The sequence below is a fragment of the Flavobacterium sp. 11 genome (assembly GCF_002754315.1).
Taxonomy (GTDB): domain Bacteria; phylum Bacteroidota; class Bacteroidia; order Flavobacteriales; family Flavobacteriaceae; genus Flavobacterium; species Flavobacterium algoritolerans.
The window spans coordinates 1,960,831-2,018,501 of record NZ_PEFE01000001.1 but is presented as its reverse complement, the minus strand read 5'-3'; the positions used below and the strand labels follow the sequence as shown (position 1 = coordinate 2,018,501).

General features: G+C 33.7%; 43 protein-coding genes and 1 pseudogene (2 of these 44 only partly in view). 14 read left to right on the top strand and 30 right to left on the bottom strand.

The window, feature by feature from the left end:
* The 6 genes from bglX to CLV00_RS08725 form a co-directional block, all read right to left on the bottom strand.
* Window positions 1–1,124, bottom strand: partial view of a beta-glucosidase BglX gene (bglX, locus tag CLV00_RS08750; RefSeq protein ID WP_099714753.1) — the start only. The gene continues 1,177 nt to the left of window position 1, outside the view; only the first 1,124 of its 2,301 coding nucleotides appear in the window; its start codon is at window positions 1,122–1,124; the stop codon falls past the left edge of the window.
* 67 nt (window positions 1,125–1,191) lie between these two features.
* Window positions 1,192–2,835 carry a family 16 glycosylhydrolase gene (locus CLV00_RS08745; protein ID WP_099714752.1) on the bottom strand — a complete coding sequence of 548 codons (1,644 nt, stop codon included), beginning with the start codon at window positions 2,833–2,835 and terminating at the stop codon, window positions 1,192–1,194.
* Window positions 2,836–2,926: 91 nt separating this feature from the next.
* Window positions 2,927–4,522, bottom strand: coding sequence for a PKD domain-containing protein (locus CLV00_RS08740; protein ID WP_099714751.1), 1,596 nt, complete (start codon window positions 4,520–4,522; stop codon window positions 2,927–2,929).
* A gap of 19 nt (window positions 4,523–4,541) precedes the next feature.
* The gene (locus CLV00_RS08735; protein ID WP_099714750.1) at window positions 4,542–6,020 is read right to left on the bottom strand and encodes a RagB/SusD family nutrient uptake outer membrane protein; all 1,479 of its coding nucleotides are present in this window, start codon (window positions 6,018–6,020) and stop codon (window positions 4,542–4,544) included.
* An 11-nt stretch (window positions 6,021–6,031) separates the two neighbouring features.
* Window positions 6,032–9,088: a TonB-dependent receptor gene (locus CLV00_RS08730; protein WP_099714749.1), complete on the bottom strand. Its 3,057-nt coding sequence runs from the start codon at window positions 9,086–9,088 to the stop codon at window positions 6,032–6,034.
* A gap of 237 nt (window positions 9,089–9,325) precedes the next feature.
* A complete protein-coding gene (locus CLV00_RS08725) occupies window positions 9,326–12,094 on the bottom strand; it encodes a triple tyrosine motif-containing protein (RefSeq protein WP_099714748.1) in 2,769 nt (922 codons plus the stop codon).
* Between the two features lie 220 nt (window positions 12,095–12,314).
* Between CLV00_RS08725 and uvrA the strand changes: the two genes are divergently transcribed.
* Window positions 12,315–15,101 carry an excinuclease ABC subunit UvrA gene (gene uvrA, locus CLV00_RS08720; RefSeq protein ID WP_099714747.1) on the top strand — a complete coding sequence of 929 codons (2,787 nt, stop codon included), beginning with the start codon at window positions 12,315–12,317 and terminating at the stop codon, window positions 15,099–15,101.
* A gap of 5 nt (window positions 15,102–15,106) precedes the next feature.
* On the opposite strand, the gene CLV00_RS08715 is transcribed toward uvrA, so the two are convergent.
* The 5 genes from CLV00_RS08715 to CLV00_RS08695 form a co-directional block, all read right to left on the bottom strand.
* A complete protein-coding gene (locus CLV00_RS08715) occupies window positions 15,107–15,406 on the bottom strand; it encodes a hypothetical protein (protein ID WP_099714746.1) in 300 nt (99 codons plus the stop codon).
* Between the two features lie 370 nt (window positions 15,407–15,776).
* Window positions 15,777–17,246: a lipopolysaccharide biosynthesis protein gene (locus CLV00_RS08710; protein WP_099714745.1), complete on the bottom strand. Its 1,470-nt coding sequence runs from the start codon at window positions 17,244–17,246 to the stop codon at window positions 15,777–15,779.
* Between the two features lie 47 nt (window positions 17,247–17,293).
* The gene (locus CLV00_RS08705) at window positions 17,294–18,577 is read right to left on the bottom strand and encodes a glycosyltransferase family 4 protein (RefSeq protein ID WP_099714744.1); all 1,284 of its coding nucleotides are present in this window, start codon (window positions 18,575–18,577) and stop codon (window positions 17,294–17,296) included.
* A 64-nt stretch (window positions 18,578–18,641) separates the two neighbouring features.
* The gene (locus CLV00_RS08700; RefSeq protein ID WP_099714743.1) at window positions 18,642–21,047 is read right to left on the bottom strand and encodes a YfhO family protein; all 2,406 of its coding nucleotides are present in this window, start codon (window positions 21,045–21,047) and stop codon (window positions 18,642–18,644) included.
* A 48-nt stretch (window positions 21,048–21,095) separates the two neighbouring features.
* A complete protein-coding gene (locus CLV00_RS08695) occupies window positions 21,096–21,377 on the bottom strand; it encodes a DUF4834 family protein (RefSeq protein ID WP_099714742.1) in 282 nt (93 codons plus the stop codon).
* 124 nt (window positions 21,378–21,501) lie between these two features.
* Between CLV00_RS08695 and CLV00_RS08690 the strand changes: the two genes are divergently transcribed.
* Both CLV00_RS08690 and CLV00_RS08685 read left to right on the top strand, forming a co-directional pair.
* Window positions 21,502–22,449 (top strand): transporter, encoded by a 948-nt coding sequence (locus CLV00_RS08690; protein ID WP_099714741.1) that lies wholly within the window; start codon window positions 21,502–21,504, stop codon window positions 22,447–22,449.
* Window positions 22,436–23,553, top strand: a pseudogene (locus CLV00_RS08685) (GTP cyclohydrolase). The gene CLV00_RS08690 and the pseudogene CLV00_RS08685 overlap by 14 nt, the downstream one beginning before the upstream one ends.
* A gap of 90 nt (window positions 23,554–23,643) precedes the next feature.
* On the opposite strand, the gene CLV00_RS08680 reads toward CLV00_RS08685, so the two are convergent.
* Both CLV00_RS08680 and CLV00_RS08675 read right to left on the bottom strand, forming a co-directional pair.
* Window positions 23,644–24,117, bottom strand: a complete 474-nt coding sequence (locus CLV00_RS08680; protein WP_099714740.1) for a hypothetical protein — start codon at window positions 24,115–24,117, stop codon at window positions 23,644–23,646.
* A gap of 119 nt (window positions 24,118–24,236) precedes the next feature.
* The gene (locus tag CLV00_RS08675) at window positions 24,237–25,499 is read right to left on the bottom strand and encodes a pyridoxal phosphate-dependent aminotransferase family protein (RefSeq protein WP_099714739.1); all 1,263 of its coding nucleotides are present in this window, start codon (window positions 25,497–25,499) and stop codon (window positions 24,237–24,239) included.
* A 263-nt stretch (window positions 25,500–25,762) separates the two neighbouring features.
* Here CLV00_RS08675 and CLV00_RS08670 point away from each other — a divergent pair, with 263 nt between their 5' ends.
* On the top strand, window positions 25,763–26,527 hold the full coding sequence (locus tag CLV00_RS08670; protein ID WP_099714738.1) for an NYN domain-containing protein: 765 nt from the start codon (window positions 25,763–25,765) through the stop codon (window positions 26,525–26,527).
* Here CLV00_RS08670 and CLV00_RS08665 read toward each other — a convergent pair.
* A complete protein-coding gene (locus tag CLV00_RS08665) occupies window positions 26,524–28,905 on the bottom strand; it encodes a hybrid sensor histidine kinase/response regulator (protein ID WP_099714737.1) in 2,382 nt (793 codons plus the stop codon). The two genes, CLV00_RS08670 and CLV00_RS08665, sit on opposite strands and share 4 nt — an antisense overlap.
* A gap of 229 nt (window positions 28,906–29,134) precedes the next feature.
* Here CLV00_RS08665 and CLV00_RS08660 point away from each other — a divergent pair, with 229 nt between their 5' ends.
* The 5 genes from CLV00_RS08660 to CLV00_RS08640 all read left to right on the top strand — a co-directional run bounded on the left by CLV00_RS08660 (window position 29,135) and on the right by CLV00_RS08640 (window position 35,368).
* Window positions 29,135–30,643: an FMN-binding glutamate synthase family protein gene (locus CLV00_RS08660; protein WP_099714736.1), complete on the top strand. Its 1,509-nt coding sequence runs from the start codon at window positions 29,135–29,137 to the stop codon at window positions 30,641–30,643.
* A 678-nt stretch (window positions 30,644–31,321) separates the two neighbouring features.
* Window positions 31,322–31,900: a non-canonical purine NTP diphosphatase gene (locus tag CLV00_RS08655; protein WP_099714735.1), complete on the top strand. Its 579-nt coding sequence runs from the start codon at window positions 31,322–31,324 to the stop codon at window positions 31,898–31,900.
* 205 nt (window positions 31,901–32,105) lie between these two features.
* On the top strand, window positions 32,106–34,037 hold the full coding sequence (locus CLV00_RS08650; RefSeq protein ID WP_099714734.1) for a DEAD/DEAH box helicase: 1,932 nt from the start codon (window positions 32,106–32,108) through the stop codon (window positions 34,035–34,037).
* 88 nt (window positions 34,038–34,125) lie between these two features.
* Window positions 34,126–34,893 (top strand): carboxypeptidase-like regulatory domain-containing protein, encoded by a 768-nt coding sequence (locus CLV00_RS08645; RefSeq protein ID WP_099714733.1) that lies wholly within the window; start codon window positions 34,126–34,128, stop codon window positions 34,891–34,893.
* Window positions 34,894–35,029: 136 nt separating this feature from the next.
* Complete coding sequence (locus tag CLV00_RS08640) at window positions 35,030–35,368, top strand: DHCW motif cupin fold protein (protein WP_099714732.1); 339 nt, start codon at window positions 35,030–35,032, stop codon at window positions 35,366–35,368.
* A 259-nt stretch (window positions 35,369–35,627) separates the two neighbouring features.
* Here the strand turns inward: CLV00_RS08640 and CLV00_RS08630 are convergent, their stop codons facing one another.
* Window positions 35,628–37,091, bottom strand: coding sequence for an aminoacyl-histidine dipeptidase (locus tag CLV00_RS08630; protein WP_099714730.1), 1,464 nt, complete (start codon window positions 37,089–37,091; stop codon window positions 35,628–35,630).
* A gap of 161 nt (window positions 37,092–37,252) precedes the next feature.
* On the opposite strand from CLV00_RS08630, the gene CLV00_RS08625 reads away from it, so the two are divergent.
* A complete protein-coding gene (locus tag CLV00_RS08625) occupies window positions 37,253–38,263 on the top strand; it encodes a DUF3810 domain-containing protein (RefSeq protein WP_369800928.1) in 1,011 nt (336 codons plus the stop codon).
* 54 nt (window positions 38,264–38,317) lie between these two features.
* On the opposite strand, the gene CLV00_RS08620 is transcribed toward CLV00_RS08625, so the two are convergent.
* Entirely contained in the window at window positions 38,318–39,538 is a 1,221-nt protein-coding gene (locus CLV00_RS08620) for a 3-oxoacyl-[acyl-carrier-protein] synthase III C-terminal domain-containing protein (RefSeq protein WP_099714728.1), read from the bottom strand.
* A 270-nt stretch (window positions 39,539–39,808) separates the two neighbouring features.
* Complete coding sequence (locus tag CLV00_RS08615) at window positions 39,809–41,113, bottom strand: NAD(P)/FAD-dependent oxidoreductase (protein ID WP_099716290.1); 1,305 nt, start codon at window positions 41,111–41,113, stop codon at window positions 39,809–39,811.
* Window positions 41,114–41,401: 288 nt separating this feature from the next.
* On the opposite strand from CLV00_RS08615, the gene CLV00_RS08610 reads away from it, so the two are divergent.
* Both CLV00_RS08610 and CLV00_RS08605 read left to right on the top strand, forming a co-directional pair.
* The gene (locus CLV00_RS08610; protein WP_099714727.1) at window positions 41,402–41,905 is read left to right on the top strand and encodes an RNA polymerase sigma factor; all 504 of its coding nucleotides are present in this window, start codon (window positions 41,402–41,404) and stop codon (window positions 41,903–41,905) included.
* Window positions 41,902–42,534: a hypothetical protein gene (locus CLV00_RS08605; protein WP_099714726.1), complete on the top strand. Its 633-nt coding sequence runs from the start codon at window positions 41,902–41,904 to the stop codon at window positions 42,532–42,534. The genes CLV00_RS08610 and CLV00_RS08605 overlap by 4 nt, the downstream gene beginning before the upstream one ends.
* 37 nt (window positions 42,535–42,571) lie before the next feature.
* On the opposite strand, the gene CLV00_RS08600 is transcribed toward CLV00_RS08605, so the two are convergent.
* Window positions 42,572–43,381 (bottom strand): 1-acyl-sn-glycerol-3-phosphate acyltransferase, encoded by an 810-nt coding sequence (locus CLV00_RS08600; RefSeq protein WP_099714725.1) that lies wholly within the window; start codon window positions 43,379–43,381, stop codon window positions 42,572–42,574.
* A gap of 136 nt (window positions 43,382–43,517) precedes the next feature.
* The gene (locus CLV00_RS08595; RefSeq protein ID WP_099714724.1) at window positions 43,518–44,162 is read right to left on the bottom strand and encodes a CoA pyrophosphatase; all 645 of its coding nucleotides are present in this window, start codon (window positions 44,160–44,162) and stop codon (window positions 43,518–43,520) included.
* A gap of 94 nt (window positions 44,163–44,256) precedes the next feature.
* Here CLV00_RS08595 and CLV00_RS08590 point away from each other — a divergent pair, with 94 nt between their 5' ends.
* Window positions 44,257–44,697, top strand: a complete 441-nt coding sequence (locus CLV00_RS08590) for a DUF4268 domain-containing protein (protein ID WP_099714723.1) — start codon at window positions 44,257–44,259, stop codon at window positions 44,695–44,697.
* 93 nt (window positions 44,698–44,790) lie between these two features.
* Here CLV00_RS08590 and CLV00_RS08585 read toward each other — a convergent pair whose 3' ends face one another.
* The 5 genes from CLV00_RS08585 to CLV00_RS08565 all read right to left on the bottom strand — a co-directional run bounded on the left by CLV00_RS08585 (window position 44,791) and on the right by CLV00_RS08565 (window position 49,893).
* Complete coding sequence (locus CLV00_RS08585) at window positions 44,791–45,201, bottom strand: hypothetical protein (protein WP_099716289.1); 411 nt, start codon at window positions 45,199–45,201, stop codon at window positions 44,791–44,793.
* Window positions 45,202–45,211: 10 nt separating this feature from the next.
* Window positions 45,212–46,156, bottom strand: coding sequence for a nitronate monooxygenase family protein (locus CLV00_RS08580; protein ID WP_099714722.1), 945 nt, complete (start codon window positions 46,154–46,156; stop codon window positions 45,212–45,214).
* Window positions 46,157–46,168: 12 nt separating this feature from the next.
* Window positions 46,169–47,785 carry a S8 family serine peptidase gene (locus CLV00_RS08575; RefSeq protein WP_099714721.1) on the bottom strand — a complete coding sequence of 539 codons (1,617 nt, stop codon included), beginning with the start codon at window positions 47,783–47,785 and terminating at the stop codon, window positions 46,169–46,171.
* 131 nt (window positions 47,786–47,916) lie between these two features.
* A complete protein-coding gene (gene mnmA, locus CLV00_RS08570; protein ID WP_099714720.1) occupies window positions 47,917–49,104 on the bottom strand; it encodes a tRNA 2-thiouridine(34) synthase MnmA in 1,188 nt (395 codons plus the stop codon).
* 72 nt (window positions 49,105–49,176) lie between these two features.
* Window positions 49,177–49,893: a toxin-antitoxin system YwqK family antitoxin gene (locus CLV00_RS08565; RefSeq protein ID WP_099714719.1), complete on the bottom strand. Its 717-nt coding sequence runs from the start codon at window positions 49,891–49,893 to the stop codon at window positions 49,177–49,179.
* A 460-nt stretch (window positions 49,894–50,353) separates the two neighbouring features.
* Between CLV00_RS08565 and CLV00_RS08560 the strand changes: the two genes are divergently transcribed.
* A complete protein-coding gene (locus tag CLV00_RS08560; RefSeq protein ID WP_099714718.1) occupies window positions 50,354–51,316 on the top strand; it encodes a fasciclin domain-containing protein in 963 nt (320 codons plus the stop codon).
* A gap of 47 nt (window positions 51,317–51,363) precedes the next feature.
* Here CLV00_RS08560 and yidC read toward each other — a convergent pair whose 3' ends face one another.
* The 6 genes from yidC to CLV00_RS16550 form a co-directional block, all read right to left on the bottom strand.
* Window positions 51,364–53,268, bottom strand: a complete 1,905-nt coding sequence (gene yidC, locus CLV00_RS08555) for a membrane protein insertase YidC (RefSeq protein ID WP_099714717.1) — start codon at window positions 53,266–53,268, stop codon at window positions 51,364–51,366.
* A gap of 62 nt (window positions 53,269–53,330) precedes the next feature.
* On the bottom strand, window positions 53,331–54,944 hold the full coding sequence (locus tag CLV00_RS08550; RefSeq protein WP_099714716.1) for a CTP synthase: 1,614 nt from the start codon (window positions 54,942–54,944) through the stop codon (window positions 53,331–53,333).
* Window positions 54,945–55,096: 152 nt separating this feature from the next.
* Window positions 55,097–55,330: a DUF3820 family protein gene (locus CLV00_RS08545; protein ID WP_099714715.1), complete on the bottom strand. Its 234-nt coding sequence runs from the start codon at window positions 55,328–55,330 to the stop codon at window positions 55,097–55,099.
* A gap of 82 nt (window positions 55,331–55,412) precedes the next feature.
* Entirely contained in the window at window positions 55,413–55,814 is a 402-nt protein-coding gene (locus tag CLV00_RS08540) for an OsmC family protein (protein WP_099714714.1), read from the bottom strand.
* Window positions 55,814–57,202 (bottom strand): LysM peptidoglycan-binding domain-containing protein, encoded by a 1,389-nt coding sequence (locus CLV00_RS08535; protein WP_233206872.1) that lies wholly within the window; start codon window positions 57,200–57,202, stop codon window positions 55,814–55,816. The genes CLV00_RS08540 and CLV00_RS08535 overlap by 1 nt, the downstream gene beginning before the upstream one ends.
* An 8-nt stretch (window positions 57,203–57,210) precedes the next feature.
* On the bottom strand, window positions 57,211–57,671 hold the 3' portion of the coding sequence (locus tag CLV00_RS16550; RefSeq protein WP_233206871.1) for a LysM domain-containing protein. Its footprint extends 82 nt past the window's final position; only the last 461 of its 543 coding nucleotides appear in the window; its start codon lies beyond the right edge, outside the window; the stop codon is at window positions 57,211–57,213.

Sequence of the window (57,671 nt, the reverse complement as noted above, 5' to 3'; positions counted from 1 at the left end):
TTGTATGGATCGTCAAACAAACCCAATTCGAACTTTACTTTCAAAATGCGTCTTGTCGAATCATCAATATCACTTTCCTTGACTTTACCTTCCTTCACTAATGCTACCAAATGTTCCACATACGCACTAGATTCCATATCCATGTCTGAACCGGCATTAATTGCTATTTCAGCAGCATGTTTACTGTCTTTGGCATAACCATGTGGTATCATCTCGTTTATAGAACCCCAATCAGAAACTACGAAACCATCAAATTTCCAATCTCTTTTTAAAACTTCTCTTTGTAAATAAGCATTTCCTGTTGCGGGAATTCCATTCAATTCATTAAAAGAATTCATAAACGTTCGAACACCTGCACCAACCGCCGCTTTAAAAGGAGGAAAAATTGTATTCTGCAACACGGTTTCACTTATATCTACCGCATTATAATCTCTTCCTGATTCTGCAAACGCATATCCTGCAAAATGTTTGGCGCAAGCCAAAATAGTATTCGTAGCGGCCAAATCTTCGCCTTGAAAACCTTGCACACGAGCTACGGCAATTTTACTTCCTAAAAATGTATCCTCACCTGCTCCTTCCATAACACGACCCCAGCGGGCATCTCTGGAAATATCAACCATGGGTGCAAAAGTCCAGTTCAGTCCTACGGAAGCCGCTTCTTCTGCCGCTATTGCCGCCGACTTTTTTATTGCTTCTAAATCCCAACTTGCTGCTTCGGCCAGTGGAATTGGGCTGATGGTTTTATAGCCGTGAATGACATCAAACCCAAAAAGTAACGGAATTCCCAATCGTGTTTGTTCTACCGCAATTTTTTGCAACGCTTTTACATCTTTAACTCCTTTTACATTCAGCATCGATCCCACTAAACCTTTTTTCAGGTCTTCGTATTTTTTAGCTGCCTGACCTTCTTTTGGAGTTGGACCTGTAATATTCCAAAATCCGTTATACTGGTTGAGTTGCCCCACTTTTTCTTCCAGAGTCATCAATTTGATTACAGAATCTACTTTAGCATCTAAAATATTTTCTTTGGAATAAGAAACAGGTGATTTTAAAATTTTATTGCTGCAGCCTGCAATTATTAAAGCTGTAATAGCAAATAATGCTAACAGGGATTTATTTCTCATCTTTATCCTTTTTGTTATAATTAAAAGGTCGGTAAAAGAACCGACCTTTATAAATTCATTACATATTTTATTGATAAATCCTTACATAATCAATTTCCATTGAAGACTGCGAAAAAGCAGGGTCAATTGCTCCTCCAAAACTCCCTCCCATTGCTACATTCAATATTAAGAAAAAATCACTGTTGAAAGGTACTGAAGCACTATTGACAAAAGAATGAAAGAGCTTATCATCTACATAAAACTGAATTGAAGTAGGACTCCAGATTGTTTTGTAAATATGGAATTCAGTAGATGCATTTGTTATTGTTGTTGTAGCTGTGTTTGGGTTTGCACCAAAATTACCCGGATAATGTAATGTCCCGTGAATTACATTCGGATCATTTCCTTTGTGCTCCATGAAATCAATTTCACCACATTTTGGCCAAGCATTTGTTTTATAATCTTGTCCTAAAGACCAAATCGCCGGCCAAGTTCCACCACCAACAGGTAATTTTGCTTTTACTTCAATTTTACCATAGGTAAATTCATATTTATCTTCTGTTTTTAATCTTGAGGAAGTATAACCTGTTCCTGATTTTTTAGCCGTAATTTTTAGATTTCCACCTTGAACAATTACATTATCCGAAGCGCTTGTATAGGTTTGGGCTTCGCCATTACCCCAACCGCCAGCACCAAGGTCATATCCCCATTTTGTAGGATCCGGAGCACCGTCAATATTAAATTCGTCAGAAAATTTCAAAACGGTATAATTTGCAGTCGGAGTTGGAGTTACAACTGTACCAGGAATCGTTGTTGTGAAAATATGATACCACGCCAAAAATGGATTTCCTGACTGAATCACTCGCACAACCATACGATTATCTGTAATTGATAGAATTTCGTAAGAACTAGACCCAACATAATAGCCCATAAAACCTCCGTCAGCAATATTTATTGTAGTCCCTCTGGTCTGCGTGGCACTATCTGGATTCATTGTCACAAAAGAGTCTGACTTACTCAAAGTCACTGTTTTTGCTCCACTGGTATTTAAATCATAACAGGCATCCTCTCCACCGCCTTTAAAAGCACCATTATAATACGTTTGACCTTTGTTATCCAACTCAAATTTCATTTGATCACCAACTAAAGAAAAAGTCATTATACTATTGTACAAACAGGTAGCTGATTTCTCATTGGCTTTAGCGGAGTAAAAATCCGGGTAATAATTTTTTGTTCCAAAAGTAGGATCAGACCACGCTACGTTTGGACCAACGCCCAAATGCCCTAGTTCTGTTTGTGCCCAATACCATTTTCTGGAAGCACCACCTGTTAGAAATTGTACCGCTTGCTCATCTTTAAAATTACTAAAAACTGTTACTTCCAAAGTAACATTAGTAGCAACTCCTCCTGCTCCAGAGGCAATTACAGTCACTGTATACGTATTTGTACCTGGTTTTGCAAAAGCATTTTCAAATATACCGCTTGGTGAATTTTTTGAAGTCCCATCACTAAAAATGTACTTGTACGAAATAGCATTTTCTGCAGTACTGGTAAATTTTACTTTTCCGGAACCATCTCCGTTTGGAAATGCAGCTGATTTCCCTATTATTTCCGCCGTTACCTGAAGATTTGTTGGCGTGTCTAATGCTCCAAAACCTAAATTATCTTCCTGACAATTGACCATCAAAAGAAGGACAAAAACGGATACTATATTTATGATTATTTTTTTCATTTTAAATATTTTTTTAAAAAAATGTAGTTAAAATACTGATTTTATACAAACTCATTTTAAATCCATAATTAGTTGATTTTTTCTGTTTTTATTAATTATAAAAATAAACATTATCTATATAAACAGTGTTATTTCCAGAAGGCGCACCCACATAAATTAACTGTGCAATATGTGCTCGCGTAGTTAATCCTGTAAAGGAACTTAACGGAATATCTAAACTTACCCAAGATCCTTTAGCTGGTGACGAAATTGTAATTTCATGTTCTACATCATCTCCTCCTCCAAAAGCTCCATTCGCACCAAAATCGACTAATTTTATTTTGAACTGTGTAAAATCTGAGGACCAAACGTCAGTGTGAAAATGCGTCATTGCAGTAGCATTTATAGGCGTTGTAGTCGCTTCTATTCCAACAAAATCCAATGCACTGTATTTTTTTGTTGCATTTCCATTAATACTCAAATCCGTCAACGTGGCACTTGACCAAGAAGTTCTCCAGGTGTCAACAGTTACATTTGTATAGGCGTCGCTGAACATAGAAATTACTTTGGATGCCGCTACACTTGGAGTTGGAGCTGCTGTGATTGAACCTGCTTGATTGTAAAAGAAAACATTATCCACATAAACCGTAGTATTTCCAGAAGGCGCACCAACAAAGATTAATTGAGCAATATGAGAACGAGTAGTCAATCCGGTGAAGTCACTTAACGGAATATCTAAACTCACCCATTTCTCCTTTTCAGGATTAGGAATCGTGATTTCATGTTCTTTATCATCTCCTCCTCCAAAAGCTCCATTAGCTCCAAAATCGACTAGTTTAACTTTAAACTCTGTAAAATCAGACGACCAAACATCTACGTGAAAGAAAGTCATAGCCGAAGCATTGATTGGAGTTGTAGTTGCTTCGATACCAACAAAATTCAAGGCACTGTACTTTTTAGTTTTGTTGCCACTAATATCAATATCTTCTAAATTTGCCTGTGACCAAGAAGTTCTCCAAGTATCAACCGCAACATTTGTATAACTGTCGCTAAACATGGAAATGACATTTGCTGCCGGAATTGTAGGAACTGGCGCAGCGAATAAATTAGTTACTGTTACACTTTGTGTTTTTTGTGTCGTAGCAACTCCTCCGCTTAGTGCAACCACTTTTACTTGATACGTTCCCGGATTTAAATACGTGTGCGTAATCACCTCATCTTGCATGAAATCTACCGGAACTTCATTTGCTACATCTCCAAAATAAACCTGAAAGAAGGTCTCTAATTCCGCTTTGGCAGTTACATTAATCGAAAGATTGCTTCCAATAGTTATAGTAGGTTCAAAATTGGTTGGTGCCAAAAAAGAAACTGTTACCTCTTGAATCGTTTCGGTTTTTTTACCATTAATAGTTACCCCTACAATTTTTGCTTGAAATTTACCTTCTCTGTATTTATGGGTAATCGTACTTCCGGGGTTTACATATACAGGAGCTGTAGTTGTATCCCCAAAATAAATTTCGAACTGAGTAACTCCTTCGCCACGAGGCAAAAAAGTAACATTTCCTGAGTTATCCTGAGTAATGGTCGTCAGAGCAGATATATTTGAAGGAGCATTTACTCCATCCAGATCTACGTCGTTATTTTCGTCTGAGCATCCTAAAAAGAGGATTAGAGCAAAAAGACTTAGTATTAATTTTAAGTTTTTCATATTTAAATAATATTAGTTTTTAATATCCAGGATTTTGTGTCCAATTTCCATTTGCAAATTGAATTTCCTCAATAGGAATTGGAAACAATTCATTTTTGTTGGCTGTAAATCCAGTAATTTCCTGAGCTGCTTTACCAGTTCGTACTAAATCGAAGAAACGGTGTCCTTCACCAACTAATTCCACTCTTCTTTCTGCTAAAATAAAGTCAGTCAAAGCTGCTCCAGAAGACGAAATATCATGATTCAAATCACCAAAAGCACGTCTTCTAACTTGGTTCAAATATACTCTTGCTTTAGTATCATCGATTCCTCCGCGATTGTAAGCTTCGGCCGCCATCAAAAGAACATCTGCATAGCGAATGGCCCTGTAATTATTAGGATTAGTTAGGTTTAAATCTCCTTGTGCGTTGGCACTTCTTTTTCTTGGAATGTATTTTCTGTTGAAAAAACCGGTGTGTTCATATCCTTTTCCAAAAGTAGCTCCTGTTGCTGTCGCCCAAGCTTCGATATCTAATATTGCTACTGCTTCTCTTCTATCTCCGGCTTCAAATGCGTTTACGACTTTCTGAGTTGGTACATTAAAACTGAAACCCGAAGTAAATAAATCACCTGAATAATTTCTTGGTCCACTAAAACCCACGGCTACATTTCCTTCGCTACATTGGAGACATCCAAAACCTGCACCTTCAACATCCGTGTATTGTACTTCGAAAACCGATTCTAATCCATTCTCTCCAGCATTTTCAAAAATAGTATTGTAATCTGAAACCAATGAATACGAAGAAGTTCCAATTAAACTTTCGAAAGTTGCTACCGCTTGTGGGTATTTATTTTGGTACAAATATGCTTTTCCTAATAATGCTAATGCCGCGCCTTTTGTTGCTCTTCCTTTTTGTGCTGCTGTTGCAGATAAGTTTTCAGAAGCAAAAATTAAATCGGCTTCAATTGAAGCATACACTTCTGAAACGGATGAACGCGGAATTATTTTCTCGTCACCAGAACTGAATCTTGCGTCCCCTTTCAATGGGATTCCACCAAACCATTTTACTAATTCAAAATGATAATAGGCTCTAAGAAAACGAGCTTCACCAATCACTTGATTTTTCCCTTCAAAATCAGTTTTGTCTTTGAATTCCAAAATGTAATTGGCTCTTTGCACTCCTGCGAACATCCAGTCCCATAAGTTTTTTAGATTGCTGTTCACGGGTGTGTGAATCATATCATCAATTTGCTGAAAACCAGGAGTATCAGATTGACTTTCGCCACCAGCCAAAGTATTATCTGAAGCTATTTCGCCTAACAATGCATTTAGATATGTGGTTTGCAACAAATCATACGCTGCAATTAAAGCATTGTCATAATCTGATTTTGAATTAAAATAATTCTCAGAATCAATCGAATATTCTATCGGTCGATCCACAAAATCATCACTACAGGAAATGGTTACAGTTGAGAAGATTGTTATCGATATAAGGGTAATAAATAGATACTTTTTCATTTTAATACGAATTAAAAATTAATGTTTAAACCTAACAAATAGGTTCTTGGGATTGGATAAAAACCATAGTCAATTCCTCCGCCAATTGGAGCTCCATTAGAAGCACCCGGATCAAAACCTTTGTATTTTGTAAACGTGTATAAATTATTTACACCCGCATACAAACGCAGTTTTGTGATTCCTGCTTTTTCAGAAAATTTAGAATTTATTGAATATCCCAACTGCATGTTTTGGATTCTTAAATAGGAAGCATCTTCAACAAAATAACTGGAGAAAGTAGAATTTCCTGTAGCACTTGTAGTCACTCTTGGAGTAGTATTAGTACTTCCCTCGCCAGTCCAACGGTCTAAAACATAATTAAGTCGATTGACATCTGTAAGGTTTCTTTCGTAATTTCTCACCATATCATTTCCTACGGAAGCAAAAGTATAGACTGCAAAATCAAAGTTTTTGTAATTCATTTGTAAATTGAAACCCATTGTAGCTTCAGGAATTGGATCTCCAATATTCGTTCTGTCACTTGAATTAAGAATTCCATCTCCATTTACATCTACAAAACGAAGGTCTCCAGGACTGGCGTCAGCACCCAAAGATAATTGAGACGGATGTGCATCAACTTCTGACTGGTTTTGAAAAATTCCGTCTGTTTTGTAGCCATAAAAATAACCTATTGGCTGACCTACTTCCATTCTTGAAGGTGCTTGTTGGCCTACGCCAAATGAACCTCCTTCAATATATCCTATTCCGTTGTTTACGGCTAATACTTCGTTTTTAAGGAACGTAACATTGTACCCAACACTCATCGAAAAATTCTCCGAGAATTTGTTTTTGTAATCTATTGCAAACTCTAATCCTGAGTTTCTTACCGTTCCTGCATTGATTGTTGGAGAACCTGCACCAGGAGCTGCTGTTCCGTTGATTCCAGAAACAGGTATAAATGGAATTAACAAATCGGCTCTGGTATCAATAAAATAATCCGCAACAATAGAAACTTTATTTTGTATAAATTTAAGGTCTAAACCAACGTCAAATTTTCTGGCTTCTTCCCATTTCAAATTTGGATTTGGAATTTGTCCTGTAGCTAAACCATTCACTAAAACATCATCGAAAACATAGGTCGCTTCTCCGCTTAATTGCGAAACATATCCATTGTTTGGAATCTGGTCATTTCCTAAAGTACCGTAGCTCCCTCTCAATTTCATGAAGTTTATTAGTTTGTCTTCTCCAAAGAAACCTTCATCAGAAATTACCCAACCTGCAGTAAAAGATGGAAAATAACCCACTTTATTTCCAGGTCCAAATTTTGTCGAAGCATCACGTCGTATCATCGCAGAAAAAAGGTACTTCCCTTTGTAATCATATTGTGCTCTTGCAAAATAAGAAAGTCTTCGTTCGTCGTAATTATAGGAACCGTTTGGTACAGTTTCAGAAATTCCTTTGGTCAATGCTATATCTGCAAATTCCCATGAATTGTAAGGAACGTCAAATCCAGTTGCAAATAACCCGTTTCCGTATTGTTTGAAAATAGTATTTCCTACAGTTGCAACTACATTGTGATTTCCAATTTTCTTAGTATAGGTTCCAAATAAATCAAATGAATAATCATTATCATTAATAGCGCTTTGGGAAACCGAACTTCTCAAAACATCAAATACCTTATCCGAAGGGTTTATCCAATATAGAATTTGCTTGGCAAACGATTTAGACTCACTGTTTGATGTATTAAAACCAATTGAACTCGAAATGGTAAAATCCTTGAAAACTTTATAATCTAATCCAAAATTACCATTGACTTTTTTGAAGTTGTAGTCATTATAAGTATTTGCAATTTGAGCCAATGGATTTATAATTTCAATTCCTAACCCAGTATTTGTAGGCACTTTTGTAAAATCCCCATTTGCATCATACGGTGTAAGTGTTGATGGTGTATTCAAAGCATTGAACAAAACAGAACCTAAACCACTTTCGTTTAATGATTTTCTATTAAAATAAGTATAGATTACGTTTGTTTTCAATTTCAATTTCTCAGTAACATCAGCACCTAGAGAAACTCTGGCTGTATTTCTTAAAAAACCGGATTTACTTTCTCCAATAATTCCTTCCTGATCTAAATGAGAACCACTTACCGCATAGGTAATTTTATCTGATCCACCAGAAAAGGAAATGTCATGATTGATAATAGGAACACTGGTGCTGAAAACTTCATTTTGCCAGTTTGTGCCTTTGCCTAAACCAGAAACATTAGGAAAAGGAATTGCGTTACCACCATTAGCATAACTTTCATTCAATAATAAAGCGTATTCAGTAGCGTTAAGCATTGGTAATGTTCTTGACGTTTCCTGAAAACCTGTATAGGTATTGTAACTAATTTTTGATTTCGAATTCTTTTTCCCGGATTTTGTCGTGATAAGAATAACCCCATTAGCACCAATAGTACCATAAATAGCTGCTTGGGCATCTTTTAAAACGGTGATGGACTCGACATCATTTGGATTTAATAATCCAAGTTCTCCAACATATCCATCGATGATGGTTGTAGGTCTGTTTTCACCATTGGTTGCAATACCTCTGATGCGAATATCCAAAGCGGCACCTGGAGCACCCGAAGTAGTTGTAACATTCACTCCGGAAACAGTTCCTTGTAAAGCTTGCTCAATTTTAACTGGTTTTAAAGCTTCCAAAGTTTTGCTGTCTACCACAGAAACTGCTCCTGTTACTTCTCGCTTTTTTTGACTTCCATATCCAATTACTACAACTTCATCCAATACTTTAGAATCTTCCTGTAACGAAATAGAAAGAGTACTAGTATTAGATACTACTTTATATTCAAAATTTTTAAATCCTAAATATGAAAATATTAAAGTTGCGCCAGAGGAAACTCCTTTTAGAGAAAAACGACCATCCATGTCTGTCGCCGTCCCAATCGTTGAATTTTTAACTTGAACATTTACTCCAGGTATAGGTAAACCAGAACCGGTTTCTTTAACAACTCCTCCTACATCATATCCTTGGGCAAAACCAAAAGAGGATAGAAATAGAAAAAGGATTAGTAGATAGTTTGACTTCATAATTTATATTTTTTGTGAATTATAAAATTAATCGGAACAACTAATAATAAATCAAAAAGAACCTCTACAAAAAACATACAATGCAAAAAATCACTTGTTTAATTCATAATATTTAAAAAAGGGCTGAAAATTAAGAAGAAATTAAGAAATCTAGATTTTCTCTAAAAACAAAAAAACCACAACAATAACGGTATTGTTGTGGTAATGTATAGTTTTATTTGTAAAATTCAGACGGAACTATACAGCTAAAATGTACTCTACAAGTCCTTGTTCGTGCGACAATTCCATTTTCTTACGCAAACGATATCTTTTTATCTCAACGCTTCGTACAGAAATATTTAGCAAAGGTGCTACTTCTTTCGAGGAAAGATTTAATCTCAAGTAGGCACATAATCTCAAATCGTTTGGAGTTAAGGACGGATGCGCCAGTTTCATTTTTTTCAAAAAGTCTTTATCGGCATTATCAAAAGCTTCTTTGAATACACTCCAGCTATCGCCTTCAGTTATGTTCTTATTAATTGTAGAGATGACTGATTTTATACTTCTGTTGCCATCATCAGGCGTTTTCTTTAAATCATCTTTGATAAAAGCCAGCAACTCATTTTTACTATTCAAACTCATCGTAGAAACAGCCAACTCTCTATTTTTAGTATCTACATCTTGTGAAAGCTGTTCGTTTCTAATGCGCATTAATTCCTGCTCGTTTTCAAGCTCTTTAATCTCTAACAACAAATTATTCTCTTCTATCAATTTCTCTTTTTGTTTTTGATAGTAGTTTTTATAGGCCTTATGAATAAATCGAGCCATCACAATCACAAAAATAAAATAGAAAAAAAGAGCAATATTGGTTAAATACCAAGGCTTTTCAACAGTAAAAGTATATATAGCGGTATCTTCTAAAGTAGAATTCGCAAATTTAGCTCTCACCTTAAAAGTATATTCACCAGGAGGCAAATTTTTAAAATTCACCGTTGATTTTGCGCTCCATTCGCTCCACTCCTCTTGAAATCCTTCTAATAAATATTGAAATTCAGCATTGATGTATTTATTAAATTCAGGAACGGTATAATTAATGGTTATATTATTTTCATCGTATTTAAAACTGCCCTCTTCCTGAATGGAACGGTTTTCGGAAGTTTCATTTAACTTATTTGTTGTAATTGCGGAAATAGAGACGTTATGATTTTTAAAACTCAATTCATTAAGATTCAAAATATAATACCCATCAGTAGTTCCTATCAAATAATTGGAATTGGAAATTTGAGTAATGTTTTCGTAGCCTAACATCGAATTTGTTAATGAAGCGGGAATCGGAATTACATTTTGTTTCAGTTGATTACTTAGTTTACTCAATGAAAAATAATGGATGTAATTTTTAGAAAACAACCATATTTTATTGGAATTATCAACAATCAATTTTCCCGAAGTATATTCATCTTTTTCGAAAACAGAACTTAATAAATTATCCTTACTGAATTGTTTTGTCTTCTCATTCAATTTAAAAATACCTTCTTTATTAGCATAGTAAATTATGTTGTTGAACTTAGTTAGACTGGCATTTTTACCTTTTTCGGGTGTTTTATAGGTCACAAAAGGTTTTGTTTTTGACAGTTTTCCGTCTAGTTCCAGCCTATAAACTCCTTTATATTCGTGACTTACATATACATTCAGCGCATTCGTGATTTCAAAATATTTTGAGGAATAATCAAATCCTGTAATTTTATTTCTAAAACTCCATTGATTATTCGTTTTTGCCAAAACAGAAATTCCGTAGTAATTCCCTTGGAGTAAGAGCCCTTTTTGATTGGGGACAGTTTCAAATTTCCAAGTACCAGATGCAGAAAATATATTTTTTGCAACAGCATTATCAATCACAAATGTTCCCGAATCATGACCGCAAAAAAGCGTTCCATCGTACTCAAACAAAGACCAAACCTGCCCTTTAGTTCCGTTTACAAATTTAAATTCATCATTAGTCAGATAGTTTTTATAAAACAAACCTTGATTGGTTCCTACATACAAATTACCTTTATAAAGTTTTGAAGTATAAACGGTTCCTAAAATTCCGGTGTCATCAACAAAGTTTTGTATCGGAGATTGCAGATTAATGCAATTGATCCCGTTGTCCAATCCTACCCAAAGATTTTTATCGGCATCTTCATATAAAGACAAGGCTGTATTATTACTCAATCCTTTGTTTTGATTGATGTGATACTTAATTCTCCCGTTATTGTTTAAGATAAAAATCCCATTAGAGACAGTTCCTAAAGCATAACTTCCATCTGATAGCAACTGACTGCTATACACACTACTGGATGCTAATTCCGAATCAACTTCGGTAGAAAATTTAGTCAAAACAGTTCCTATAAGTTTATAAAATCCATTCAGCTGTGTCTGGATTAAAAGTCCTTCCTCAATAGCAAAAACGTTGACTATCCTATTGTTTTGTAAAATTGGATTATTAGATACCAAGCGTCCTTTTCCGCTTTCAATTTCAAAAAGTCCTTCATTTATACTCTGAAAATAAATTGCATTTTTTGTACGGAACGATTTAGTAATATTGTTTTTGGGAGCAATGATTTTGAAACCTCCCGTTTTGGTATCGTAAATATAAATTCTGTCCAAAGATTGAAAAATAACCCATTGTTCATAGTTCAATATATTCCAAAACTGTTCGTCATTAAGAATTTGAGTTTTTATTGTTTTACTAAGCGAAGTGTATTTTAGTTTTCCATTTGTGTGTCGCGTCCAGAAACCAAATTCCATGTAGCAACCCGTATAAATTTTATTTCCAATCACTTTTACAGAACGAACGATAGTTTCGTTTGGTGATGGATATAATTCCCAATTTGAACCATTAAATTCCAATAATCCCTCATTGTTAGCAAAGAAAACATAATGATTTTGATCCTGCGAAATCATCCAATTCTGATTTCCCGCACCATAAGTTGTTGAGGCATATTTTACAATTGGCGGCAATTCTTGAGAAAAAGCACAAAAGGACATTAAAAAAAGAAAAATGTATAGTTTTGTTTTCAATGGTATGGTGAAGTTAATTTTTTTCAAAAATAATCTTAAAAATACTATTTTTTTAGATGATAGAAAACATAAAAACTATACAAGAATAAAAATCACTTTTCAACCACACTTTTAATGATTATTTGTGACTTGTTCAATCCATTTAGTCAGTTGAAAATTGATTACTTTTGTAAAAATTATCATTTTTATGCAAGTTGACCTTTCTAAATTAGATCCAAAGAAAAATATCATCATAAAAGGCGCACAAGTACATAACCTAAAAAATGTAGATGTTGCGATTCCCCGAAATAAATTAGTGGTTATCACAGGGCTTTCGGGTTCTGGAAAATCAAGCTTGGCTTTCGATACTTTATATGCCGAAGGACAACGTCGTTATGTAGAAAGTTTATCATCTTATGCGAGACAATTTCTTGGCAGATTAGATAAACCAAAAGTAGAATACATCAAAGGAATTGCTCCTGCGATTGCTATCGAACAAAAAGTAAATACGACAAACGCACGTTCTACAGTAGGAACTTCAACCGAAATATACGATTATATAAAATTACTGTTTGCCCGAATCGGAAGAACATATTCTCCTATTTCTGGTCGTGAGGTCAAAAAAAATACGGTTACTGATGTGGTAACCGATGTAAAAACTTTTGAACTAGACAGCAAATGGCTGCTTATTGCTCCTATTCATTTAGAAGAAGGACGAAAACTGGAAGACAAACTGAAAGTACTTTTACAACAAGGTTTTGCGAGGATTTTGGTAAACAATGAAATGATTCGTTTAGACGAAATTGACCAACATTCTTTAGACAATAAAGACATAAAGCTCATTATTGATAGGATTGTGGTCAAAGACGAAGAAGAATTCTACAATCGATTGGGTGATGCGGTGCAAACCGCTTTCTTTGAAGGAAAAGGAATCTGTCATTTACAAGAATTAAACTCAGATAAAAAGTATTCCTATTCCAATAATTTTGAATTGGACGGAATTACATTTCTAGAACCAAACGTTCATTTATTTAGTTTCAACAATCCATACGGAGCATGCCCCGTTTGTGAAGGCTATGGAAATATTATAGGAATTGATGCCGAATTAGTGGTGCCAAATACGACTTTATCCGTTTTTGAAAATGCTATTTTCCCATGGAGAGGTGAAAGTATGAGTTGGTTTCGCGACGAATTAGTAAATAACGCTTACAAATTTGATTTCCCTATTCACAAACCTTATTACCAATTATCTGAAGATCAAAAAGAGCTAATCTGGAATGGAAATAGCTATTTTCAAGGTTTAAATGATTTTTTCAAGGAACTGGAGGAAAAGAATTATAAAATCCAAAACAGAGTCATGCTTTCGCGTTACAGAGGCAAAACCAAATGTCATTCCTGCAAAGGAAAACGCTTGAGAATTGAAGCTTCGTATGTAAAAATTAACTCAAAAACAGTTTCTGATTTAGTTGATTTGCCTATCAAACATTTGGTTACTTTTTTCGAAAATATTGACTTAGATGTTTATGAAAAACAAATAGCCAAACGATTGCTGATAGAAATTAATAATCGCTTATCTTTTTTAACCGAAGTAGGACTGGATTATCTAACATTAAACAGAAATTCTGCAACACTTTCAGGAGGTGAATCGCAGCGTATCAATTTAGCAACTTCTCTAGGAAGCAGTTTGGTTGGATCGATGTATATTCTGGATGAGCCGAGCATTGGTTTGCACCCAAAAGATACGGAACGCCTGATAAAAGTACTGTTATCGTTAAGAGATTTAGGAAACACCGTTATTGTGGTAGAACATGATGAAGATATTATGAAAGCCGCGGATATGATTATTGATATTGGACCGGAAGCAGGTACTTTTGGTGGTAATTTGGTAGCGCAAGGCACGTATGATGAAATTCTAAAATCAACTTCACTGACCGCTAAATATTTGAATGGAGACTTAGAAATTACTGTTCCCAAAAAACGCAGGCTTTTCAAGAATTTTATCGAAATAAAAGGAGCTCGAGAAAACAATCTTCAAAATATAGATGTAACCTTTCCTCTAGATGTATTAACTGTTATTACCGGAGTTTCAGGAAGCGGAAAAAGTACGCTTGTTAAAAAAATACTTTTTCCGGCAATGCAAAAAAAGCTTGAGAATGTTGGTGAAAAAGCAGGGCAATTCAGTGAAATATCAGGTTCGTTTTCGCAAATTAAACATATTGAGTACGTAGACCAAAACCCAATAGGAAGAAGTTCCCGTTCTAATCCTGTGACATATATTAAAGCGTATGATGATATTCGGGAATTGTATGCCAAAGAAAAACTATCAAAAATAAGAGGCTATCAAGCCAAACATTTTTCTTTTAATGTTGACGGAGGAAGATGTGAAACCTGCAAAGGAGAAGGTTCCATAAATGTAGAAATGGTTTTCATGGCCGATGTGCAATTACCATGTGAAACCTGTAACGGAAAACGATTTAAGAAAGAAGTTCTGGAAGTCGCTTTTGAAGGTAAAAATATTCACGATATTCTAACCCTAACGATAGATGATGCAATTGCTTTTTTTATAGCTAATAAACAAACTAAAATCACTCAAAAATTGCAGCCTTTACAAGATGTGGGATTGGGTTATGTACAATTAGGACAATCTTCTTCTACACTTTCCGGTGGAGAAGCCCAGCGTATAAAACTCGCTTCATTCTTGGTAAAAGGAGCCACAAAAGACAAAGCTTTATTTGTTTTTGACGAACCTACAACAGGATTGCATTTTCACGATATCAAAAAATTATTGGCTTCTTTTGATGCATTGATAGACAAAGGTCATTCTATATTAGTAATTGAGCACAACCTTGATCTCATCAAATGTGCAGACTGGATTATTGATTTAGGTCCTGAAGGAGGAGAAAATGGCGGAAAATTATTAGCCGTTGGAACGCCTGAACAAATAGTAAAAATAAAAGGTTCCGTTACTGGAAAATACTTAAAGGAAAAATTATAAAAATGCTATTCTGAATAGCATTTTTCTTCAAATGTATTTCCATCTTCATCGATAGCTATCACAATATTTTTTTCTTTGGAAGATACATAAGTTAAATAAATCCAGCCAACTGACCAAACTCCTAATGTCATACAACAAATTAAAAAATTAAACCCGTGATCGACCTCTTTCCTGCCTTTTGATAAAACAGCAAAAGGTAAAGTATCATTTTTTTCTATAATAGTAAATCCATGGTGGATTCTATTAGCTATGATACTAGAGAATTTTTGTAAGCTTTCTTCGTTAATGTATGGATTGCTTTTCATAATTATTGGGGTAAATTACTTTAGCTATTTAATTATTGTCTTTTCTAAAGATAACAATTGCGAAAATAAGGATAGTCGCTTATTTTTACAATACCCACTTTTAGTGATTTTTGACCAATCAAAAACAATTAAACGACTATTAACTTTTACAATTAAATTTCTCTACAAATATATTTTTTTAGATTCCTCAAAAGTTACACAATAATTATTTAAAGTTATAATATTCACATACCGACTCCCTTAATCACCAATACAATAAAGACTTGTATCATTATTTTACAAGAGAGAAAACCCAAATTTGAGGTGATATTTTAGTTAAAAAATTATTTTAGAAATTAAGATTAGTCGTATTTTCTGAACTGAAAAAAAATTACAACTTGATTCTTAACTTTTTCAAAACAACATCTAAAGCTTGATTAATTTCAATAGAAATAACAAATTTGTAGTTGATATAAACATACAAAAGGGTAACTAAAATTGATTTTAATACAATGCTAATTATTGGGCTAAAAGGAAATTCCCAAAAATAAAATGCCAAAAATATTCCAAAAGTAATCCCAAGAGAATACAATGTCTGATTTGTAAATGGATACAAATGCATTCGTTTGACAACAAAAAGTAATTTAGCCAAACTGTATAAAGTTATAGATAATAAAGTTGCGACTGCAGTTCCTGTTATGGCATACCTTGGAATAAAAAACATGTTTAATCCTACTGTCAAAAAAACAAGCAATAATCCTAAAAACAAAACCATTCGATAATATTTTGAATTGAAAATTATAGCATTGTTATTTCCTAAAATCAAATCAAAATATTTAGATATACCAATCAAAAATACCACAAGAATTCCTCCACTATATTCTTTTGGAACCATTACATACAACTGATTGATATTAACAAAAATACACAACATCACAAAACCTCCAACAACTTGCAGATTTATTGAAGTCTTTTTGTACAAATCATTTAATTCATTATGTTTATTCTCATGCATCAATTTAGCCGTTATGGGATACGTAATCTGATGCATCGCACGACTAGGAACAGCAATAACAGAAGCAATATAAGTCGCAACTGAATAATAGGCTATATTCTCAATTTTAATGTACTGATTCAGCATAATCTTATCAATATCCAGCAACATAACCGCTACACTACCTGATAAAATAATGAAAAAAGTGTATACTAAAACATCTTTCACATTTTGAGGAATGGAGAACTGAAAAACAGGTTTTTTTATATGGAAAGCATAAAGCATGGTAATAATAAAAGCCAGAAAATAAATAATAGCAGTAACATAAATAAATTCTACAACAGTAATCCATTTGTAATAGACTCCAATCAACGCAAATAAAGAAAATAATCTAAGTCCAACCTCCTTAACAAAATTTCCAAAAACTGAATGCATGTGAACCCTTGCCCAAGCATAAAAAATTTCGAAATATGCCATACTCAGCCCTATAAATGGAATAAGCCACAAATAATCCTTAACTACAGGATTTTCCTTGCTTAAGTACAATGAAATAGGTTCAAAAAAGAATAACCCAATCAATACTAAAGGAATACATAATAATAAAGGGATTAGCACTGTAAATGATAGAAACTGAGAGCGTTCTTCTTCTGTTTTATATTGAGTATAAAACTTCACCAAAGTATTTTGCATCCCAAACGCCAATAGAGGCATAATAATATTTGCCCAAGAAAGTATATAGTTTGTTAAAGCATAAAATACAGTTCCTAAAAAAAATGGATATAAATAAAGTGTGTTGATTGCCCCAATTCCAAAACCCAAATAGGTAATTATCGTATTCTTTAAAGATTGATTTAATACTATTCCCATTTTAGGCGTTTAAAGTTTAAGGTTAAAAGTAGATCGAACTTCTAATTTTATTGGATTAATTGTACCAATTCTTTGGTAAGATTTTTTCTGGAATAGCGTTGTAATCCAACTCCGTTTGCTTGTAATTTACCCTCCAAAAACTGATTATAAAAGTCCAAAATTACACTTTTAAGTTTCATTTTCTCCGAATAATCAAAAAATACGCCTGTATTGGTTTCTGTTATGATTTCGGCAAAATCAGAACCGTTAGGACCAATCGCAACAATAGGTCTGTTTGAAACCATATATTCAAATAATTTTCCTGGAATAATACTTTTAGTATCTTCAGAATCAATTTCTATAAGCAACAAAACCTGTGATTTTCTTTGGTGCGCAATCGCTTCTGTATGCGAAACATAACCCAAATTATTCAAATAGGAATTAAGCCCAAATTGAGTAATTGTTTCCAAGACTTCCTGACTCACAGCTCCTATCAATTTCACTTCCAAATGTGATTTGAAATCTGGAATCTCATGTAGCAATTCAACTAAACTTTCCCATAAAATCAGAGGATTTCTCTCAGAAAGAAAAGAACCAATATGCGCTAAGCTAAACTTTGAATCCAAGGTTTGTTTTCCAACTTCTTCCGTATCATAACCATTCGTTATTACCACAATAGGCTTAGTGGTAATCGCTTGAAATTCAGTTTTGGTAGTTTTACTGGTTACAATAATTGTGTCGGCTGTATTCAAAACCCGATGCTCTAATGCTTTGTGTTTCTTGGCAGCAAAACGAGACAATCGTAAGGATTTATGATAGCCAATAGTAGTCCAAGGATCCCGAAAATCGGCAAACCATTTTAAATCTAATTTTTGTTTTAATTCCAATCCAATAAGATGCAGACTATGCGGCGGTCCAGAAGTAACAATGGTGTCAATATTATTATCTACAATGTATTTTTCCAAATAAGCAACCGATGGTTTTACCCAAAAAACACGTGCATCCGGAATAAAAAGATTTCCACGAATCCAAAGAAATGTTTTATCCAGAAAAGATTGTTTTTTCTGATTTGGAATAATTCCTGAACTGATTTTTTTAGTTTTATTTTTCGAAAGAAAAGATGCTAATTGATACGGTTCGAAAATCTTCTGTTTCAGAATAATCGCTTTATCAGAAACTTCTTTAACCAAGTTTTCATCAACAATAGGATACGTTGGATTCTCCGGAATATAAACAATTGGTTGAATACCAAAATCAGGCAAGTACTTAACAAACTTAAGCCAACGTTGAACGCCTGGTCCGCCAGCCGGTGGCCAATAATAGGTAATGATTAAAATTTTCTTTGGTTCCAAGTTTAAGGATTTGTTTTAATACGATAATTTAAAATCTAAAATCAAAATTCGTTAATCAACAATCTTAAATCTTTTTCTTCCTTTCGAAATAAATTCCACCTGCTAAAAGTAACAGCATTCCTATTGAACTTATCAACGTAATTGTACTTCCGGTTTTTATCACTTGAGGCTCAAATTTGAATTCAATAGTGTGTTTTCCTGCTGGAACATTTAAAGCTCTTAAAACATAATCCACTCTAATATGATCTGCACTTTTTCCATCAATATAGGCATTCCAACCTTTTCCATAATACATTTCGGAGAAAACGGCTAAACCTTCGTTTGAATTATTAGACACATATTTCAAGTAGTTAGGTTTGTAATTTTCTAAAGTTATAGTCGCTGAACTGTCTTTGGCGAAAGCCGTATTTTTAATTTCAAAATCTTTACTATTTACAACTGCGACATTTTTAGAATCCAAACTATCCAACGCTTTCATCTCTTCATCAGCAGAATTCACCAATTTTACTTGGCTCACAAACCATGCATTTCCATTAACAGCCGGATTTGATACTGGGAATTCTTTTCCTTCTTTATCTTTTTGGATAACATACTTTACATTAAGCATGTTAAGAACCTCAATGTTATTTTTTGAAATTTGATAGTCAATTAATTGCTGCATTCTTCTTGGTCTTACGGCACTGTAACCACCAATAGATTTATGGAAATAAGAAGCTCTTGCCCCCATGATATCGCCAACTTCAAAAACGCGGTAATTAGCCGTGTCTTTTAGAATCTCAGCATCAGAAGGCGACTCTTGAAAAGGCACTTGAACTTGACTTCCGCTTACAAAATCTTTCCCGGAAACATATTTTTTATCTACAAAAAACAAATCGGAAACCATCAATAAACCTACGATTATAATGGCTGTGTTTTGAGCAAATCTGTCTTTAATGAACAACCATAAAACACCGGCTGTCAATACAATAAAAAAGCCTGAACGCAATAAATCAGCGCTGTATAAACTCATTCGATCCAGTTTAAGCGCATTGACAAACTCAGGACCGTAACTTTCTTGAAAATAAGCATCGTTTCCTCCTGAAAAGCTGAACATACTTTTGCTTAAAAATAAAATCAAAATAATTCCTAAACCTAAAATTGTCGTTTCATATAATGCTTTCCATTGCAGTTTTTTGTCTAATTTGAAGAAAGACTGTAATCCCATAATAGCCAAAACTGGGAAACACAATTCCAAAACAACTTGTATAGAAGATACCGCTCTGAATTTATCGTACATTGGAACATAATCAATAAAAAAGTCAGTCAAAACAGGGAAGTTTTTACCCCAAGAAAGAACTAACGCAACTATTGAACCGGAGAGAAAAACATATTTAATCTTTCTTTTATCGATAAATAAAGCCAAAATCGCCAAAAAGAACACTACAATTCCAATATATGCAGGAGCTGCCACAATAGGCTGATCTCCCCAATACGTTGGCATTCCCGAAACAAAATCAGTTACCTGATCCTCTGGAACTCCCTGACCTATCATGAATTCATACATATTACTGTCTTTACCAACAGCCTCATTATTAGAACCACCAAAAAGTCGGGGTGCAATAAGATTAAAACTTTCCATTACCCCATAACTGTACTCCGTTATATAGTCTTTCGACATTGAAGAAGTAGTTTCGTTTTTTGAACCGTTTGGATTGAATGTCAGTTCGCTTTTCCCACGAATACTAAAATCAGCATATTCAGAAGTTGCTAATAGATTTGTAGCATTGGCACCAATAGCTAAAATTCCTGCCGCAGCTAATATCCCAAAGGAATACAACAAGGATTTATATTCCTTCTCTTTTACTTGCTGATATATAAAATAAGCAGAAAGTATCAATAGGAAAATCAATAAGTAGTATGTCATTTGGAAGTGATTCGCATTGATTTCTAATGCTGTCACAAAAAGTGTAATCAAACCTCCAAGAATGTATTTTTTTTGAAACACCAGAATAAATCCGGCAATAACCAGCGGCATATAAGCAATCGCATGCGCTTTGGCATTATGACCAACTCCCAGAATAATAATCAAATAAGTAGATAAACCAAAGGCTAATGCACCAAAAAAGGCTTTCAAAGGATCGGCTTTCAATACCAGCATCAAACCATAAAATCCAAGAAAATATAAAAATAAATAATCCGCTGGACGCGGTAAGAATCGCAATACATCGTCTATTGCGCCAATATAATCGTGTGGATATTTGGCTCCCAATTGATACGTTGGCATTCCACCAAAAGCAGAATTAGTCCAATACGGTTCAACATCATCAGTGGCTCTAAAGTCATTTTGTTCTTTGGCCATTCCTGTATACTGCACAATATCGGATTGGAAAATTTGTTTTCCTTGCAATACAGGATAAAAATATAGGAGAGAAATTACAACAAAACCAAATATGGCTAAGGCGTGTGGATAGAACTTATTTATTATTTTCAATGTAAAATGGTTTGGATTAGAGTAAAAACGGTGCTAATAACGACAAATTTAATCTATTTCTTCGTAATCAACATAATCTCCCACTTTTTTGGTTTCGCGTAGATTTTTAGCATTTGCCGTATTGTATATTACTTCATCCTTACTTTGAGTTTTTTTCCAAGTATTATCTTGCGCGTACTGTTGCTGCTTCTGCATATTTTCGCCCGCTTTTTCGACTACTTTTTTAACCAATAATGGCAAAAATAGTTTTGCTAGAAATCTAAAAATATAATAGAAAGCGATCATATAAAAAAGCGCTTTTATAAAACCAGTGAAAGAAGCTGTTTGCATATAAGTATAATTTTTTCCAAAATTAATAAATCAACCGTTCAAAATTAAAATATCTCTCTTAAATAAATAATAAAATATAGTACATTTGAAAAGCGTTATTACTTTTTAACCCAAAAAAAATAATATGTCCAAAATCAAAATCTTACTTATCGCTGCTATTTCAATGATTCCAAGTATTCATTATGGCCAACATACCGATCAAATAAATTCTAACAGACCGGGCGAAACCATGTCGGCTTACGCAGTTGGAAAATCAGTAATCCAAATAGAAACAGGTGTTTACGGAATAAAACAAAATCACAGCTTATTGAATTATGATGCCAATGGTTTTGGGATTGATGCCACATTACGATGGGGATTATTCATGGAAAAACTGGAATTGATAGCCGATATACAGTACCAAAATGAAAAATACACCACCCTATTCAACAGTTCCAATCGAGCAGATTTCAAACAAACTGTTTTAGGAGCCAAATATTTGATTTACGATCCTTTCAAAAATTACGAAAAAAAGGTAAACATATACAGTTGGAAAGCCAATCGAGCATTCAATTGGCGCCAATTAATTCCTGCCGTTTCCGTATTTGCTGGAGCTAATTTTACTATGGCAGACAACCCCTATTCTTTTTCACCAGAATCCAGCATATCACCAAAAATCATATTAATTACCCAAAACCACTTGGGTGATGGAAAATGGGTTTTTGTAACCAATATCATAGCTGATTATGTGACAACGGACTATCCAAGTTATGGTTATGTCTTGACTTTAACAAGAGGATTTAATGACAAATGGTCGGGATTTGTAGAAAATCAAGGATTTAAAAGTGATTTTTACAGTGATGCCATTGTTCGTGGTGGCGCGGCTTATCTGTTGAATAAAGACATGCAAATTGACGCATCAATAAGTACAAGCCTTAAAGACACTCCTTCTGCACTTTATGGCGGAATTGGTTTTTCTTGGCGTTATGATGCCAATTACCAAGAAGTAAGAATAAACATTGACAATAAGGATTCTGATAAGAAAGCATTAAAAAGAGCAAAAAAGACAAAAAAGGATAATGATTACAATTAAAGAAGCTAAAACAAAAAGTGAATTAACGGATTATATCAAATTCCCTTTTTCCCTATACAAAAACAATAAATATTGGGTTCCGCCAATCATTGCCGATGAATTGGAAACCTTCGACAAAACAAAAAATCCGGCTTTTGAAAATGCTGAAGCCTATTTTTATATTGCCTACAAAAACAATGAAATAGTAGGTAGAATTGCAGCAATCATTAATTGGAGCGAGGTAAATGACCAACAAAAAAGAAAGTTCGTTTTGGTTGGTTTGATGTGATTGACGATATCGAAGTGACAAAAGCACTTTTGGAAAAAGTATATGAGTTAGGTCGAAAAAACAATTTAGACCATGTTGAAGGCCCAATGGGCTTTTCAAATTTAGATAAAGTGGGTGTCTTAACAGAAGGTTTTGACGAGATTGGAACTATGATTACGTGGTACAATCATCCGTATTATGCCAGTCATTTTGAGCAATTGGGATATAGCGTAGAAAAAGAATACTTAGAAAGTAAATTCCCTTTCGAAAACGTAAAACCGGAATTTTTTGAAAAGGCAAATGATTTGGTAAAAAGAAGATACCAATTAAGTCCGCTTAATTTCAAAACTACCAAAGAAGTGATGCCGCATGTAGATAAAATGTTTGATTTATTCAACGAATCGTATGCTTCCTTATCCTCTTTTGTAGCTATTTCTGATGTTCAAAAAGAATATTTCAAGAAAAAATACATCAGTTTTATCAATCCCGAATTTATCAAATTTGTGGAAGATAAAGACCATAATATTGTTGCTTTTAGTATTGTAATGCCTTCCTTTTCTGAAGCATTGCAAAAATCAAAAGGAAAATTATTCCCATTTGGATTCCTTCATTTGCTTAAAGCAAAAAATCAAAGTAAGGATATGATTTTCTATTTGATAGGCGTTCATCCTGATTATCAAAACAAAGCAGTTACAGCGATAATTTTCAATGAATATTACCATACTTTCAAAGAAAAGGGAGTTGTCAACTGTTTCAGAACTCCAGAATTAGCCGATAACCTTGCTATTCATAACTTATGGAAACATTTTAATCCTGTTGTTCACAAACGAAGATGTACTTTCCTAAAAAATTTATAACAACTTAGATTTTAGCATTTAAAACAAAAAAATCCATTTGCCGCGGCAAATGGATTTTGTGTTTTAAATAATCTTGTTTTATCGCTAAAATTACATCTTGCAATCTACTTTTGACAAAACGATATTCCCTTCAAATTTTAGTTGTTTAGTGTCTTTAAACGTCACTTTTCCTTTGTTGTCATCTACAACATCTCCATAACCTTCAACATAGGTATTTCCCTTTTTCAAAAAAGCAACTTGACGTATTGACGAAACTCCTTCAGACATAAAAGTATAGTCTGCAAAAAGCGTATCGCCTTTTATTTCTCCCACTAAAGTTCCTTCATTTTTATCTTTTTCAAAAAACTTATAACTCAGTTTTCCAGAAGCAATTTGATTTCCTTTAATATTCAAAGACATAGAAATAGTGTCTTTTTTAATAATTGCACTATAGCATTCTTCTGAAACTGGTTCTTCTACAACTATTTCTTCAGATGGAGCCGGCATTTCTTCCATTTCTTTTTCTTTCTTACAAGAGACAAAAACACTCATAAAAACGACACTCAATAAAATTACTTTTTTCATAAAATTCAAATTTTAGATTCTATAAATATACTCATTATTGGTTAAGTTTATTTCAAAAAAAATCCATCAACAAAAGCTGATGGATTTTTATAAATTTAAAATTGTACTAATTTTAGAAACTAAGCATCTAAATCTACTGTAGTTTTAGCTGCAATTTCTTTGTATGTTCCGTTTACTAATTTCTCACGAATAGCTTCAAAAGCCGTTAGTGTTTCGTCAATATCATCTAATGTATGAGGAGCAGTAGGAATAACACGCAATAAAATCATTCCTTTTGGAATAACTGGATAAATTACGATTGACAAGAAAATACCATAATTCTCTCTTAAGTCATTTACCATTACCATCGCTTCTGGTACACTTCCTTCCAAATAAACTGGTGTAACACAAGTATTGGTATCACCAATATTAAATCCTTTGCTTCTCAAACCATTTTGCAAAGCATTTACATTCTCCCAAAGCTTATCTTTCAATCCTGGGTTATCACGTAACAATTGCAAACGTTTCAATGAACCAACTGTTTGAATCATTGGTAATGCTTTAGCAAACATTTGCGAACGTAAGTTGTATTTTAGATAATCGATAATGTCTTTATCAGCTGCTACAAAAGCACCAATATTAGCCATCGATTTTGCAAAAGTCGAGAAATAAACATCAATTCCATCTTGACAATCTTGCTCCTCACCTGCTCCAGCTCCTGTTTTACCAAGAGTACCAAAACCGTGAGCATCATCAACCAAAAGACGGAAATTGTATTTCTTTTTCATTTCTACAATCTCTTTCAACTTTCCTTGTTGTCCACGCATTCCAAAAACACCTTCAGTAATAAAAAGGATTCCTCCGCCTGTTTCCGTAGCTATTTTGGTAGCACGTTGCAGGTTTTTCTCCATACTTTCGATATCGTTGTGTTTGTAAGTAAAACGTTTTCCACTATGCAAACGAACTCCGTCAATAATACAAGCGTGCCCATCAACATCATACACAATCACATCATTTCTAGTCACCAAAGCATCAATTATAGAAACCATTCCTTGGTAACCAAAATTCAATAAATAAGCCGATTCTTTCATTACAAAAGCAGCTAATTCATTCTCTAATTGTTCGTGATATTTAGTATGACCACTCATCATACGAGCGCCCATAGGAGCCGCTGCACCAAACTCTAACGCTGCATCCGCATCTGCTTTACGCACTTCGGGATGGTTTGCTAGACCTAAATAATCATTCAAACTCCAATTCAAAACCTCTTTTCCTTGAAATTTCATTCTTGGGCCTAAATCTCCTTCTAATTTTGGAAATACAAAATATCCTTCTGCTTGTGAAGCCCATTTCCCTAACGGTCCTTTATTGTTTTGAATCCTTTCGAATAAATCTTTTACCATGATATATTAAGTAATAATTTTAATTTTAAGAAGTTGCAAAAATAATTATTTAAATTTTATAATGGTATTGAAAGTAAATTTATTTTTCAGGAGCTAATTCCTGCTCTCCACTATATCTTTTGTGCCGTCAAAGAAGATTGCTTCGTCCCTAGCAATGACGGCACAAAAGGATGCCGTTTCGATCAGGGCTAATCCGCAAACTTCAAGTCGTATTCCGTAATAAACTTTGTATATTTGAATAAATATTTCAACATTAGAAATTTATGTCACAAGATACAAAAGAATTAAAACTGGCCGTTCTCATTGATGCTGACAACGTTCCTTATAGCAATGTAAAAGGAATGATGGAGGAAATTGCCAAGTTTGGAACACCAACCACCAAACGTATTTATGCCGATTGGACAAAACCCAATGCCGGTGGATGGAAAAGTGTTTTATTAGAACATGCCATTACACCAATCCAGCAATATAGCTATACCGTAGGGAAAAATTCATCGGATTCTGCCATGATTATTGACGCTATGGATTTATTATATTCGGATAAAGTAGATGGTTTTTGTATTGTTTCCAGTGATTCTGATTTTACAAGACTCGCAATACGACTCCGCGAATCCGGCATGAAAGTCATTGGAATTGGAGAACAAAAAACGCCAAATTCATTCATCGTTGCCTGCGACAGATTTATTTATATTGAAGTTTTGGACGGAGCTATCAAAAAGAAATTACCAAAACGAACTGCATCCGATGCTAAAAAAGCAACTCCAAAAAGCCTGAATAAAATTGATTTACAAACTATCGAATTAATAGAATCTACCATTGAAGACATTGGTGATGATAGTGGTTGGGCATTTCTTGGAGATGTAGGAAACCTTATTGTAAAGAAAAAACCAGAATTCGATCCAAGAAATTATGGTTTTTCTAAACTTACTCCAATGCTAAAATCCCTTACCGATATTCTAGAAATCGACGAGAGAGATTCAGATAAAAAAGGCATCAAACACGTTTATGTACGGTTGCGTTTTAGTTAAACTAAGTTTTTTACCGCACGATATAAAGTGTCATTCTTAATTGGTTTAGATAAATAATGGTTCATCCCAATTTCTGCCACACGTAATTTAGTGCTTTCCATCACATCAGCCGTTACTGCAATAATGGGGACAGAAGCATTCGCTGCTCCTGCTTCCCCATTTCTAATCGCTATTGTTGCTTCGTAACCGTCCATTACCGGCATTTGAAGATCCATTAATACAATGTCAAAATGATTTGTTTTAAACGCATCTAAGCATTCCTTACCGTTATTAGCATAAACTACAGTCGTGTTCAACCATTTTTTAGTGATCATTTTAACAACCATCTGATTAATAGGATTATCTTCTACCACTAAAACTGATTTACCTTCTAAATCGTAAACCATAGGCGTAGCTATAACTTCTGTCTTGTTTTCTTGCGGAACTATATCAAAATCAAGAGTAATTATACAAGTTGTGCCTTGATTGACTTTACTTTCCATTTCAATGGTACCGTTCTGCATATCCACTAAAGTCTTTACAATATAAAGTCCTAATCCTAGCCCTCCAAACTTTCTCTTATTATCAATACTATTTTGAGAAAATGAATCAAAAATACTATTCATTTTATCTTTAGGAATTCCTACTCCAGAATCTGAAACTGTAAATCTCAAACTTGCACGATTATTTTCCTTGATCTTGCAGTCTATATCAAATTTCACAAACCCTTTAGAAGTGAATTTAATAGCATTATTTAATACGTTATTTACAACTTGAACCAATCGGGTGACATCCCCAATTACAAAGTCAGGAATCGTATCTGATTTCGAAAATTGAAAATCTAATCCTTGGTCATTAGCTCTATTAACTGCATTATTTTTTAAATTTTCCAGAACTCTCGAGGGATCAAACTTAACGGATTCCAATTTTAATTCCTTTTTCTCTATTTTAGAAAAATCTAAAATATCATTGACAGAACTTAATAAACTATGCGACGAATACTTTATAATTTGGCAATTTTTTCTAATCTTATCATCCTGAACCTCAACAGAAATTGAATCAATCATATTCATAATGGCATTCAAAGGCGTTCTTAATTCATGACTGATATTCGATAAAAAATAGGACTTCAAATCATTCATTTCTTCGGAACGAACCAAAGCAAGTCGATTGAGCTCGTTTTTTTCATTTTTAAGATTTCTGATCAAATTTGCCATTGAAAGCGAAAGGAAAATAACCTCTAAACCGGTGCCTAATTTTGAACTATTCTCTGTCCAAAAAACAGATGGCAAAACACTAAAGTTTTTTAATATGAAAATAACAAATCCACTAATTAAGAAAAAAACACCAATTGAAAAAAACTTGTCAATCTTTTTTGTCTTGTAATAAACAACTGCAATTGACACAATAATCAACAGTAATAAAAACAATCCTAATACATTAGCAACTGGATACAAGTATTCGAGAGATTTCGGATAAACCAATAACGCTGTAATAGACAGTAGATTCAAGCCATATAAAACATAAAACATTTTATAAATCTTAGAACTATACTTTTTGATATTCAAAAATAGTTGCGAATATTTCCCTAAAAAAAAGTTGGCTAACGTAGCAAATATTATTACTGAATGTGAAGATAACCAACCATTATTTGGGGTAAAATATTGGTAAAAATAGCCATCTACAGAGAATTGCAGCAATCCTATGAAAGTAACATATAAACTATAGAATAAAAAACTTCTTTCTTTCATTGCAAAATAAAAGAACATGTAAATTATTGCAGTTATGAACAATAGACCGTAAAAAATACCAAAAATAAATTGTTCAAATGAAGCCATTTCCAATTCTTTCTCCGCGGACTTCATATAAATTGGAGCATTTATTACTTCTCCATCACTTTTTAAATGAAGATAAAAACGAGTCACTTCATTCGGTTCTAAAACCGGTCTAAATAAAGTTTTTGTAGAGTTTAATGATCGTTCTTTAAAAGCCATTAAATCCCCACTTTTTAACAACTCAATTTTCCCACTTGGATCAATAACATACAATTCAGCTACATCAACTATTGCCCTGGAAGTTTCTATGAACGGACGCAAATCACTTTTTGTATCATTAACAACTTCAAATACAAGCCAATAGTTGTCATCCGTAAATCCTAAATCTTTATTTTCTACGAGTAATGGTTGAAATTTTAGAGATTTATCATTTATAATTTCTTGTATCGTATAATTACGCTGGCCTACATTTACAATTTTGGCGTATTTATGTAAAGAAACTCCATCTTTAAATTGAGAGTCATTTGCTATAACGTATTGGGCTTTTACAGAAATACTTAAAAACAAGAAAATTAGTACGAAGGAAAACGTGCTTAATTGTATTTTATGATTTTTAAAATTCATTTATAATATAATTTATTTCTTCATCTACGTTTAATTAAAACAATTGGTTTTACATTGATTAAAAAAATTAGACAAATTAAATATTTAACATTTAATAACTTACTTTAAAGATTTTCGAAATTATTTTGAAACCTAAAGCTTTTTAAAATCAATTGCATAAGTTGTTCACAAAACTATCAAAAAATTAGAAAATTCTGAGTAATTTAGAAACTTTTAAACTACAAATAACATGAGGAAGCAATTTTTTATTTTTGGGATTATAATTTTATTTTTAAGTTCAATTATTGCTTACTATTATAAATATAGCATCTTTTTTCCTTTAACAATTTTAGTTATAATTGTCATTGGATTTGCAAACAGCATTCAAACCAAACATGCCATTTTAAGAAACTTTCCTGTTTTGGGTTATTTTAGATATTTATTTGAAATGATTGCTCCGGAAATTCAGCAATATTTCATAGAACGATCCACTGATGGAAAACCATTCTCTAGAAACCAACGTTCTCTTGTATATCAAAGAGCCAAAAATATTGATTCGACAACGCCTTTTGGAACACAATTAAACTTGAATCAATCAAGCTACGAAGGAATCAAACATTCTATTTTCCCTACAGCTGTCAACGAAGAATTACCAAGGGTGCTGGTTGGAGGCCAAGACTGCACACAACCTTATCTTGCGTCGCTATTAAACATATCTGCAATGAGTTTTGGTTCTTTAAGCGAAAATGCCATAGTTTCATTAAACAAAGGAGCGCAAAAAGGCAAGTTTTATCACAATACAGGCGAAGGCGGATTAACTGAATTTCATTTGCAAGGAGCCGATGTAACTTGGCAAATAGGAACCGGATATTTTGGTTGCCGTGATGACAGAGGTGGTTTTGACGGAAGTAAATTTGCTAAAAAAGCGAACTTACCGGAAGTAAAAATGATTGAAATCAAATTATCACAAGGCGCAAAACCAGGACATGGAGGTGTTTTACCTGCTGCAAAAAATACCGAACAAATAGCCAAAATAAGAGGCGTGCAACCACACACCACTATCCTTTCTCCTCCCAGCCATTCTGCGTTTTCTGACACTAAAGGTTTAGTAGAATTTATTGCAAAATTACGATTGCTGTCTAATGGAAAACCTATTGGTTTTAAATTATGTATTGGAGAAACCCGTGAATTTGAAATGATTTGCCAAGAAATGATTTCTCAAAATTGCTTTCCTGATTTCATCACCGTTGATGGCGCCGAAGGTGGAACCGGTGCTGCTCCACTAGAATTTGCTGATGGTGTGGGAATGCCATTTGAACCAGCGCTTATTTTTGTAAATAAAACTTTAGTCCGTTATGAAATCAGAGACAAGATACGTGTCATTTGCAGCGGCAAAATCATATCTGGATATTCAATCCTTAGGGCGATAGCCCTTGGAGCTGATATGTGCAACAGCGCGCGTGGATTCATGTTTTCATTAGGATGTATTCAAGCCTTGCGATGCAATAATAACCAATGTCCAACCGGAGTTGCGACACAAGATAAAATGCTGATGAAAGGACTAGTCGTAACGGACAAATCAGAGCGTGTATATCATTTTCATAAAAACACTTTACACGCAGCTAACGAACTTCTTGCTGCTGCAGGCAAAAAAAGTTTTGCCGATGTTGACATTAACATTTTCATGCGTGGTGATGAATTTGCCCATTTATCTGATTTGTATTTCCCTGATAATTTAAAAAGTGTTCAAAAACATTAAAACAAAAAAGGAGGACCTTTAGAGTCCTCCAGTTGTCGGTTCTGATTTACCATTATCAACTCATACAATTATATTAGTATAGCTGACTATTGAATTATCATATCTTATTGCAAGATTGATATACTCAAGTAATTAATCAAAACCACACTCAAAGATACAATCTTATTTCATTCAAAACATTGAAAAACATACGTTTAACTAATAATTAACGCACAAGCTCATTGCGTTAGAAATCACAATAAAATAATCATTCCATACCTTTAAAAATTATTTCTCTAATTCTTATTTAAAAAAGTAAAATCCTTAGAATTAAACCATAAAAAAAGGAGGTCTTTTTAAAGGACCTCCGATTGTAAATTTTGATTTACCATTTATCAAACATACCGTTCAGTATGAAATGACAATTTGAATACTCTTCTCCTTGCAGATAGTTTTTATTCAAGTGATTAATCAAAACCACACTCAAAGATACAACTTATGTTCGTTAAACAATTAAAATTCAATACTTTAACTATTAATTAACGTGCTGAATTTCAATTAATTACAACCGAATATACTTTTAAAATCCAAATACACAGCTATTCTTGTTATCAATAGACTCTTCATACAGTTATTTGCACATTATAACACACTGTCTAAAAAAATGTATCTTTGAACTGTAAAATTAAACCCAATAAAATGCAACTTGTTTTCGCTTCCAACAACAAAAATAAAATACTGGAAATACAAAGTATACTTCCTGACACGATTGAAATTCTTAGTTTAGAAAGTATCGGCTGTTATGAAGATATTCCGGAAACTGCCGCAACAATTGAAGGCAATGCAGTTCTAAAAGCCAATTACGTTACACAAAAATACGGTTACAATTGTTTTGCTGATGATACCGGACTGGAAGTAGATTCCCTGAATGGTGAACCTGGTGTTTACTCTGCAAGATATGCCGGAGAGCAACGTAATGCTGATGATAATATGAATAAATTATTAGAATGCTTATCTGATAAAAGTAATCGAAAAGCACAATTCAAAACAGTGATTGCATTGAATTTAAACGGAAAACAGCATCTTTTTACAGGAATTGCACGAGGCGAAATTACGTTAGAAAAATCAGGAGATCAAGGATTTGGTTACGACCCTATTTTCAAACCTGAAGAATATCAAGAAACTTTTGCACAATTATCATTGGCTATTAAAAATAAAATCAGCCACAGAGGAAAAGCTACACAGCAATTAATTGATTTTTTAAAACTGAATAAATAAACGCCTCAAAATAGAACATTTTTATAACAAAAAAACAAATTTCAAGGCGTAATTTCACACTAAAATCCTAAATCAAAACGCACAATTCGCAAATAAAAAATATAACTTTCTGATAATCAAATTATAATAAAACATTAAATCTTAAAATAGCATTAGTTTATATCGATTATTAACAGTAATTTTGCACCCTATTTTAAAAATACATATGAATAAATTTGAACAATTAGGATTGAGTGAATCGTTACTGAAGGCGATTTTAGATCTAGGATTTGAAAATCCGACCGAAGTACAGGAGAAAGCGATTCCCCTATTATTGGAAAAAGACACAGATATGGTTGCGTTGGCTCAGACAGGGACAGGGAAAACGGCAGCTTTTGGTTTTCCAGTTATTCAGAAAATTGATGCCAACAACAGAAATACACAAGCATTAATTTTATCTCCAACACGCGAACTTTGTTTGCAGATTACCAACGAAATTAAAAACTACTCTAAATACGAAAAAGGTATTAATGTGGTAGCAGTTTACGGTGGAGCTAGCATTACAGAACAAGCGAGAGACATAAAGAGAGGCGCACAAATTATTGTGGCAACTCCAGGAAGAATGCAAGACATGATTAATAGAGGATTGGTAAACATCTCTCAAATTAGTTTTTGTATTCTTGACGAAGCTGACGAAATGTTGAATATGGGTTTCTACGAAGATATCGTAAACATCCTTTCTACTACGCCAGACGAAAAAAACACATGGTTATTCTCTGCAACAATGCCTGCTGAAGTAGCACGTATTGGAAAACAATTCATGAAAGACCCAATTGAAATTACAGTTGGCGCTAAAAACTCAGGTTCTGCTACAGTTTCTCACGAATTTTACCTTGTAAATGCACGTGACCGTTACGAAGCTTTGAAGCGTTTAGCGGATGCTAATCCAGACATTTTCTCAGTAGTTTTCTGTCGTACCAAAAGAGATACGCAAGCTGTTGCTGAAAAATTGATCGAAGATGGATACAGCGCTGCTGCATTGCACGGAGATTTATCTCAAGCGCAACGTGATGGTGTAATGAAATCTTTTAGAGGAAGACAAATCCAAATGCTTGTAGCTACTGACGTTGCTGCTCGTGGAATTGACGTTGATAACATTACTCACGTAGTGAATTATCAATTACCTGACGAAATCGAAACGTACAACCACCGTTCTGGTCGTACAGGTCGTGCTGGAAAATTAGGAACTTCTATCGTAATTGTTACTAAAAGTGAATTGCGTAAGATTTCTTCAATCGAAAGAATCATCAAACAAAAATTCGAAGAAAAAACAATCCCTTCTGGAATTGAAATCTGCGAAATCCAATTGTTACACTTAGCTAATAAAATTAAAGATACAGAAGTTGATCACGAAATTGACAACTATCTTCCTGCAATTAACAGCGTTCTTGAAGGTTTATCGAAAGAGGAATTAATCAAGAAAATGGTATCGGTTGAATTTAATCGTTTTATCAATTACTACAAAAAAACAAGAGATATTTCTAATCAATCTTCAGGTTCTGAAAGACGTGATCGTGACGATAGAGATGGTGCTCCAAGAGAAAACAACAATGGTGGTGCAACAAGATATTTTGTGAACATAGGTTCTAGAGATAACTTTGATTGGATGTCATTGAAGGATTACTTGAAAGAAACATTAGACTTAGGTCGTGATGATGTTTTCAAAGTAGACGTAAAAGAAGGTTTCTCTTTCTTTAACACTGATCCGGAACATACTGATAAAGTAATGGAAGTATTGAACAACGTACAATTAGAAGGACGTAGAATCAATGTTGAAATTTCTAAAAATGACGGTGGCGGAAGACGTGACCATAATGGAAGAAGTTCTGGTGGAAGTTTTGGTGGTGGAAGAAGTTCTGCTCCAAGAAGAGAAGGAAGCTTTGCTCCAAGAAGAGAAGGTTCAGGTGGTGGATTTAGAAGCGACAGAAACTCAGCTCCAAGAGAAGGTGGTTTCAGAAGCGACAGAGGACCAGCTCCAAGAAGAGAAGGTGGTTTTTCATCTGACAGACCTAGAACTGAAGGTTCGTCTGACAGAGCACCAAGACGTTCTGAAAGCTTTGGTGACTCACCAAGACCAAGAAGACCAAGAAGAGACTAACATTCATTGTTAATTTTCTTATAATTATATACTGGAACTACAAAATATTTAATCCTGTTTTATTACTTTTAAAGTCTTAAACCAGTTTATGAAATATTTTGTAGTTTTCTTTTTTTTAGTACTATCCGCAACTGCTTTTGCGCAAGTTAAAGAACCCTCCCAAAAAGTTAATGGTATCATTATCAGCAATACAACTAGACAAGCATTATCTAGTGTAAATATCATTAATATCAATAAAGTTAGAGGCGCAACTACCGATTCAGGAGGATATTTTGAAATAGATGTACAACTGAACGATACGCTTCACATTACAAGTTTAGGATTTCAATCGCTTCGCGTTCGCGTAACCAATGACTGGATAAAAAACAAAAGCACCAAAATTCAACTTACTGAAAAAGCAATTGCACTTGAAGAAGTGGTAATCAGACCCTTTAATCTAACAGGATATCTTGAAGTAGACACTAAAATTATCCCCGTTAGAGAAAACTACAGGTATAGTATTTCCGGTTTAACGCAAGGTTATGAAGCAGGGGAATATTCTCCAAATGCTTTTGGAAGAGTGCTAGGTTCTATATTCAATCCAGCGGACATGCTCTATAATTTCTTTGGGAAGAATCCAAAAGAGCTCAAGAAACTGAAAGAAATGAAGAAAGATGATACGGTACGAAACCTTTTGGAATCTAAATTTGACAGAGAAACAATATCAGTTCTTTTAGGTGTTGACAAAAATGAAATTGCCGAAATTCTGCAACGCTGTAACTACTCTGAATCGTTTATAAAAACGGCTAATGATTTACAAATTATGGATGCTATAAGTGGCTGTTACGAAGAATATAAAGTCCTGAAGAAAAAATAAACCCAATATTCCATTACTCAAACAACTAGTTATTTTGGAATAAAAAAAATAATTTAATCCCCGATTCCGAAAGTAGTTGGGGATTTTTATTTTAAAGCAGTTAAATTTAAGTTTTAATACTCTAAAAGTAAAATCTATGTCTACTATACCTTTTCAAACTATTAATTGGGATTCAATAGAAAAAACTGAACATATCGGAACAACAGGAATAGCGCATTGGCAAACAACTCAATTAGGCGGCCTTAGAATTCGTAAAGTAACCTATTCCAAAGATTATCTGGCAGACCATTGGTGCCAAAAAGGACATATTGTGCATTGCCTTGAAGGTGATTTTATTAGTGAATTAGAATCCGGAGAACAAGTCCAGCTTTCAAAAGGAATGACTTATGTAGTTTCAGATGACGCAAGCTCCCATCGCTCTATATCCACTAATGGAGTTGAATTATTAATCATAGATGGGGATTTTTTGAAATAATCTTTAAAATCAATCAAAATATTATATACATTTACTTACATCAAAATTAAAAACAAAATTAAATACCTATATCATGGCAAAAAGTCAAGACGCTAAGAAAACCGTAAAAAAAGAACCTTTAAAAACGGCTAAAGAAAAGAAAGAAGAAAAAAGAGATAAGAAAAACAGTCCTAAAAGAGACTAAAAATTTAGTTTCAGTATCCAAAAAAAAAGTGTCCAGTTTCGTTTATAACTGAACACTTTTTTTTTACACTGAATACTATTTCACAGGAATATTAGCTAAAATTTCCAATACAAATTTCCAGAATTTCTGAGAAGAAGAAATACTCGCTCTTTCGTCAGGGGAATGTGCACCGTGAATCGTTGGTCCAAAAGAAATCATATCCATATCAGGATAATTCGTTCCCAGAATTCCACATTCTAATCCTGCGTGACATGCCACTACTTTTGGTTTTTCACCGTTTTGTTTTTCGTAAATCGGAACTAAAACATCCAAAATCTCTGATTCAGAATTTGGTGTCCAACCCGGATATGCTCCAGAAAACTCAACTTCACAACCCATTAATTCAAAAGCGGAACGCAAAGCATTAGCCAAATCAAACTTGGAGGTTTCTACCGAAGAACGTGTTAAACATTGTACCGAAAGCTGTCCTTCGCCAACAATTACTTTAGCAATATTGTTCGATGTTTCTACTAAATTATCAAAATCTGCACTCATTCTATAAACGCCATTATGAGCTGTATACATTGCTCTTACAAAGTAAAATTGAGCAATTGAGGGCATTACTTTAGCAGGAGTTGCCTCCATTTTTTCAAAAACAACTTCTAAATTAGGCTCCGTCGTTTTTAACTCCGTTTTGATTTCGTTTACAATTTGCTGCATGTCAAAAACAAAAGCCTCATCATACACTTCAGCAATAATTACTTTTGCTTGACTTTCACGCGGAATCGCATTACGCAAACTTCCTCCTTTTATTTCAGAAATTTGTAACCCAAAATTATCAAAACCATCAAATAACAATCGGTTCATGATTTTATTGGCATTACCCAATCCTTTGTGAATATCCATTCCGGAATGCCCACCTTTCAAGCCTTTTACAGTAATCGTATATCCTACAGAACCTTCCGGAGTTTCTTCTTCATCATATTCAGCAGTAGCCGTCACATCAATTCCTCCCGCACAACCAATATCTATTTCGTCATCTTCTTCCGTATCTAAATTCAACAGAATTTGACCTTGTAAAATACCTCCTTTTAAGTTCAATGCTCCTGTCATTCCTGTTTCCTCATCGATTGTAAACAAAGCTTCTATAGCAGGATGTGGAATATCCGTACTTTCTAATATTGCCATGATAGCTGCAACTCCAAGACCGTTATCAGCACCTAGAGTTGTTCCACGAGCACGAACCCAATCTCCATCTACATACATATCGATTCCTTGTGTATCAAAATCAAAAACGGTATTGGAATTTTTTTGATGCACCATATCCAAATGTCCTTGAAGTACAATTGCTTTTCGATTTTCCATTCCAGCAGTTGCCGGTTTACGGATAATTACGTTGCGAATTTCATCTTCAAAAGTCTCTAATCCAAGGCTATTTCCGAAGTTTTTCATAAACTCAATCACACGCTCTTCTTTTTTAGAAGGACGCGGTACAGCGTTTAAATCGGCAAACTTATTCCAAAGTGCTTTTGGTTCCAGATTTCTTATTTCTTGACTCATTTATTTTTGTTTGAGGTTTAACATTTACAAAGCCCAAAGTTACAAAGTTTAAATTCTTTATCGATACTAATTGATATTGTAATTATATTTACACTACTAAAATTCATGCTGTGCGAACAAAATATTTCCTTTCTTTCTTTCTTTTTGTCCAAATATTAATTTTGCAGGTACTCCCTTATTTTCCGCTACAAGTGGAACAGTTTTACAGTAATGGTTTTTATCCGGTACTTTCAAAATTCTCAAGATTAGCATTGGGAAGCATTCCATTTTCTTTGGGAGATGTAATGTATATTATTGTTATTGCTTTTGTCTTAAAATGGTTTTGGAACCAACGAAAATCTTGGAAGTTAAAATGGAAAAGCAATATATTATCCATATTAAGTTTTGTTTCAGTGTTCTATTTCTTGTTTCATTCACTGTGGGCATTTAATTATTACCGCCAACCGCTTTTTGAAAAAATGGAAATTAAAAAAGACTATTCAGATGCTGATTTATTGGTTTTCACCAAAAAGTTAATCGCTAAAACAAACGCTATTCAAAAACAGATTACAAAAAATGATAGTTTAAAAGTAGTATTCCCGTACACACAAGATCAGGTTTTTAAGATGAATTTGAATGGTTACAAAAAACTAGCTGAAGAATATTCGTATTTCACTTACAACCATTTAAGCACCAAGAAATCACTTATCAGTTTGCCTTTGACCTACATGGGTTTTGGTGGTTATCTGAATCCGTTTACCAATGAAGCACAAGTTAATTATCTGGGTCCAATGTACAGTTTCCCCATGACTACCAATCATGAAATGGCGCATCAAATGGGTTTTGCCAGCGAAAGTGAATGCAACTTTATTGGTTTTTTAGCTTCCATAAAAAATGAAAATGCATACATTCAATATTCAGGCTACAGCATGGCTTTGCGTTATTGTTTGGGTAATTGGCAAGTTCGAGACGAAAAAATTTTCAAAGAACTACTCAAAACAATTCATCCCGGAATTTTGAAAAACTATAAAGAAAGTGAGCATTTTTGGAAACAGTATGACACTATAATTGACAAAGGTTTTCATGCTTTTTACGATAGATTTCTGAAAATAAATCAGCAAAAAGACGGTCTAGAAGGCTATAGTAAATTTGTAAATTTGATGGTGAATTATTACAAGGAAAGAAAGTTTTAAGTTAAGAATTTTAATAACCTATAGCTCTTAACGTCTAACTTGGTACTTAAAAAATTATATTTTTTCCAGTAACAAACCTGTAGCTGTAAGTCCAGGTCCAAATGCCATCGCTACAATTTTCTTACCTGATTCAATATTTGGATCGTTTACAATTTCGTTAAAAATATGAGGAATCGTGGCCGAAGACATGTTCCCTTGACGGCGTAAAATCTCATAAGACCAATTCGCTTGTTCTTTAGCCAATCCAATTGCATCTATAACATAATCAATGATTTTTGGTCCGCCCGGATGTATCGCAAAATGCATATTCCCTTTTTGCTGTTCAAGATCAACATTCCCTTTTTTACAAAGTGTAGTCAAAAAAGGTTTGATATTTTTGCGTATAAAAACAGGCACTCGTTTAGACAAGGTCATCAAAAAATTATATTCGCCTAAATCCCAAGACATATCCTCTAATGAATCCGGTATAATAACTTCATGAGAGGCAATAATTCGTAGTCCTTTTTTCTCAGGAAACGAATCATCATTCAGGAAAGATTCTTCATCAAATAGGGAATAACCAATAAATCCATCTGCAAAAAGAGAGCAAATCATAATATTTGAATTCGAAAATTCGGTCAGATTTAAGTGTGCTGATAATAATTCTGTATGAACCACATCTACTCTGCCTTTAGTTGTACTGGCACACAGCAAACTTCTTCCTGTACGAATTGCCGGAAAAGCTCCATAACAACCCATGTGATAGGAATGTGTAACTTGTACTGTTTCCCAATCTCTTTCTATAACGGCTTCTTGAGCTACACTTGGCGAAGAATATCCGGAACAAGTGACATGTATCAGATTTTCCGGACTTGTATTTGTTTTTAAATAAAATTGATCAAAAACATATCCCATTTTCCTTTTGAACCATTCCATTCGAACCTCAATTTTTGGCCCATAAAGATTTCCGGATTTGACTTCGAAACCTGAAGGAAAATGATATCCTGAAGGCGAAGTAATTTCCATAATATGTTCAATAAAATCCTCTACTTCTTCAAAAATAATACTTTGTCTACTATTAATGTTTTCAGAAGAAACAGCATACTTATCTACTTGATCAGAAATAAGCTCAAAAGTAATAGGTTCATTATCAAAAGCTCCATTTCCAGTTACACCTGATTTTGGAAGATTTTGAAAATGATAATACAGAAATTTTGTGTACTGATTTAGCTTTTTTTGATCAATCAATTTACCCACTAAAATTGGATGAAAATTGGAAAGTATAACGCTTTTCATTAACTTTTGAATTTTAATTGAAATATAAAATTAAATCAAAAATCATTCAAAAAAATCAAATTAATAAAATTGCAATTTTTAAAAAACACAAGTAATTGATTTACAACTACTTATAAATATTATAATTTTGTTAAAAAACTGAATGCCAAGTAGTTATAAGAATTACTCTACACAATCATTAATCACTGACTATCAAGTATGTAAGAATAAAAATACAACGCTAAAGCTGTTGTTTTTAAAGTAAAAATTTTCCTGATTTTAAAAAATTAATTAAACTTCATCACTTGTAAATGTGGTGAAACTTTTCTTTTTATAAGGCCTGATAATCAAACGCCCTTCACGATCAAAACGAATGTAATTATAGACCCAATTTAAGAAAACTACAGCTTTATTTTTGAATCCAATAAGTGAAAACAAGTGTACAAACATCCACACAAACCATGCGAAAACGCCGTTGAAATGGTATTTAGGCAAATCGACTACCGCTTTATTCCTTCCTATGGTTGCCATAGAACCTTTGTCATTGTATTCAAAAGCTTCCATGGGTTTGTTTTCAATTAATTTTATTAAATTCTCTCCTAATAATTCCCCTTGTTGCATTGCTGGTTGCGCCATCATGGGATGCCCTTGTGGATACATTTCAGATTCCATAGAAGCAATATCACCTACGGCAAAAATATTACTATATCCTGCGACCTGATTGTATTCATTTACCCGAATGCGCTCTACTTTTTCAACCAAAGATTCTGCATCTAAACCAGCTACAAGAGCTCCTTGAACACCCGCAGTCCAGATTACTGTGGCGGTTTCAAAAGATAAATCGGAATTTGTGGTTATGGTACGTCCATCATAATTAGTGACGCGAACGTTTTTCCAAATTTTCACACCTAAACTGATTAGAAATTTTTCGGCAGCTTGAGAGGATTCTTCACTCATCGTATTTAGAATTCTGTCACCACTTTGAATCAGATTGATTTCCATTTTGGTAATATCAAGATCTGGATAATCTTTTTGCAGAATGGCTTTTTTCATTTCGGCCAAAGCGCCGGAAAGCTCTACTCCTGTTGGTCCGCCACCTACAAGTACAAAATTAATCAGGCTATTTTGTTCGGCTACATCGGTGGTTAAAACAGCTTGTTCAAAATTTTCAAGAATCAGACTTCGAATATTGAGCGATTGCGGTATGGTTTTCATGGCCATACTGTTGCGCTCAATTTCTTTGTTGCCAAAATAATTAGTTTTAGAACCAGTGGCAATGACTAAATAATCATACTTTAATTCGCCAATTTCGGTGATTATTTTTTGATTTTTAGTATCGATTTCTTGGACATTGGTGAGTCTAAAATAAACGTCATCGTATTCTTGAAATACTTTTCGGATTGGGTACGCTATAGAACCTGCTTCGAGCCCGCCTGTGGCAACTTGATATAATAGAGGCTGAAAAGTATGGTAATTGTGTTTGTCTAAAAGAACAACCTGTACTTTTTTATTTTTTAGCTTTTTCGCTAATGCGATTCCTGCGAAACCTCCGCCAATGATTACTATTCTGGGTAAAGTTGAATTTGGGATGTTCATATTTAAAAAAGTTCTGAATTGTTGATACTCAAAGATACAATGTTTTCTACTTTTGAATTTCATCAAATAGTATCGAAATTTTTGTTTTTGCAAAAGTTCCTTAGAAAAAATAAACATGTAAATTAGCCCCGATGGTAATGGAAATCCTTTATTTTTCTGGTTTTTTCAGAAAATAAAGATTGCAAGGTACAGCGGGACGAGTATTAATTATGAAATGAATAGTGGTGTGCTCCTCAAAAAAAAGTGCAACTTTGTAACAAAAACCAGTATTGGCTTACTAACGTATATATGAGTGATAATCTAGAACATTCTTTTGTAAAGCAGTTGCAGGAAAATCAGAATATAATCCACAAGATTTGTAGGTTGTATACTAATGGCGATGATGCTCATAAGGATTTGTTTCAGGAAATTACGATTCAGTTATGGAAGGCTTTTCCAAAATTCAGGGGCGACAGTAAATTTTCTACTTGGGCCTATCGAGTCGCGCTGAATACAGCGATTACTTTGTACCGAAAAACAAAACGATCCATAAATACTATTGAATTTGAAGGGCGACAACATTTCCTGAATGATGTGGAATACGATTATGAGGAGGAAGAACAATTAAAATTAATGTATAAAGCAGTTTACCAGCTGAATGATATTGAAAAGGCGTTGATATTTATGTATCTGGAAGATAAAGATTATCAGGAAATATCAGAAACATTGGGAATTAGTGAAGTAAATGCAAGGGTGAAAATGAATAGAATTAAAGGGAAATTAAAAAAAATATTAAATCCATTAGGCGTATGAAAGAGTTGGATTTATTAAAAAAAGACTGGCAGAAGAATACTAATTCTTTTGAGCAAGTATCGGAAATCGAGATTTACAAAATGATACATAAAAAATCATCTTCGATTGTGAAGTGGATTTTGATTATTAGTATTTTGGAAGTTTTATTGTGGACGTGTTTAAGTCTCTGTTTTAACAGTGATGATTATTTAATTAAAATGAAACATCCTGAGTTAATTCAATACTTTGAAGTGTTTACTTATTTTAATTATGGTGTGATACTGTTTTTTATCTATTTATTTTATAAAAATTACAAAATTATCTCGACCACCGCTTCTACAAAACAATTAATGTCTGACATTTTAAAAACCCGAAAAACGGTTCAATACTATGTTTGGTATAATCTGGGAATGATTGTTCTGAGTTCAATCATCGCCTTCTATATAACTTTTGCATATAATCCGGAAATGAGTGCTTTGAAAGATCAAATTGCCACTAACGGAAAAGTGATGGCAATAACAATAGGAGTCATAACACTGACTACTTTAGTATTCTTTGGAGCATTCTGGCTGTTTTACAGAGTTGTATATGGCATACTGCTTCGAAGATTGTATGCTAATTATAAAGAATTAAAAAAGATAGATTTATAAAAAAAAGAGTTCGCCGTAGCGAACTCTTTTTTTTATTTTAATACTCCCATTTTCGTAATCGATTCAACTCTTCCTGTTCTTTAATTTCTTCAGCAGGAATAACTTTTAGGAATGAAGGATGTTGCTCAATTGCATATTCTACTTTTTCTACAATTTCCTCGATTGTATCATTATCATAATCAATATCCAGAGGTTCTTTGATGATAAAGGACTGCAGGATTCCTTTTTTCTTCATTCGAATTCCTTTTTTGTCAAACGAACGACGGAAACCGTCAATAACGATAGGCACCACAATAGGCCTGTGTTGTTTGATAATATGAGCAGTTCCTTTACGAACCGGTTTAAAGGATTTTGTTGTCCCTTGCGGGAAAGTGATTACCCAACCATCAGCTAGAGCAATTTTAATATTCTCAGTATCGTTAGGGTTAATATCTTTTTTCTCCTGGACATCAACTCCTTTAGCACGCCAAGTACGCTCTACAGAAATTGCTCCGGCATACGCCATGATTCTTGGCAATAATCCCGCCTGCATAGTTTCTTTGGCAGCAACATAATAGATATTCATTTTAGGTTGCCACAAATAGCAAACATTCTTAATCGTATCATCGCGTCCACTCAAACTTGCATTAAAAACATGAAACATAGCAACAACATCAGCAAAATAGGTTTGGTGATTGGAAATAAAAAGTACGTTATTGTCCGGTAAATTCCTGATAATTTCCGAACCTTCAATTTGTAATTCATTAAATCCTCTATACCGTCTATGCGTCATGGCTCCAAAGATTCGGATTAGCCATTTTTTTATAAATAATATGTGTCCGAAAGGATTTCTCTTCAACAATCCCATAAAATTGTGTATTTTTTTGTGAATTTGGATTACAAACTTACGAAATTTATATTTGAAGTTGGTCTTTGAATTCAACAGAACAATTTGAAAAACCCAACCAATTAATTCGCTATTTTCTAACGCAGAATATTAAAATTTACTCTCCAAGAACCTCTTTCAAAACCTCTTTTAACTCACTCAACATCATTGCTGTAGCACCCCAAACAATATGCTCCTCAATTTTAAAAGCCGGAATACTGATGTTGTCAGCGTAGGAAGTTGTCAAATTTGTATCTACTACAAGTGCATCGTCTAAAAAAACTGACAAGGGCAATTCGATAATATTTGCCACTTCCGAAGGTTGCGGTATAAACACCAATTCTTCTTTACTGATACCCAAAAAAGGATGTACCATAAAGTTACTTGGCGGAATATATAATTCTGTAAACGGTTTAAGAATTTCAATTTTATCCGGATGAATTCCTACCTCTTCATGCGTTTCCCGAAGTGCCGTTTGAGCAAAATTCTCATCTTCGAATTCGTACTTACCTCCCGGAAATGCAATTTGAGCAGAATGAACTCCTTTATAGGAATTTCGTACGATTAACACTAAATGTGTCGTATCATTTTTAGGATAAAAAAGCATCATTACTGCTGCAATTCTTGGCTTTTTATCTTCAATATTGATATTCTTTAAGCTTTCCAATCGTTCTAAAGGCGCCATTTTTACATGTGCATCAAAAGCTGGAAGCCTTGCTTCAATTAATTTAGGAACATACTGTAAAAATTCTTGAAAATCCATAATCAAAGTCTATTTTTGCATATAAAACAGCATATAAATATAGTTTAGAAAATACAATTGCACAAGTTTTTCTATAACCAAAAAGTCATTACAAATGTACAGCAAAGAAGAAACACAAAGGTTAAAACGAGAATTCTGGGTTGCATTCGCAGAGAAATATCCTAGAAAATGGGTATTATACGATACTAAAATCAAGGATTTTTCTTTTAAATTTTATGTAGACAATAAAAAAGCTCAAGTTTTAATAGATATTGAACATCGAAGTGATGAAAAAAGAATTGCTTATTTTGAAAAACTGGAAGCGCTAAGAACTATTCTTGACGAGGACTTCATCAAAGACTTGGTTTTCGAAAAAGAATACACACTGGAAAGTGGCAAAACCATCAGTAGAATTTGGGTTGAAAAACTAGGAGTCGGTGTGAGTAATCGCAACTATTGGGATGAAATATTTGACTTTTACAATGAAAAAATGAATGCTCTGGAATTATTTTATTCAGAGTATGATGATTTTATAAAGGATATTGAGAAACTTTAAATTAGAAACTCAAATAGAATTTTCTATTTAAAAAAAATGCTTCAATTCGAACGGATTATCTGTTCAAATTCAAGCATTTTTTTATCCAATTCATCACATATTGAAAATATTATACACAATAATCCGATCTTCATAATTGATATACAATTGCTTCCTATTATCCTGTTTTTTTCTGGTGATGATAGAAACGGTACAATCTAATCCTTCATTATCCTTACAGGTAAAAGAGTAAACAATATCAGTATCATTCTCTTCAATAGGTTGATAATCTATGATTTCAAACAGTTGAATGATTTGAGAATAGACTACTATTCTATTTTTATCGGTATCCAATGTGACTAAAATATTGACTAAATCTAGATCAGACCACTTCCCCCATTTTCCTTTTTCTGTTTTTTCTAAAACGCTAAAACCCGAAGTTTTAAACTTATAATTTTGACCAAAAGAATGCTGTAATCCCATTACTAAAAAAAGCAATACTATATATATTTTTGTCTTTGTCATTCCTAATAAATTAAAAATCAAAATTAACTATTTCTTTTCTGGCTGTTTCAAAATCGGCTATCATTTCCTGAATGATTGTTGCGGCTGGTTTTATATCGTGGATCAATCCTGCTATTTGTCCAATCTCTAATTCTCCTTCGATTAAATCGCCTTCAAACATACCACGTTTTGCCCTTGCTCTTCCCAGCAAATCTATTAATTCTTCTTTGGTTGGACATTTTTCATACAATTCCTGAACATCCTGATAAAATTTATTTTTAATCAACCGAACAGGAGCGAGTTCTTTCAAAGTCAGTTGTGTATCGCCCTCTTTAAGATTTATAATCGTTTCTTTAAAATTATCATGTGCCGATGATTCTAATGATGCTGCAAATCTACTTCCTACCTGAACTCCATCTGCTCCCAGTACCATCGTTGCTAGCATACCACGACCGGTTGCAATACCTCCAGCAGCAATCAACGGAATGGTAATTTTTTCTTTTACCATCGGAATCAGCGTAAGCGTAGTAGTTTCTTCTCTACCATTATGTCCGCCGGCTTCGAAACCTTCGGCAACAACTGCATCAACACCTGCGTCTTGTGCTTTTAATGCAAAAACAGAACTGCTGACTACATGAACAACAGTTATGCCATTTTCTTTCAAATAAGAAGTCCATGTTTTTGGATTCCCAGCCGAAGTGAAAACGATTTTCACACCTTCATCAACGATAATTTTCATGATTTCTTCGATATTGGGATACAACATCGGGACGTTTACTCCAAAAGGTTTTGAAGTAGACTTTTTACATTTTTGAATGTGTTCCCGTAAAACTTCAGGGTACATCGAGCCTGCTCCAATCAATCCTAAACCTCCGGCATTACTCACTGCACTTGCTAATTTATAACCACTATTCCAAATCATTCCTCCTTGAATAATTGGATATTTAATTTTAAAAAGTTCTGTGATTTTATTCATGTACTATTGCTGCTATAATTTTTTAATTATTTTTCCCGTTTTAGAAAAACCATCTGATTCCATTTTATAAAGATACACTCCTTCATTCAGAGATTTCAATGAAATAATAGATGCCTGTGGCGTTATTTCTTGTTCTAAAACTTTTTGCCCTAAAATGGAATAAATAAATACTGTACCCATATCAAATTTTGCAGGTAAAGAAACTGAAACGGTATCACTTGCTGGATTGGGATAAAGTATAAAATCATCTTTAGAAAAGGATTCTAAAGCCAACTGGTTATTTAAGGCCAATGCAAAATCAGGAATTCCAAATCCATATTGATTATTGGGAGTGGAAAATTTATCTGCTGATTTTAATACTAATTCTCTAATTTCCCGATTTGTTTTTTGGGGAAATGCCTGCCATAAACAAGCAATCATTCCTGCCATTATAGGACTTGAAAAAGATGTTCCATTAGCAGTCACGATATTTCCCGCAGCATCTGACACTATTGCCGCTTGACCTTGTGCCATGACTTCTGGTTTTATTCTTCCGTCAAATGAAGGACCTACTGAACTGAACGAAGTTAATACTTCTGAAGAATTTACTGCACCTACAGCAATTACTGAAGCAGCATCTGCAGGAACAGCAATATATGGATCTGATGTACCACCTGAATTACCGGCCGATGTCACTATAATCATACCTCTGCTAAATGCAATTTCAGCCCCACGGGATATGAATGCAGTTGTACCATTTATTTCACTATATGTATGACTATACGCATCATTATCGTAATCAAAATACCCCAAAGAAGTATTGATAATATCCACTCCTAAACTATCGGCTGTTTCTGCTGCTTCGACCCAAAGCGATTCTTCAACAGGATTTTCTGAGGTATCATCTTCGGTGATGAATAAATAATAAGATGCATCTGGTGCTGTTCCCACTAACGAATTTTCTTTGTAACCACCCATTGAAGAAAGTACCGAAGTCCCGTGTGAAACTCCAGTATAAAAATCAGGATTTCTTAATACAAAATTATAACCTCCTAAAATCTGGTTATTTGTTCTTAATCTTTGAAAAGGCTGAACGGTATTCACTCCCGGAAATCCAGCATCCAAAACCGCTATTATTTTACCGGAACCCGTATAATTTTGTTGGTGCAACTGATGCCCGTTAAGCATTTGGATTTGATTCGATGAAGAACCATAAGCATAGTCAATTTTGGTTTTCTTGGTTTTATTTACCCTCTTTATTTTTGACAGCTTCGCTATTTTTGCAGTTTGATTCAGTGTTTTATTTGCAAAATCAACTTTACTGACAAAAGAAAGCATTGCCAATCCATTTATATTTGATTGTGATCCACGTACATGGACCGCGTTCATCCATTTGGACTTTGCCATGACAGTAATTCCCGTTGCTGATTTTACTTGATCAATAAAGGATTCCTCTACTGGAACATCTTTAAAGTCTAAAGCAATATTTTGATTGGTTCTTCTATCTAATGCTCTTTGGGTTAGCATTTCCAAAGGTGTATCTAAATAAAATTGGGAATTGGGTTTTGCATTAAAATATACCCAAGCATCTTGTTGGGAAAAAGCAGCTGAAGTAATCAGTAAAAAAAGAAATATGTAGGTTTTTTTCATAGTAACTTTATTTTTTTTAGTCCTAAAAACTTCAACTATCGCTAGGATTGAATCATTATTATTGATTTTCAGGATGTTTTAATCCCAGAAAAACATTTGTTTTTAGAGCTTTTTATAAATAAAGTACTAAACTAAGAAATTACTCCCGAACCAACTAATTCTTCCCCTAAATACCAGGCCACAAATTGCCCTTCTGTTATTGCAGATTGTGGTTCGTCAAAGGCAACGTACATTCCGTTTTCAAATTGATGCAAGGTAGCACTCTGCAAAGGTTGTCTGTATCGGATTCTAGCCATTACTTGCATAGTTGCTCCATTGGCCAAAGACAAATCTTCACGAATCCAATGCACTTCATTTTTTTCTATAAATAAGGCGCTCTTGAATAATCCAGGATGTTGGCTGGTCAATCCAGTATAAATAGTATTGGTTTCCACATTAGTGGCAATAATAAACAACGGATCAGTTGTTCCTCCAACATTTAGTCCTTTACGTTGTCCAATAGTGAAATAATGAGCACCTTGATGTTTTCCCACTACTTTACCCATGTCTGGAGTGTACGGAATCTTTCGTGCATCAGACATCAAACTATCTTCCAAGGCTAATTCAGTGTCTTTTTCAAAATTGTAAACAGGATCGTTTTTATCAATTTGAATTATAATTCCGTCTTTTGGTTGCAATTTTTGCTGTAAAAACTCTGGCAAACGTACTTTTCCAATAAAGCATAATCCTTGCGAATCTTTCTTTTCGGCAGTAATCAAATCCATTTGAGCCGCTATTTCACGAACTTCCGGTTTTGTCAATTCGCCAATAGGAAATAATGATTTTGCCAATTGCTCTTGAGATAATTGACACAAAAAATACGATTGATCTTTATTAGTATCAGCACCGGCTTTCAGTTGATAAACCGTTTTTCCGTTTACTTCGATTTCACTTTTTTGGCAATAATGTCCGGTAGCCACATAATCGGCACCAAGACTTAAAGCGATTTTCATGAAAACATCAAATTTTATTTCGCGGTTACAAAGCACATCAGGATTTGGAGTGCGTCCTTTTTCATATTCGTTGAACATATAGTCCACGATTTTCTCTTTGTATTCTTCACTCAAATCAACTGTTTGGAAAGGAATTCCTAACTTTTCAGCAACTAATAAAGCATCATTACTGTCTTCAAGCCACGGACATTCATTAGAAATAGTAACCGAATCATCATGCCAATTTTTCATAAAAAGACCTATGACTTCATACCCTTGTTGTTGCAATAAATAAGCAGCAACACTTGAATCTACACCTCCAGAAAGTCCTACAACAACACGCTTCATCTTCAAAAAATTATAATTTTACAAGGATGCAAAGTTACAAAAGATTTACAACAGTATTTGTTAACTATAAAGTTAATTATTTTTGGATTTTGTTGCATTCTCCGGAAAACTCATATTCGTTTCTTTTACCAATTTCCCTTTTTCAAAAAACTGCCAAATTCCGGATTTTTTACCATTTACAAACTGCCCTTTAGAAACTACATTGCCATTTGTATCACTAAAAATTGCTAAACCGCTATAGATGTTATTCTTAAAAATTGACTCTTCCAATAAAATTCCTTTTTCAGTATATTTTTTATAAAAACCGTTTTTCAAATTGTTTTTATAACTGATTTCTTCTGCAATTTTACCACTAAGATAAAAAACCGTACGCAAACCTTCCAGCTTACCATTTACGTAATTCTCTGTTGTCATAATATTTTTTGAAGCTTGATGATAATATTTCCATTGTCCTTCAAATAATTTATTGACCACTTTACCTTCGCTTACTTTATTCTTATTCTGGTCATAGAAAATGGTATATGCTGAATTGTCTTTTGCATTAAATTCCCTTGTGGCAATTATGGATTTAGCTTTGGTATCATCGTAAAAATTAAAAACTCCAATTTCTTTTCCGTGATCAAAAGTCCCTTCATATCTGGGTCTTTTTGATTCCTCATAAAACCCTTTCCATACTCCGTGCTTTTTCCCTTTATCATCTAACTTATTGAAATCTGTTTGTGATACAATATTTTGGCTAAAAAAAACCAACATCAAAAGTGTAAAAAAACTAATTTTATATGTTTTCATTATTTCTTTGTGTTTACTTATTATCATAAAACTGATAATTTACTTTTTTATTTTAGGCAACTTACTAATTACAGTTATTCCTTGCTCTACTATTTCACAAATATACTACTCTATTCTTTTGAGTCGTAGCAAAAGTGATTGACAATTCAGAATTATAGATTCAAACTATCTGTTTAATAATATCGTTGATTTAACACCCCGAAAGCTTATAATGAATCATTTTTTAAAATGTTTAAGCATCTTATTATTATTTTTTTCAATAGTAGATCAAAAAACCCAACAAATACATACGGATATCATTATCAGTATATTATGAATTATTTATTACTAATAAAATATAAATTAAACAAACCTAAAAAAAATAATAAATTTTAATTATGTTTATCATTTTTACAAAATTATTAAACAAAATGATAAATCAATTTATTAATTTCGAAGAAACAAATAAACAATAAACACTATGAAAAATGTATCTAAAATTAGAAATTTAGCTTTGATTGCATTATTTTCAATCTTAGCAGTATCGTGTGACAACGATAGTGAAAATGTGGTTGCAGACAACACAATAACAGGAAAAGCATCTGGTACTGCAAATTTAAGCATTTTGGTTCAAGCATTAGTAAAAGCCGAATTAGCAACAACTTTGCAAGGATCTGGTCCGTTTACAGTTTTCGCACCTACTAACGAGGCATTTGCAACTTTTCTTGCAACAACTCCTTATGCAACAATAAATGATGTACCAAAAGAAGCTTTGACTCAAATTTTATTAAATCATGTTGTTACTGGTGCTGTGAAATCTACTGATTTAACCACTGGCTACATAAAAACTTTAGCTAAGGGTTCCGCATCAACCACTAACACATTGAGCATGTACGTCAACACATCTTCAGGAGTAAAATTAAACGGAAATGCAACGGTTACAACCGCTGATATAATGGCTTCAAATGGTGTAATCCACATTGTTGATAAAGTTATCGACTTACCTACAATTGTAACTCATGCTGCGGCAAATGCAAATTTTAGTACTTTAGTTAGTGTTCTAAATCGATCAGGTCAACCAAATTTTATAACTACATTATCAGGCACTGGTCCTTTTACCGTTTTTGCTCCTACAAATGCTGCTTTTACTGCATTAAATACTGAACTAGCTCCAGGAGGAATTGCAGGTGTTTCAGCGGCAAACTTGACAAAAGTTTTACAATACCATGTGGTAAGCCCTGCAAATGTTTTAGCAGCCAGTTTAACCGAAGGACAAGTTGTAACTCCAATTCTAACTCCGGCTCAAACATTTACCATTCAACTTACTGGTGGTGCAAAAATCAAAGATGCTAACAACAGGATTTCAAATATTATCATAACTGATGTACAATGCTCAAATGGTGTTATTCATGCCATTGACAAAGTATTATTACCAGTCCTTTAATTTTATAACAAAAAAAAGCTCTCATTAGTGAGAGCTTTTTTTATGAATTACTTTTTCTTTTGTTGTGCTTTTTGAGCTTCGGCTTGTTCCATAACTTCTTGCAGTTTTTTCTGGAATTTACCTTGTTTTTTCGGCTCTTTCAATTTGTTTTCTTGAATTTGAGCGTGAATCTTATCACTATCGATAAAGTATCTTTTGATGACTATCATAATCCCAATAGTAATTAGATTCGAAATAAAGTTATACAAACTCAATCCCGCACCATAACTATTGAAGAAAAACAACATCATGATTGGCGATACATAAATCATGATTTTCATCATCTTCGCCATATCCGGCATTCCTTCTTGTTGTGGAGCCGCCATTTGTTGGTCACCAGAAGTCATTTTCATATAGAAGAAAATAGCAATCGAGGCAAGCACTGGAAACAAACTGATGTGATTTCCGTAAAAAGGAATATAGAAAGGCAAACGTATTATTTCATCAAAAGAAGATAAATCATCTGCCCAAAGGAAGCTTTTTTGTCTTAACTCAAAAGCTGATGGGAAAAACTGAAACGAAGCATACATAAAAGGAAGCTGAATCAAGGCTGGAATACATCCTGCCATAGGATTTACTCCTGCTTTATTGTACAATTTCATAGTTTCCTGTTGTTTCTTCATTGGGTCTTTTTTGAATTTTTCTCCCAATTCTGTAATCTCAGGTCGCAATACTTTCATCTTGGCTTGTGACAAGAATGATTTGAATGTAATAGGCGACATTGCTAATTTTATAATTATTGTAAAAATAATAATAGCAATTCCGTAAGCTATATAAGTACTTAAAAATCCGAATAATGGAATAAAAATAATTTTATTGATCCATCCGAAAATTCCCCAACCTAATGAGATGATTTTTTCTAAATTTTTATCATAATGACTTAAAGTCTTGTAATCTGTTGGACCAAAGTACCAACTCATTTTATGATCTAATTCTCCATTTTCAAAAGCTAATGGGATATTTGCTTTAAATTGTTTCGTAAAAGTGGTATCGATTTTATCATCTTTTACCAAATTATCAGACTTCACTTTAGCAGTTTCGAAAGGAGTTTTTGACAATAGTATCGTTGAGAAAAAGTGCTGTTTGAAAGCTACAAAAGTTGCTTTTTCAAGATCTGATTCTTCTGATTGACCTAAACCAGCGTAATCAACTTTTCCTTCTTTATGCTCAAAATAAATTTCAGTATAACGGTTTTCGTAAGATACACTTTTCTCATTTCTAAAGGTTTTCAAGTTCCATTCTAAATCCAATGGTTTAGCTGTGTTTAAAACTTTGTTCAATCCTTGAGAACGAATATCAAAACCAATCATGTAATCGTTTGGTTTTAATATGTATTTGTATTCCAAGAATTCATTAGCTCCCGCTTTTAATTTCATGGACAACACTTGATCTGCTCCAACTTTTGTCAAAGTAGGCTCAAAATACAAGTCTTTAGAATTTAAAGTACGGTTATCGCTGGTTAGCAATTGTACATTTAAATTAGCATTATTGTCTTTTATCAATTCAACTAATTGCCCAGAACCTTTCTTGAATTTTTCAAACTTTTTCAAAGTAGCTTCAACAATATATCCCCCTTTATTGGCAATTTTTAATTTAACCAATTCGTTTTCAATAGTTGTAAAACCAGCTGTAGCTGAAGGAAGCGTAGCAGAATAAGCAAAATTTCCTAATGTTTTTTGCAATTGGGCCAATTGTGTAGAATCTCCGGTTGCTGCAACGGCAATAGTAGCTTTTGCAACAGTTTTCGCCTCTAATTCTTTTGCTTTAGCCTGCTTAATTGCAAGCTCTTTTTGGGCTTTCTCAGCGGCAACCACTTTAGGATCTGGCTGATTTTGGTACATAATCCAAACCAAAATACCAAAAATTAATGCAAAACCTATAATCGAATTGAGATCAAATTTTTTTTGTTCCATTATAATTAAAAAAAGTTTAAAAGTTTAAAGTGTACCGTTTATTGGAACCAAATCATTTCCAGTTATTTTTTCTTTGCCTGAACCGCTGCTGCTACAAAATTCACAAAAATAGGATGCGGATTCGCTACCGTACTTTTGTATTCCGGATGGTATTGTACCCCAATGAAAAATGGATGATTTTCTATTTCTATAATCTCAACCAATCCTGTATCTGGATTCACACCCGAAGCTATTAATCCTGCATTTTGCAATTGCGCTACATAATTACTGTTGTACTCATAACGGTGACGGTGACGTTCCGAAATAGTCTCTTTTCCGTAAATTTTATATGCCAATGAATCTTGTTTGATATCACATTTCCATGCACCAAGACGCATTGTTCCTCCCTTATCAGTAATCGTTTTTTGCTCTTCCATAAGGTTTACAACCGGATGGGAAGTATGCTCGTTCATTTCAGTAGAATTTGCATCAGCATAGCCTACAATATTTCTTGAATATTCGATAATTGCCATTTGCATACCCAAACAAATTCCGAAAAACGGTACTTTATTTTCACGGGCATAACGAACAGCTTCGATTTTTCCTTCAATTCCTCTTTCTCCAAAACCAGGAGCAACAAGAATTCCGTCTAAACCGGCTAATTTCTCGTTTATGTTTGTTGCGTCAATATGTTCTGAATGAATAGAAATCACATTAACTTTGGTTTCATTTGCTGCACCTGAATGAATAAATGCTTCCAAAATAGATTTGTAACAATCTTGCATTTCTACATATTTACCAATCAAACCGATGTTTACTGTATGCTTTGGATGTTTCAATCTGCGTAAAAAAGTATTCCAGTTTTTCAAGTCCGGAGCCGCTTTTTTAGGTAAATCTAATTTCTTTAATGCAACTACATCAAGTCCTTCTTCCAACATTAAATTTGGCACTTCATAAATAGTCGAAGCATCAATAGACTGAATAACAGCTTCTCTTTTTACATTACAGAATAAGGCCAATTTATTTCTTAATTCTTCAGAAATTTCATGCTCTGTTCTACAAACTAAAATGTCCGCTTTAATACCGCTTTCCATCAAAGTTTTAACGGAATGTTGTGTTGGTTTTGTTTTCAATTCTCCTGCAGCAGCCAAATAAGGCACCAAAGTAAGATGAATCACAATTCCGTTGTGTTCTCCTAATTCCCAAACCAATTGACGAACGGATTCTATGTAAGGCAAAGATTCAATATCTCCTACCGTTCCACCAATCTCCGTAATTACAATATCATAATCACCTGATTTACCAAGCAATTGCATTCTATCTTTAATTTCATTGGTAATATGAGGTACAACTTGTACCGTTTTACCAAGAAATTCTCCTCTTCTTTCTTTTTCAATAACCGAAAGATAAATTCTTCCAGTAGTAACATTATTCGCCTGAGAAGTAGGAACATTCAAGAAACGCTCGTAATGTCCTAAATCTAAATCTGTTTCTGCTCCATCATCAGTAACATAACATTCCCCATGTTCATAAGGATTTAATGTTCCTGGATCTACATTAATATAAGGGTCAAACTTTTGGATAGTTGTACGATACCCTCTGGCTTGTAACAATTTTGCCAATGATGCTGCTATGATTCCTTTCCCCAGAGAAGAAGTCACACCGCCAGTGACAAAAATATATTTCGTTTGATTCATTCTGTTGTTGTTTGTGTTGTAGTTGTGTAAAAAACTTGGCAAAAATACAATTATAAATTGAGAAAAAGCTAATTTGAAAATGAGATAATTTGGAAATTTAAGAATTGGTAAACGTTCTAATTTAAAATTCAGAACATTATTGAATTCATAAATTAAAGTGGTTTCGGGTATCTTTTTTTAATATTTCGTATCAATTCCTCTAATCCGTTCAATTTTAGTTCATAAATCAGTTGAAGCTGCTGCCCTAACTCGCCTTTCGGAAATCCTTTATTGCTGTACCAAACCACATAATATTCAGGCAAGTCAATAAGATACTTTCCTTCGTATTTACCAAAAGGCATTTTAGTATGAGCAAGTTTGATGAGTTGTTTTTGATTTTGATCCATTATTTTAATAAAAAAGAAGCAAGAGATAAGAAACAAGAAGTATAATACTTCTTGTTTCTTATCTCTTGCTCCTCAAATCTCTTTATTTCCAGTTAAAAATAATACGCTTTTCGATTTCACTATTTAAACTCAGAAAAACAGGACAAGTCATGGCAACTCTTTCCAAAATAGTTTTATTCTTTTGATCCGCTTCTCCATACATTTCAAATGTAATTTCGATTGCACCAATGCGTCTTGGTTCGGCATTCATGATTTTGGTAACTTCAGCAGTGGAGCCTTTCAAATCAACTTCTAAATCACGTGCTTTTATACCCATAACTGTCATCATACAACTTGCCAAAGCATTGGCTACGGTATCCGTTGGAGAAAAAGCCTCGCCTTTCCCATTATTGTCTACTGGAGCATCTGAAATAATTTCATTTCCTGATTGCAAATGAATGGAAGAGGTTCTTAAATCCCCTAAATATGTCACTTTTGATGTCATTAGTTTGCTTGTTTTATAGTTAAATCAGTGTCATAATATAAGATATACACTCCTTTATTAATATAGCCACCATCTTCTTTTTTGTAAAATTCGAACTTATTATCAACTTGCTCCGTAGCTGTAGTTTCAATCGTTTCTTGATATTTCTTGTATTGTGACAATCGCATCATGGTATCAAAAGTAATATCAAAACCTCGAGTTGCAAATGCACTAGGATAAATTTTGTTTTTCTTTTTAAATTCTTTTTCGAAAACTAAAGCTTCAGGAGATTCATTTTCACGAGTAACAGAAGGATACATTAATTTTAATTTTGTTAAATTCACAAAACTAATCTCATCAGTATCTAATGTTTCATTTGGTTCCAAAATAACCAATTGCACTTTATAAGCAGCCATAGCACCTAACATAGTCGCCATTGTTGATTTAATCATTCCGGTGTTTCCAGTTTCCATCACCACATAGTTTATTCTGTCTTTTACAAATAAACTTTTCAAATTTTCAGCAGATACACCACCATTTGCAGTAAGCGTTGAAAATTTTACATCTTTATGATTCTCTTTAATATACTGTATAACCGATTCTTTTTTCTTATCCACTACCGCTATAATATTCCCATTTTTTGCTCTCATGAAATCGAACATCGCATTTTTAACAGCTATGGCAGTAGGAATGGTTTGAAGCATATTGCTAAACGAATTACCTGTATCTTTTGATAAAGGAGAAATCACCGGCACTTGATTTGCATTTAATAGTTCAGCTGTCCTCTCCACATTATTTTGATAGAAAGGTCCAATGATAGCATCTGAATTTTCCAGATTATTTTCTTTGATTATTCCAGCAACATTAGAGGTATTTTTAGTTTCTTGAGAATCAAAAACACTCACATCTATAGCAAGTCCTAGTTGTTTAGCAGAATCAATCGCCACCAAAGCTCCTGCATAAAAATCTAAAGTCATGTTCAAGAATTTGTCTTTTTTCAAGCGCATTGCAGTCGAATTGACCGTATCGCCTTCAATTTTTGAAATATTGAAAGGCAGAAGCAACACTAATTTCTTTCTACCGTTACTTTTCTTTGAGATTACAGCGTATTCTTTTTTAGTTTCTTGTGGGATACTAATCGTTGCCGGAAATTTCAAAATCATACCTTCCACAACACCTTGAGATAAAGCAGGATTAAGAGCAATTAATCCTTCCTGACTCATTCCTGCCATTTTTGACAAACTATAAAGTGTTTCTTTTGGTTTTACCGTATAATTCAAATAATTGACTGCAGTAGAAACTTTTTCGGGACTGGCTTTTACAATTTCTTTTTTAGCTTCAACCGCCGGTGCAGTTTTATCCACTTTTGGAGCATTTCCTTTGATAACTAATTTATACCCAACAGGCAAATTCGAAACTATTTCAGGATTTTTTTCTCTAATTCTTCAATGGTAATGCCATATTTTTTAGCAATAGAATATTTGGTTTCTTTTGGAAGAACATCATGATACACTACTTTTGTTTGCACTGGAGTAGTATTTTTTTGTCCAATGCCAGAAGGAATAGTAAGGGTTTGACCAATTTGTAATCCATCTTTTTCCAAAAAGGGATTTGCTTGTTTTAACGCTTCGTCAGAAACACCATATTTTTTTTCGATTCCATACAAAGTTTCTTTTGGTGCTACTTCATGAGTTACCGTTTTCGCAACTGACTTAGTTTGAACCGCTACTTTTTGTTTTCCGCTATTTTTTGGAATCAGCAAAACACTATTGGGTTTCAATCCACTTTGTGCATCTGGATTTAATTGGTAAATATCATACGGAGTAACGTTGTACTTTATTGCAATCTGACTGATTGTCTCTCCTTTCTCTACTTTAT

Coding starts and splice junctions, on each gene's coding strand:
- CLV00_RS08735 (WP_099714750.1), bottom strand. CDS start 6,020: ATGAAAAAGTATCTATTTATTACCCTTATATCGATAACAATCTTCTCA.
- CLV00_RS08740 (WP_099714751.1), bottom strand. CDS start 4,522: ATGAAAAACTTAAAATTAATACTAAGTCTTTTTGCTCTAATCCTCTTT.
- CLV00_RS08615 (WP_099716290.1), bottom strand. CDS start 41,113: ATGAACATCCCAAATTCAACTTTACCCAGAATAGTAATCATTGGCGGA.
- CLV00_RS08610 (WP_099714727.1), top strand. CDS start 41,402: ATGAGTGATAATCTAGAACATTCTTTTGTAAAGCAGTTGCAGGAAAAT.
- CLV00_RS08660 (WP_099714736.1), top strand. CDS start 29,135: ATGAGGAAGCAATTTTTTATTTTTGGGATTATAATTTTATTTTTAAGT.
- CLV00_RS08730 (WP_099714749.1), bottom strand. CDS start 9,088: ATGAAGTCAAACTATCTACTAATCCTTTTTCTATTTCTATCCTCTTTT.
- CLV00_RS08670 (WP_099714738.1), top strand. CDS start 25,763: ATGTCACAAGATACAAAAGAATTAAAACTGGCCGTTCTCATTGATGCT.
- CLV00_RS08545 (WP_099714715.1), bottom strand. CDS start 55,330: ATGGATCAAAATCAAAAACAACTCATCAAACTTGCTCATACTAAAATG.
- CLV00_RS08600 (WP_099714725.1), bottom strand. CDS start 43,381: ATGGGATTGTTGAAGAGAAATCCTTTCGGACACATATTATTTATAAAA.
- CLV00_RS08630 (WP_099714730.1), bottom strand. CDS start 37,091: ATGAGTCAAGAAATAAGAAATCTGGAACCAAAAGCACTTTGGAATAAG.
- CLV00_RS08620 (WP_099714728.1), bottom strand. CDS start 39,538: ATGAAAAGCGTTATACTTTCCAATTTTCATCCAATTTTAGTGGGTAAA.
- CLV00_RS08605 (WP_099714726.1), top strand. CDS start 41,902: ATGAAAGAGTTGGATTTATTAAAAAAAGACTGGCAGAAGAATACTAAT.
- CLV00_RS08645 (WP_099714733.1), top strand. CDS start 34,126: ATGAAATATTTTGTAGTTTTCTTTTTTTTAGTACTATCCGCAACTGCT.
- CLV00_RS08710 (WP_099714745.1), bottom strand. CDS start 17,246: ATGGGAATAGTATTAAATCAATCTTTAAAGAATACGATAATTACCTAT.
- CLV00_RS08560 (WP_099714718.1), top strand. CDS start 50,354: ATGAAAAATGTATCTAAAATTAGAAATTTAGCTTTGATTGCATTATTT.
- CLV00_RS08565 (WP_099714719.1), bottom strand. CDS start 49,893: ATGAAAACATATAAAATTAGTTTTTTTACACTTTTGATGTTGGTTTTT.
- mnmA (WP_099714720.1), bottom strand. CDS start 49,104: ATGAAGCGTGTTGTTGTAGGACTTTCTGGAGGTGTAGATTCAAGTGTT.
- CLV00_RS08655 (WP_099714735.1), top strand. CDS start 31,322: ATGCAACTTGTTTTCGCTTCCAACAACAAAAATAAAATACTGGAAATA.
- CLV00_RS08585 (WP_099716289.1), bottom strand. CDS start 45,201: ATGACAAAGACAAAAATATATATAGTATTGCTTTTTTTAGTAATGGGA.
- CLV00_RS08590 (WP_099714723.1), top strand. CDS start 44,257: ATGTACAGCAAAGAAGAAACACAAAGGTTAAAACGAGAATTCTGGGTT.
- CLV00_RS08680 (WP_099714740.1), bottom strand. CDS start 24,117: ATGAAAAAAGTAATTTTATTGAGTGTCGTTTTTATGAGTGTTTTTGTC.
- uvrA (WP_099714747.1), top strand. CDS start 12,315: ATGCAAGTTGACCTTTCTAAATTAGATCCAAAGAAAAATATCATCATA.
- CLV00_RS08675 (WP_099714739.1), bottom strand. CDS start 25,499: ATGGTAAAAGATTTATTCGAAAGGATTCAAAACAATAAAGGACCGTTA.
- CLV00_RS08640 (WP_099714732.1), top strand. CDS start 35,030: ATGTCTACTATACCTTTTCAAACTATTAATTGGGATTCAATAGAAAAA.
- CLV00_RS08665 (WP_099714737.1), bottom strand. CDS start 28,905: ATGAATTTTAAAAATCATAAAATACAATTAAGCACGTTTTCCTTCGTA.
- yidC (WP_099714717.1), bottom strand. CDS start 53,268: ATGGAACAAAAAAAATTTGATCTCAATTCGATTATAGGTTTTGCATTA.
- CLV00_RS08715 (WP_099714746.1), bottom strand. CDS start 15,406: ATGAAAAGCAATCCATACATTAACGAAGAAAGCTTACAAAAATTCTCT.
- CLV00_RS08540 (WP_099714714.1), bottom strand. CDS start 55,814: ATGACATCAAAAGTGACATATTTAGGGGATTTAAGAACCTCTTCCATT.
- CLV00_RS08745 (WP_099714752.1), bottom strand. CDS start 2,835: ATGAAAAAAATAATCATAAATATAGTATCCGTTTTTGTCCTTCTTTTG.
- CLV00_RS08575 (WP_099714721.1), bottom strand. CDS start 47,785: ATGAAAAAAACCTACATATTTCTTTTTTTACTGATTACTTCAGCTGCT.
- CLV00_RS08695 (WP_099714742.1), bottom strand. CDS start 21,377: ATGCAAACAGCTTCTTTCACTGGTTTTATAAAAGCGCTTTTTTATATG.
- CLV00_RS08690 (WP_099714741.1), top strand. CDS start 21,502: ATGTCCAAAATCAAAATCTTACTTATCGCTGCTATTTCAATGATTCCA.
- CLV00_RS08595 (WP_099714724.1), bottom strand. CDS start 44,162: ATGGATTTTCAAGAATTTTTACAGTATGTTCCTAAATTAATTGAAGCA.
- CLV00_RS08580 (WP_099714722.1), bottom strand. CDS start 46,156: ATGAATAAAATCACAGAACTTTTTAAAATTAAATATCCAATTATTCAA.
- CLV00_RS08650 (WP_099714734.1), top strand. CDS start 32,106: ATGAATAAATTTGAACAATTAGGATTGAGTGAATCGTTACTGAAGGCG.
- CLV00_RS08725 (WP_099714748.1), bottom strand. CDS start 12,094: ATGTCCTTTTGTGCTTTTTCTCAAGAATTGCCGCCAATTGTAAAATAT.
- CLV00_RS08550 (WP_099714716.1), bottom strand. CDS start 54,944: ATGAATCAAACGAAATATATTTTTGTCACTGGCGGTGTGACTTCTTCT.